The organism is Micromonospora sp. NBC_00858 (assembly GCF_045207365.1).
In the GTDB taxonomy this organism is placed as follows: domain Bacteria; phylum Actinomycetota; class Actinomycetes; order Mycobacteriales; family Micromonosporaceae; genus Micromonospora.
Map to the genome: position 1 here is coordinate 6,636,491 of NZ_CP108828.1, position 57,671 is coordinate 6,694,161.

The 57,671-nt window shown below is 71.6% G+C and carries 45 protein-coding genes, 1 tRNA gene and 1 pseudogene (1 of these 47 cut by a window edge); 29 read left to right on the plus strand and 18 right to left on the minus strand.

Annotated elements, in window-relative coordinates; all coding sequences use genetic code 11:
• Positions 1-126: 126 nt before the first annotated feature.
• The 7 genes from OG990_RS30960 to OG990_RS30990 all read left to right on the plus strand — a co-directional run bounded on the left by OG990_RS30960 (position 127) and on the right by OG990_RS30990 (position 7,179).
• Positions 127-435, plus strand: a complete 309-nt coding sequence (locus OG990_RS30960; protein ID WP_252417486.1) for a YbaB/EbfC family nucleoid-associated protein — start codon at positions 127-129, stop codon at positions 433-435.
• 8 nt (positions 436-443) lie between these two features.
• Positions 444-1,037 (plus strand): recombination mediator RecR, encoded by a 594-nt coding sequence (gene recR / locus OG990_RS30965; protein ID WP_355610797.1) that lies wholly within the window; start codon positions 444-446, stop codon positions 1,035-1,037.
• Positions 1,038-1,349: 312 nt separating this feature from the next.
• A complete protein-coding gene (locus OG990_RS30970; protein WP_406078006.1) occupies positions 1,350-3,011 on the plus strand; it encodes an ABC transporter substrate-binding protein in 1,662 nt (553 codons plus the stop codon).
• Between the two features lie 82 nt (positions 3,012-3,093).
• Positions 3,094-4,098 (plus strand): ABC transporter permease, encoded by a 1,005-nt coding sequence (locus tag OG990_RS30975; protein ID WP_328421375.1) that lies wholly within the window; start codon positions 3,094-3,096, stop codon positions 4,096-4,098.
• A complete protein-coding gene (locus OG990_RS30980) occupies positions 4,095-5,057 on the plus strand; it encodes an ABC transporter permease (protein WP_328421373.1) in 963 nt (320 codons plus the stop codon). The genes OG990_RS30975 and OG990_RS30980 overlap by 4 nt, the downstream gene beginning before the upstream one ends.
• An 8-nt stretch (positions 5,058-5,065) precedes the next feature.
• Positions 5,066-6,079 carry an ABC transporter ATP-binding protein gene (locus OG990_RS30985; RefSeq protein ID WP_386992624.1) on the plus strand — a complete coding sequence of 338 codons (1,014 nt, stop codon included), beginning with the start codon at positions 5,066-5,068 and terminating at the stop codon, positions 6,077-6,079.
• Entirely contained in the window at positions 6,076-7,179 is a 1,104-nt protein-coding gene (locus tag OG990_RS30990; protein WP_328421369.1) for an oligopeptide/dipeptide ABC transporter ATP-binding protein, read from the plus strand. The genes OG990_RS30985 and OG990_RS30990 overlap by 4 nt, the downstream gene beginning before the upstream one ends.
• Positions 7,180-7,281: 102 nt before the next feature.
• On the opposite strand, the gene OG990_RS30995 is transcribed toward OG990_RS30990, so the two are convergent.
• Together OG990_RS30995 and OG990_RS31000 are read right to left on the minus strand one after the other, a co-directional pair.
• Positions 7,282-7,674 carry a hypothetical protein gene (locus OG990_RS30995; RefSeq protein WP_328421367.1) on the minus strand — a complete coding sequence of 131 codons (393 nt, stop codon included), beginning with the start codon at positions 7,672-7,674 and terminating at the stop codon, positions 7,282-7,284.
• Positions 7,671-8,312: an HNH endonuclease family protein gene (locus OG990_RS31000; RefSeq protein ID WP_328421365.1), complete on the minus strand. Its 642-nt coding sequence runs from the start codon at positions 8,310-8,312 to the stop codon at positions 7,671-7,673. The genes OG990_RS30995 and OG990_RS31000 overlap by 4 nt, the downstream gene beginning before the upstream one ends.
• A 107-nt stretch (positions 8,313-8,419) precedes the next feature.
• On the opposite strand from OG990_RS31000, the gene OG990_RS31005 reads away from it, so the two are divergent.
• Positions 8,420-9,913 carry an MFS transporter gene (locus tag OG990_RS31005; protein ID WP_406078007.1) on the plus strand — a complete coding sequence of 498 codons (1,494 nt, stop codon included), beginning with the start codon at positions 8,420-8,422 and terminating at the stop codon, positions 9,911-9,913.
• Positions 9,914-9,954: 41 nt separating this feature from the next.
• Here the strand turns inward: OG990_RS31005 and leuA are convergent, their stop codons facing one another.
• Together leuA and OG990_RS31015 are read right to left on the minus strand one after the other, a co-directional pair.
• The gene (leuA, locus tag OG990_RS31010) at positions 9,955-11,712 is read right to left on the minus strand and encodes a 2-isopropylmalate synthase (RefSeq protein ID WP_406078008.1); all 1,758 of its coding nucleotides are present in this window, start codon (positions 11,710-11,712) and stop codon (positions 9,955-9,957) included.
• A 237-nt stretch (positions 11,713-11,949) separates the two neighbouring features.
• Positions 11,950-13,221, minus strand: coding sequence for an MFS transporter (locus tag OG990_RS31015; RefSeq protein ID WP_406078009.1), 1,272 nt, complete (start codon positions 13,219-13,221; stop codon positions 11,950-11,952).
• Positions 13,222-13,292: 71 nt separating this feature from the next.
• On the opposite strand from OG990_RS31015, the gene OG990_RS31020 reads away from it, so the two are divergent.
• Positions 13,293-14,285, plus strand: a complete 993-nt coding sequence (locus OG990_RS31020; RefSeq protein ID WP_406078010.1) for an ArsR family transcriptional regulator — start codon at positions 13,293-13,295, stop codon at positions 14,283-14,285.
• A gap of 13 nt (positions 14,286-14,298) precedes the next feature.
• On the opposite strand, the gene OG990_RS31025 is transcribed toward OG990_RS31020, so the two are convergent.
• A complete protein-coding gene (locus tag OG990_RS31025) occupies positions 14,299-14,838 on the minus strand; it encodes a nitroreductase family protein (protein ID WP_406078011.1) in 540 nt (179 codons plus the stop codon).
• A gap of 83 nt (positions 14,839-14,921) precedes the next feature.
• Positions 14,922-15,710: a hypothetical protein gene (locus OG990_RS31030; protein ID WP_355610768.1), complete on the minus strand. Its 789-nt coding sequence runs from the start codon at positions 15,708-15,710 to the stop codon at positions 14,922-14,924.
• A gap of 268 nt (positions 15,711-15,978) precedes the next feature.
• On the opposite strand from OG990_RS31030, the gene OG990_RS31035 reads away from it, so the two are divergent.
• Both OG990_RS31035 and OG990_RS31040 read left to right on the plus strand, forming a co-directional pair.
• The gene (locus OG990_RS31035) at positions 15,979-17,244 is read left to right on the plus strand and encodes an aspartate kinase (protein ID WP_252417410.1); all 1,266 of its coding nucleotides are present in this window, start codon (positions 15,979-15,981) and stop codon (positions 17,242-17,244) included.
• Positions 17,245-17,249: 5 nt separating this feature from the next.
• Entirely contained in the window at positions 17,250-18,308 is a 1,059-nt protein-coding gene (locus OG990_RS31040; RefSeq protein WP_328421350.1) for an aspartate-semialdehyde dehydrogenase, read from the plus strand.
• A gap of 145 nt (positions 18,309-18,453) precedes the next feature.
• On the opposite strand, the gene OG990_RS31045 is transcribed toward OG990_RS31040, so the two are convergent.
• Positions 18,454-19,875 (minus strand): diguanylate cyclase, encoded by a 1,422-nt coding sequence (locus tag OG990_RS31045; RefSeq protein WP_406078012.1) that lies wholly within the window; start codon positions 19,873-19,875, stop codon positions 18,454-18,456.
• 196 nt (positions 19,876-20,071) lie between these two features.
• Between OG990_RS31045 and OG990_RS31050 the strand changes: the two genes are divergently transcribed.
• The 3 genes from OG990_RS31050 to OG990_RS31060 all read left to right on the plus strand — a co-directional run bounded on the left by OG990_RS31050 (position 20,072) and on the right by OG990_RS31060 (position 23,526).
• Complete coding sequence (locus OG990_RS31050; protein ID WP_406078013.1) at positions 20,072-20,851, plus strand: phosphodiesterase; 780 nt, start codon at positions 20,072-20,074, stop codon at positions 20,849-20,851.
• Between the two features lie 11 nt (positions 20,852-20,862).
• Positions 20,863-21,531 carry a histone deacetylase gene (locus OG990_RS31055; protein ID WP_406078014.1) on the plus strand — a complete coding sequence of 223 codons (669 nt, stop codon included), beginning with the start codon at positions 20,863-20,865 and terminating at the stop codon, positions 21,529-21,531.
• Between the two features lie 288 nt (positions 21,532-21,819).
• Complete coding sequence (locus OG990_RS31060) at positions 21,820-23,526, plus strand: bifunctional metallophosphatase/5'-nucleotidase (RefSeq protein WP_328421342.1); 1,707 nt, start codon at positions 21,820-21,822, stop codon at positions 23,524-23,526.
• Positions 23,527-23,861: 335 nt separating this feature from the next.
• Here the strand turns inward: OG990_RS31060 and OG990_RS31065 are convergent, their stop codons facing one another.
• Entirely contained in the window at positions 23,862-25,145 is a 1,284-nt protein-coding gene (locus tag OG990_RS31065; RefSeq protein WP_328421340.1) for an MFS transporter, read from the minus strand.
• A gap of 84 nt (positions 25,146-25,229) precedes the next feature.
• On the opposite strand from OG990_RS31065, the gene OG990_RS31070 reads away from it, so the two are divergent.
• The 4 genes from OG990_RS31070 to OG990_RS31085 all read left to right on the plus strand — a co-directional run bounded on the left by OG990_RS31070 (position 25,230) and on the right by OG990_RS31085 (position 34,033).
• Positions 25,230-25,703: a hypothetical protein gene (locus OG990_RS31070; protein ID WP_355601999.1), complete on the plus strand. Its 474-nt coding sequence runs from the start codon at positions 25,230-25,232 to the stop codon at positions 25,701-25,703.
• A 225-nt stretch (positions 25,704-25,928) separates the two neighbouring features.
• A complete protein-coding gene (locus tag OG990_RS31075) occupies positions 25,929-28,463 on the plus strand; it encodes a right-handed parallel beta-helix repeat-containing protein (RefSeq protein WP_406078015.1) in 2,535 nt (844 codons plus the stop codon).
• Between the two features lie 125 nt (positions 28,464-28,588).
• Complete coding sequence (locus OG990_RS31080; RefSeq protein WP_406078016.1) at positions 28,589-31,222, plus strand: hypothetical protein; 2,634 nt, start codon at positions 28,589-28,591, stop codon at positions 31,220-31,222.
• Positions 31,223-31,381: 159 nt separating this feature from the next.
• The gene (locus tag OG990_RS31085) at positions 31,382-34,033 is read left to right on the plus strand and encodes a right-handed parallel beta-helix repeat-containing protein (protein ID WP_406078017.1); all 2,652 of its coding nucleotides are present in this window, start codon (positions 31,382-31,384) and stop codon (positions 34,031-34,033) included.
• Positions 34,034-34,119: 86 nt separating this feature from the next.
• On the opposite strand, the gene OG990_RS31090 is transcribed toward OG990_RS31085, so the two are convergent.
• The 5 genes from OG990_RS31090 to OG990_RS31110 all read right to left on the minus strand — a co-directional run bounded on the left by OG990_RS31090 (position 34,120) and on the right by OG990_RS31110 (position 40,241).
• Positions 34,120-34,935, minus strand: coding sequence for a class I SAM-dependent methyltransferase (locus OG990_RS31090; RefSeq protein WP_406078018.1), 816 nt, complete (start codon positions 34,933-34,935; stop codon positions 34,120-34,122).
• 76 nt (positions 34,936-35,011) lie between these two features.
• Positions 35,012-37,603: an ATP-binding protein gene (locus OG990_RS31095; RefSeq protein ID WP_406078019.1), complete on the minus strand. Its 2,592-nt coding sequence runs from the start codon at positions 37,601-37,603 to the stop codon at positions 35,012-35,014.
• A 349-nt stretch (positions 37,604-37,952) separates the two neighbouring features.
• Positions 37,953-38,029: transfer RNA gene (locus tag OG990_RS31100), tRNA-Pro, on the minus strand.
• Between the two features lie 208 nt (positions 38,030-38,237).
• On the minus strand, positions 38,238-39,074 hold the full coding sequence (locus tag OG990_RS31105) for a transposase family protein (protein ID WP_406077537.1): 837 nt from the start codon (positions 39,072-39,074) through the stop codon (positions 38,238-38,240).
• Between the two features lie 273 nt (positions 39,075-39,347).
• The gene (locus tag OG990_RS31110) at positions 39,348-40,241 is read right to left on the minus strand and encodes a metallophosphoesterase (RefSeq protein ID WP_406078020.1); all 894 of its coding nucleotides are present in this window, start codon (positions 40,239-40,241) and stop codon (positions 39,348-39,350) included.
• A gap of 25 nt (positions 40,242-40,266) precedes the next feature.
• On the opposite strand from OG990_RS31110, the gene OG990_RS31115 reads away from it, so the two are divergent.
• Positions 40,267-40,722: a GatB/YqeY domain-containing protein gene (locus OG990_RS31115; RefSeq protein WP_328421326.1), complete on the plus strand. Its 456-nt coding sequence runs from the start codon at positions 40,267-40,269 to the stop codon at positions 40,720-40,722.
• A 99-nt stretch (positions 40,723-40,821) separates the two neighbouring features.
• Here OG990_RS31115 and OG990_RS31120 read toward each other — a convergent pair whose 3' ends face one another.
• Complete coding sequence (locus OG990_RS31120; RefSeq protein WP_406078021.1) at positions 40,822-43,263, minus strand: penicillin-binding protein; 2,442 nt, start codon at positions 43,261-43,263, stop codon at positions 40,822-40,824.
• A 404-nt stretch (positions 43,264-43,667) separates the two neighbouring features.
• Here OG990_RS31120 and OG990_RS31125 point away from each other — a divergent pair, with 404 nt between their 5' ends.
• Complete coding sequence (locus OG990_RS31125) at positions 43,668-43,988, plus strand: WhiB family transcriptional regulator (RefSeq protein WP_030328078.1); 321 nt, start codon at positions 43,668-43,670, stop codon at positions 43,986-43,988.
• Positions 43,989-43,994: 6 nt separating this feature from the next.
• Here OG990_RS31125 and OG990_RS31130 read toward each other — a convergent pair whose 3' ends face one another.
• From OG990_RS31130 to OG990_RS31140, 3 genes and pseudogenes are all read right to left on the minus strand, one after another.
• Positions 43,995-45,146, minus strand: a complete 1,152-nt coding sequence (locus OG990_RS31130; protein WP_355601979.1) for an ArsA-related P-loop ATPase — start codon at positions 45,144-45,146, stop codon at positions 43,995-43,997.
• A 53-nt stretch (positions 45,147-45,199) separates the two neighbouring features.
• Positions 45,200-46,177: an ArsA-related P-loop ATPase gene (locus OG990_RS31135; protein WP_406078022.1), complete on the minus strand. Its 978-nt coding sequence runs from the start codon at positions 46,175-46,177 to the stop codon at positions 45,200-45,202.
• Between the two features lie 26 nt (positions 46,178-46,203).
• Positions 46,204-46,785 (minus strand): annotated as a pseudogene (locus tag OG990_RS31140) (hypothetical protein); the annotation flags it as partial.
• Between the two features lie 707 nt (positions 46,786-47,492).
• On the opposite strand from OG990_RS31140, the gene OG990_RS31145 reads away from it, so the two are divergent.
• From OG990_RS31145 to OG990_RS31175, 7 genes are all read left to right on the plus strand, one after another.
• Positions 47,493-47,972 carry a hypothetical protein gene (locus tag OG990_RS31145; RefSeq protein ID WP_406078023.1) on the plus strand — a complete coding sequence of 160 codons (480 nt, stop codon included), beginning with the start codon at positions 47,493-47,495 and terminating at the stop codon, positions 47,970-47,972.
• Positions 47,973-48,016: 44 nt separating this feature from the next.
• Entirely contained in the window at positions 48,017-48,172 is a 156-nt protein-coding gene (locus OG990_RS31150; protein ID WP_007466198.1) for a DUF4177 domain-containing protein, read from the plus strand.
• Positions 48,169-48,630 (plus strand): RidA family protein, encoded by a 462-nt coding sequence (locus OG990_RS31155; RefSeq protein WP_328421314.1) that lies wholly within the window; start codon positions 48,169-48,171, stop codon positions 48,628-48,630. Before OG990_RS31150 ends, OG990_RS31155 begins: the two co-directional genes overlap by 4 nt.
• A gap of 121 nt (positions 48,631-48,751) precedes the next feature.
• The gene (locus OG990_RS31160) at positions 48,752-49,588 is read left to right on the plus strand and encodes an MBL fold metallo-hydrolase (protein WP_406078024.1); all 837 of its coding nucleotides are present in this window, start codon (positions 48,752-48,754) and stop codon (positions 49,586-49,588) included.
• Entirely contained in the window at positions 49,585-53,205 is a 3,621-nt protein-coding gene (locus OG990_RS31165; protein ID WP_406078025.1) for an adenylate/guanylate cyclase domain-containing protein, read from the plus strand. Before OG990_RS31160 ends, OG990_RS31165 begins: the two co-directional genes overlap by 4 nt.
• 139 nt (positions 53,206-53,344) lie before the next feature.
• Positions 53,345-53,857, plus strand: a complete 513-nt coding sequence (locus OG990_RS31170) for a hypothetical protein (protein ID WP_328421308.1) — start codon at positions 53,345-53,347, stop codon at positions 53,855-53,857.
• A 30-nt stretch (positions 53,858-53,887) separates the two neighbouring features.
• A complete protein-coding gene (locus OG990_RS31175; RefSeq protein WP_406078027.1) occupies positions 53,888-55,387 on the plus strand; it encodes a serine/threonine-protein kinase in 1,500 nt (499 codons plus the stop codon).
• On the opposite strand, the gene OG990_RS31180 is transcribed toward OG990_RS31175, so the two are convergent.
• Positions 55,374-55,712 carry a hypothetical protein gene (locus OG990_RS31180; protein WP_355601965.1) on the minus strand — a complete coding sequence of 113 codons (339 nt, stop codon included), beginning with the start codon at positions 55,710-55,712 and terminating at the stop codon, positions 55,374-55,376. The genes OG990_RS31175 and OG990_RS31180 overlap by 14 nt on opposite strands.
• 171 nt (positions 55,713-55,883) lie before the next feature.
• On the opposite strand from OG990_RS31180, the gene OG990_RS31185 reads away from it, so the two are divergent.
• Together OG990_RS31185 and OG990_RS31190 are read left to right on the plus strand one after the other, a co-directional pair.
• Complete coding sequence (locus tag OG990_RS31185; RefSeq protein WP_406078029.1) at positions 55,884-56,825, plus strand: transporter substrate-binding domain-containing protein; 942 nt, start codon at positions 55,884-55,886, stop codon at positions 56,823-56,825.
• Positions 56,822-57,671, plus strand: partial view of a hypothetical protein gene (locus tag OG990_RS31190; RefSeq protein ID WP_406078030.1) — the 5' portion only. 362 nt of this gene lie beyond the right edge of the window; only the first 850 of its 1,212 coding nucleotides appear in the window; the start codon lies at positions 56,822-56,824; its stop codon lies beyond the right edge, outside the window. Before OG990_RS31185 ends, OG990_RS31190 begins: the two co-directional genes overlap by 4 nt.

Below are 57,671 nucleotides of genomic sequence, written 5' to 3' on the forward strand. Positions count from 1 at the left end.
CTTTCGGCTCCGGCGTGGGCGGACGCACCTGGCGGGGCGGGGTCGGTCACAGCGGATAGGCTGGGCGGCGGCCGAGCAGACGAGTGCGAGAAGGAGCCATCCGTGCGCCCAGGTGGACAGCCGAACATGCAGCAGATGCTGAAGCAGGCGCAGAAGATGCAGCAGCAGATCGCCACCGCCCAGGCCGAGTTGGCCGAGGCCGAGCTGACCGGCACCGCCGGCGGTGGGCTGGTCACCGCGACCGTCTCCGGCGCCGGTGAGCTCAAGGCGATCAAGATCGACCCGAAGGCCGTCGACCCGGACGACGTGGAGACTCTGGAGGACCTGGTCGTCGCGGCCGTGCACAACGCCGCCGAGGCGGCACGGGAGCTGACCGAGCGCAAGATGGGCCCCGTCACCGGCGGCATGGGCGGCCTCGGCCTGCCCGGTTTCTGAGCCGGCAGATGTACGAAGGTGCCATCCAGGATCTGATCGACGAGCTGGGTCGGCTGCCGGGCGTGGGCCCGAAGAGCGCCCAGCGGATCGCGTTCCACGTGCTGTCGGCGGATCCGACCGACGTCAACCGGCTGGCCGGCGCGCTGCGCAAGGTCAAGGAGCTGGTGCGGTTCTGCACGACCTGTTACAACGTGGCCGAGTCCGAGCAGTGCCGGATCTGCCGCGACCCCCGCCGCACGAACGAGGTGCTGTGCGTGGTGGAGGAGCCCAAGGACGTGGTGGCTGTCGAGCGGACCGGTGAGTTCCGCGGCCGGTACCACGTGCTCGGCGGCGCGATCAATCCGCTGGAGGGGATCGGCCCGGACAATCTGCGCATCCGGGAGCTGATGATCCGGCTTGGCGAGGGCACGGTGCGGGAGCTGATCCTGGCCACCGACCCGAACACCGAGGGCGAGGCGACCGCCACCTACCTGGCGTTGATGGTGAAGCCGATGGGGATCGCGGTGACCCGGCTGGCCAGCGGGCTGCCGGTGGGCGGCGACCTGGAGTACGCCGACGAGATCACCCTCGGTCGGGCCTTCGAGGGGCGCCGGGCCGTCTGAACCGGCCTCGTACGGCCGATGGTCGGCACCCGGTCCGGGTGCCGACCATCGTCGCCGTCGTGCCCGGAAATGATCTGACACCTGCTCCCTCCTGCGGCCGTTCGACGTAACAGTTTGGCATCGCGGGTGGCGATTGCACGGTTTCGGACGACTTTCACCTTCGATTCGAATGTCAAGCGACGATTGAGGCACGATCCGATACCAACCGTCCACCCAACGGTTTCCGGCTGGACGCAACGGGAGCTATGGTCACCGCCATCGGTGACCCCTGTCACCACGTTGTCCGTACCCCCAAGGACGAGGTGAGGCACGATGCGTGCACCCAGGCCGAAGGTCGCGATAGCGGCCGTCGCGGTCGCGGCCCTCGCGGTAGCAGGCTGCGCCGAGAGCAACCGTGACGACAGCTCCAGCGGTAGTAAGAAGGACACCCTCGTCTTCGGCGTTGCCGGAGACCCGAAGGTGCTCGACCCGAGCTTCGCCAGCGACGGTGAGTCGCTGCGTGTGGCGCGTCAGGTCTTCGAGACGCTGGTCCGACCGGAGGAGGGTGGCACCAAGGTCACCCCCGGCCTGGCCGAGTCCTGGACCCCGGACGCCGCCGGCACCACCTGGACCTTCAAGCTCCGCTCGGGCGTGAAGTTCCACGATGGCACCGACTTCAACGCCGAGGCCGTCTGCGTCAACTTCAACCGCTGGTACAACGCCAAGGGCCTCATGCAGAGCCCGGACGTGACCGCGTACTGGCAGGACGTCATGGGTGGCTTCGCCGCGAACGAGAACGCGGACCTGCCGCCGAGCCTCTTCAAGTCCTGCGCCGCCAAGGACGCGACCACTGTCGACCTGGCGTTCACCCGGGTCTCCAGCAAGATCCCGGCCGCGCTGATGCTCCCCTCGTTCTCCATCCACAGCCCGAAGGCGCTGCAGGAGTTCGACGCCAGCAACGTGGGCGGCACCGCCGAGGACATCAAGTACCCGGCGTACGCGACGGAGCACCCGACCGGCACCGGCCCGTTCAAGTTCAAGACCTGGGACGTCGCGAACAAGACGCTGACCCTGGAGCGCAACGAGGACTACTCGGGCACCAAGGCCAAGCTGAAGACCCTGATCTTCAAGACGATCTCGGACGAGAACGCCCGCAAGCAGGCGCTGCGCTCCGGTGACATCCAGGGCTACGACCTGGTCGGCCCGGCCGACGTCGAGCCGCTGAAGGGCGAGGGCTTCAACGTCCTCACCCGCCCGGCGTTCAACGTGCTCTACCTGGCGATCAACCAGAAGGGCAACCCGAAGCTCGCCGACCCGAAGGTCCGGCAGGCGATCGCGTACGCGCTGAACCGTCAGCAGCTGGTCGACTCGAAGCTGCCCCCGGGCGCCAAGGTCGCGGACAACTTCATGCCGGACACCGTTGAGGGCTGGAACGGCGACGTCACCAAGTACACGTACGACCCGGCCAAGGCGAAGGCGCTGCTGGCCGAGGCCGGTGCGTCGAACCTGACGCTGAGGTTCCACTACCCGACCGAGGTCACCCGGCCGTACATGCCGAACCCGAAGGACATCTTCGAGCTGCTCTCGGCGGACCTGAAGGCGGTCGGCATCACGGTCCAGGCGATCCCGCTCAAGTGGAGCCCGGACTACCTCAACGCCACCACCTCCGGCAACAAGCACGACATCCACTTCCTCGGCTGGACCGGTGACTACGGCGACGCCTACAACTTCATCGGTACCTTCTTCGACCGGCCGAAGGACGAGTGGGGCTTCAACAACAAGGCCCTGTTCGACCAGTTCAAGGACGCGGACACCACCGCGGACGCGGCGGCCCGGACCGAGAAGTACAAGGCCCTCAACAAGGCCGTGATGGACTTCCTGCCCGGTGTGCCGATCTCGCACTCCCCGCCGGCGATCGTGTTCGGCAAGGACGTGACCGGCGTCAAGGCGAGCCCGCTCACCGACGAGCGGTACGCCTCCGCCGAGTTCAAGTAAGTCCTGATCTGACGCAAGGAACGCGGGCGGGCGCTGTTGCACAGCGCCCGCCCGCAACCCTCCGCACCCCTTCGAGGCCGCCGTGTTCCGGTTCATCGTCAGGCGCCTGCTTCAGCTGATACCCACGCTGTTCGGGCTCTCCCTTCTGCTCTTCATCTGGCTCCGCAGGCTCCCCGGCGGCCCCGAGACCGCCATTCTCGGCGAGCGCGGCACGCCCGAGATGCGTGCCGCCATCCGCCACAACATGGGCCTCGACGAGCCCATCCTGGTGCAGTACGGACGGTTCGTTCGGCGGATGGTCAAGCTCGACCTGGGCACCTCGACCTCCACCAAGCGGGCGGTCACCACGGAGTTCATCGAGCGCTTCCCCGGCACCGTCGAGCTGACCATCACCGCGATGGTGATCGCGATCGGTATCGGCATCCCGCTGGGCTATCTGGCCGCCCGCCGTCGGGGCCGGTTCCTGGACCACGCCTCCGTGGGCGGCTCGCTGATCGGCATCTGCATCCCGGTCTTCTTCCTCGGCTACGTGCTCAAGGCGATCTTCTCGGAGAACCTGCACTGGTTCCCGTCCAGCGGCCGGCAGGACCCGACGCTCGGGGCGACCCGAGTCACCAACTTCTTCGTCCTCGACGGGCTGATGACCCGCGAGTGGGACGCCGCCGCCGACGCTCTCTGGCATCTGGTGCTGCCCGCCATCGCGCTGGCCAGCATCCCGCTGGCGATCATCGTCCGGATAACCCGGGCGAGCGTGCTGGAGGTGCTGAACGAGGACTTTGTCCGGACCGCCGAGGCCAAGGGCCTGACCGAGCAGACGGTCCGTAGCCGGCACGTGCTGCGCAACGCGATGCTGCCGGTGGCCACCTCGATCGGCCTGCTCGCCGGCGGTCTGCTCTCCGGCGCCGTGCTGACCGAGACCGTCTTCGCCTTCAGTGGCATCGGAGCCTTCGTCGCCGAGGCCATCGGCCAGCGCGACTATCCGGTGCTGATGGGCTTCATTCTGATCATCGCGGTGGTGTACGTGCTGGTGAACCTTCTGGTCGACCTCTCCTACAGCTTCATCGACCCGAGGGTGAGGGTGCGATGACGCTCAGCCCGGGAAAGAAGCGCGAAAAGATCGACCGGCTCTCGGAGCTGGCTGCCCGCGACGACGAGCGTGGGGTCAGCCTCTGGCAGGAGGCGTTCCGCCGGCTGCGCGGCAACCCGGCGGCGATCGTCGGCGCGATCATCCTGGCGATCTTCGTGCTGGTCGCGGTGATCGGTCCGTTCCTCGTGCCGTACGCGCCGACCGACACGATCGGCATCCGCGAGGGGCTGATCAAGCCGGGCCTCATCCCCGGCCCCACCGGCGAGCACTGGTTTGGTTACGACCACCAGGGCCGGGACGAGTTCAGCCGGATGATCGTGGGTGCACGGCAGACCCTGCTGGTCGGCGTGGTCTCCACCCTGATCGGTCTGGCGATCGGTGCGCTGATCGGCGGCATCTCCGGTGCCGCGGCAGGCCTCGGTGGCCGGTGGGGGCGGTGGATCGACACCACGCTGATGCGGTTCGTCGACATGCTGCTGGCGATGCCGAGCCTGCTGCTGGCGGTCAGCATCGCGGCCCTGCTCGGGGCCAGCCTGACCACGGTGATGATCGCGGTCGGTGTGGTCTCGGTGCCGGTCTTCGCCCGGCTGCTGCGTGGCTCGATGATCTCCCAGGCCAACAGCGACTATGTGCTGGCGGCCACCTCGCTCGGCGTGAAGAAGTCCAAGATCGCGCTTACCCACGTGGTGCCGAACTCGCTCGCCCCGGTGATCGTGCAGGCCACCCTGACCCTGGCCACCGCGATCATCGAGGCCGCGGCGCTCTCCTTCCTGGGCCTGGGCAACCCCGACACCGCCGTACCGGAGTGGGGGGTCATGCTCGCCGACGCGCAGCAGTACCTCGGCATCCGGCCGTCGCTGGCGATCTACCCGGCGGTCGCGATCATCATCACCGCGCTCGGCTTCACCCTGCTCGGTGAGGCGATGCGCGAGGCCCTCGACCCGAAGCTGCGGAAGTAGGCCCGACAATGGCACTGCTCGAAGTGGACGACCTCTCCGTCACGTTCGCCCGGCGCGGCCAGCGCGCCGTGCACGCGGTCGACGGTGTGTCCTTCTCCGTCGACGCCGGTGAGGTGGTCGGCCTGGTCGGCGAGTCCGGCTGCGGCAAGAGCGTCACCTCGCTGGCGATCATGGGTCTGCTGCCGAAGCAGCCCGGGTTGCGGGTCGGTGGCAAGGCCGTCTTCGACGGCACCGACCTGCTCCAGCTCGATGACCGGTCGCGGCGGGACATCCGGGGCCGGGACATCGCGATGATCTTCCAGGACCCACTCTCCTCATTGAACCCGGTGATCCCGATCGGGTTGCAGGTGACCGAGGTGCTCACCCGGCACCGGGGGATGAAGGGCGACGCCGCCACCAAGGAGGCTGCCGCGCTGCTGGACCGGGTCGGCATCCCGGACCCTAAGCGCCGGCTGAAGGAGTACCCGCACCAGCTCTCCGGCGGGATGCGGCAGCGGGCGCTGATCGCGATGGCGGTGGCCTGCCAGCCTCGGCTGCTGATCGCCGACGAGCCGACCACCGCGCTGGACGTCACCATTCAGGCCCAGATCCTGGAGCTGCTCAAGGAGCTGGTTCGGGACTCCGGCACCGCGTTGCTGATGATCACGCACGATCTCGGTGTGGTGGCCGGCATGGTCGACACGGTCAACGTGCTCTACGGCGGCCGGGTGGTGGAGACGGCACGCCGTCGTCCGCTGTTCCGCGAGCCGCGTCACCCGTACACCGTGGGTCTGCTCGGCTCGGTGCCACGACTGGACGCCGGGCGGGGCGAAAAGCTCAACCCGATCCCCGGTTCGGTCCGTGACCTGCTGCCCTGGCCGGACGGCTGCGCCTTCGCCCCGCGTTGCGCCCGCCGGACCGACGAGTGCGTGGGTCAGCCGCCGGAGCTGGTGCACACCTACGACGGGCGGAGCTACCGGTGCGTCAACCCGGAGCCGGTGCCCGGCACGGTGCCCGCCCCACGCGAGGAGGAATCAGCGTGAGCGACAACGACATCCTCGTCGAGGTACGTGACCTGAAGGTGCACTTCCCGATCAAGCGGGGAGTGCTCTTCGACCGGGTCGTCGGGCAGGTGAAGGCGGTCGACGGGGTCGACCTGAGCATCCCGCGCGGCAAGACGTACGGCCTGGTCGGCGAGTCCGGCTGCGGAAAGTCCACGCTCGGGCGGGCACTGCTCCAGCTCAACCCGCCGACCTCGGGCGAGGTCAGCTTCGACGGCGTCGAGCTGACGACGCTGCCGCCCGGCAAGCTGCGCACCATGCGGCGCCGGATGCAGATGATCTTCCAGGATCCGATGTCCAGCCTCGATCCGCGGCAGAACGTCGAGTCCATCCTGACCGAGGGGTTGCAGACCCACGGGATCGGCACCGACCGCACCGACCGTCGGCGGATCATCGGCGAGACGCTGGACGCGGTGGGGTTGCCCCGCTGGGCACTGTCCCGCTACCCGCACGAGTTCTCCGGCGGGCAGCGCCAGCGCATCGGCATCGCCCGCGCGCTGGTGCTCGGGCCGGAGCTGATCGTCGCCGACGAGCCGGTCTCGGCGCTCGACGTCTCGATCCAGGCCCAGGTGGTGAACCTGCTGGACGAGTTGCAGGACAGCCTGGGCCTGACCTACCTGGTGATCGCGCACGACCTCGCGGTCGTCCGGCACATCTCCGACACGGTCGGCGTGATGTACCTGGGCGCGCTGGTCGAGGAGGCGCCGAGCGACCGGCTCTACACTGAGCCGCTGCACCCGTACACCCGGGCGCTGATGTCCGCGGTGCCGGTGCCGGACCCGGACGTGGAGGACCGGCGGGAGCGGATCCTGCTCGCGGGCGACCTGCCCTCGCCAGCCAACCCGCCGTCCGGCTGCCGCTTCCACACCCGCTGCCCGTGGGCGCAGCCCACGCGCTGCGTGGACGAGCGGCCGGTGCTGCGCGAGATCGGCGCCAGCCGGGTTGCCTGCCACTGGGCCGAGCAGATCGCCAGCGGGGAGTTGCGCCCGCACAAGGTCAGCGTGCAGATCGTCCGCCCCGAGGGCGAGGGCGACTCGCCGGGCGTGGTCTCCGCCCCCAGCGAGCCCGGCTCGTACGTCTGAGGCGGGGCTCAACGTCCTGGTGAGCGTGATACCTCTGAGGCATCAATATTCCTGAGAGGTATCACGCTCGACCGGGCGACCGCCGGGCCGCGCCAGAGTGGGTCAGCCCTCAGGGCGGTGCAGCAGGGCCACCGCGACGCCGTGTACCGCGTCCAGCCCCGCCGGGTCGTTCAGCCCGACCGCCCCGCCGGTCACCGCGTACCACTCGTCCGCGTCCTTGTACTGCACGCGCAGGGTGACCCGGCCGTCCGCGTACTCGGTGCGCAGGGTCAACTCGCCGGTGACCACCCCGACCTCGTCGGTCATCACCCCGCCTGGGCCGGGCACGATGTCGGCGGTGCGGCTCTGCGGGCCGCCGGCCCCGTCCGAGTCGGCGACCATGCCGGCCCCCGGAACGGCGGCCGAGGTCTCGGCCGTGCCGTCCGCGGTCATGCCGGCAGTGGCCGGGCCGGTGTCATCGGTCGCCCCGGCGCCTGTCGCGGCTTGTTCGCTCACCTGCAGCCCTCCAACATGTCGGTCAGGGCGGCCTTCTCGGCGGTGGTCACCGTCAGCCGCCAGTGGTGCTTCACCGTCACCCAACTCTCGGCGTACTGGCACCAGTACGACCGGTTCGCCGGCTTCCACTGCGACGGGTCCTGGTCACCCTTTGCCCGATTGGAGGACGCGGAAACCGCGATGAGCTGCGGCCGGGTGGTGTCGTTGGCGAAGTCGCCGCGCTTCGCGTCGTCCCACTCGTCGGCACCCGAGCGCCAGGCGTTGGCCAGCGGCACCATGTGATCGATGTCCACGTCGGAGGGATCGGTGGCGCTGCGACCGTCGTACACGCTCTCCCAGCGACCGCCGACCACGTTGCAGCCGGAGAGTTTCACGTCCTTGCCGTCGCGCTGCAGGATGCTGTCCCGCACGTCGCAGTTCTTGCCGGTGTCCCGCCAGTGCGGGAAGTGGTCGCGGCTGTAGCCCTTCATCGAGCCTGCGGTGGCGACGGTGAGCTGACCCAACTGCTGCACGGTGTTGCCGCCGCCACTCGGTGGCGGCGTTTCCGGCTCATCCTGGGGGACGCAACCGGCCACGCCGAGCGCCAGCGCCGCGACGAGCGCGGCCACCACCGCGCGCGGTCCTGATCTGGTACGCACAGACGACACCTCTCCAGCTTGCGTGCTCCCGGCGATTGCGCACAGTACCCGGGGATGGTTTCGGCGTTTCGTGGCGTCTCCCACATCGTGCAAGGCAGATTGGTGGGATGACCAGACCCGCACCGGCACCCGCACTGCGGATGGGCACCGCCGCCGGCCGGGGCACGCTGCTCGCCGCGGTGCTCGCCTCCGGCATGGTCTTCCTGGACAGCACGGTAGTCAATGTCGCGCTGCCCAAGCTCGGCCAGGACCTCGGCGCGAACGTGGCCGATCTGCAGTGGACCGTCAACGGCTACCTGCTGATGCTGGCGGCGTTCGTGCTGCTCGGCGGCGCACTAGGCGACCGCTTCGGCCGGCGGCGGGTCTTCCTGATCGGGGTGGCGTGGTTCACCACCGCCTCGGTGCTGTGCGGGCTGTCCCAGGGCACCGGCTGGCTGATCGCGGCCCGGTTCCTCCAGGGCGCCGGCGGCGCGCTGCTCACCCCCGGGTCACTGTCGGTGCTCCAGTCCAGTTTTCACCCGGACGACCGGGGCCGGGCGATCGGCGCCTGGGCCGGGCTGTCCGGGGTGTCCACCGCGCTGGGTCCGTTCATCGGCGGCTGGTTGATCGACGCGCTGTCCTGGCGGTGGATCTTCTTCCTCAACCTGCCGCTGGCCGTACTGGTGGTGCTGGCCACCCTGCGCTGGGTGCCGGAGAGCCGGGACGAGAGCGCCTCCCGGACCGCGGGGCCGGGCCGAACCCGACGCCGGTTCGACGTGCTCGGAGCGCTGCTCGGCGCCCTCGCGCTCGCCGGCGTCACGTACGCCCTGATCGACGCGCCGGCGCGCGGCTACGACTCGGCCCCGGTGCTGATCGCGGCGCTGGTCGGGGTGCTGGCCGCGGTGGCCTTCGTGCTGCTTGAACGGCGGCGCGGCGACGCCGCGATGCTGCCCACCGGCCTGTTCAGCAGCCGGCTCTTCTCGGTGCTGAACATCTTCACCGTGGTGGTGTACGCGGCGCTCGGCGGGTTCACCTTCTTCTTCGCCGTCTACCTGCAGAACGTGGTCGAGTGGTCGGCCTTCCGCACCGGGATCGCGCTGTTGCCGATGACGGTGCTGCTGCTCATCGGGTCGGCCCGGGCCGGCGCGCTGTCGGCGCGGATCGGCCCCCGGCTGCCGCTGAGCATCGGGCCGGTGGTGTCGGCCGCCGGTCTGCTGCTGCTGCGCGGTGTCGGGCCAGGCGCGTCGTACTGGCTTGACGTGCTGCCCGGGGTGCTGCTCTTCGGCCTCGGGCTGACCCTGGTGGTGGCACCGCTCACCGCGTCCGTGCTGGCTGCCGTGGAGGACCGGTTCTCCGGGGTGGCCAGCGGCTTCAACAACGCCGCGTCCCGGGCCGGTGGCCTGCTGGCGGTGGCCGCGCTGCCGCTGCTGGTCGGCCTCTCCGGCGGCGGGTACGAGCAGAAGGCCGAACTGACGAACGCGTTCCGGGGTGCGATGACCTGGTGTGCCGGGCTGCTGCTGGCCGGTGCGGTGCTGGCCCTCGTCCTGGTGCACCGACCGCCCCGGGACGCTCCGCCGTCGCAGCCGTGCCACTCGTTGCCTGCCGCCACGCCCCCGAAGTAGGGAAGGGGCACTTCCGTACTTCGGGGGTGTGGTGCGTGCGGTCAGCGGCGGGCGCGGTTGACGGCGCTGGTGACCGCCTTGATCGACGCGGTGACGATGTTGGCGTCGGTGCCGACGCCCCAGACCGTCCGGCCGTCGACCTCGCACTCCACGTACGCGGCGGCCTGCGCGTCACCACCGGAGGAGAGCGCGTGCTCGTGGTAGTCGAGCACCCGCACGCCCACCCCGACCGACTGCAGCGCGTTGACGTACGCGTCGATCGGGCCGTTGCCGACCGCGGCGAGCGTCCGCTGTTCGGTGCCCACACCGACCTGGGCCTCGATCTCGACCTTGCCGTCGGTGGTGCCGATCGTGTAGCCGGCCAGCCGGACCGCCGGGTCGGGCTGGTGGTCGAGCAGGTAGTGGGTCGCGAAGATCTCCCACATGGCGCTCGGGTCGACCTCGCCGCCGTCGTGGTCGGTGACCTGCTGCACCACTCCGGAGAACTCGATCTGGAGCCGGCGGGGCAGGTCCAGTTGGTGCTCGCTCTTCATGATGTACGCGACGCCGCCCTTGCCGGACTGCGAGTTGACCCGGATGACCGCCTCGTAGGTGCGGCCCAGGTCCTTCGGGTCGATCGGCAGGTAGGGCACCGCCCAGGTCTGCTCGTCCACCGGTACGCCGGCAGCCGCCGCGTCGACGGCGAGGGCGTCGAACCCCTTCTTGATGGCGTCCTGGTGGGAGCCGGAGAAGGCGGTGTAGACCAGGTCGCCGGCGTACGGGTGGCGCTCGTGCACGGGCAGTTGGTTGCAGTACTCGACGGCCCGCCGGACCTCGTCGATGTTCGAGAAGTCGATCATCGGGTCGATGCCCTGGGAGAAGAGGTTGAGCCCCAGCGTCACCAGGTCCACGTTGCCGGTGCGCTCGCCGTTGCCGAACAGGCAGCCCTCGATCCGGTCCGCGCCAGCGAGCAGGCCCAGCTCGGCGGCGGCGACGCCGGTGCCCCGGTCATTGTGCGGGTGCAGGCTCAGCACCAGGCTGTCCCGCCGCGGCAGGTGCCGGTGCATCCACTCGATCGAGTCGGCGTACACGTTCGGGGTCGCCATCTCGACGGTGGCCGGCAGGTTGATGATCAGCTTCCGGTCCGGCGTCGGGTCGATCACGTCGATCACCCGGGAGCAGACCTCCAGCGCGTACTCCAGTTCGGTGCCGGTGTACGACTCCGGCGAGTACTCGTAGTGGATCTCGGTGTCCGGGGTGTGGATCTCGGCGTACTTCTGGCAGAGCCGCGCGCCGGAGGTGGCGATGTCGGCGATGCCGTCCCGGTCCAGCCCGAAGACCACCCGCCGCTGGAGGGTGGAGGTCGAGTTGTAGAAGTGCACGATGGCCCGCTTCGCCCCGCGCAGCGACTCGAACGTCCGGTCGATCAGGTGCTCCCGGCACTGGGTGAGCACCTGGATGGTGACGTCGTCCGGGATCATGTCCTGCTCGATGAGCTGCCGGACGAAGTCGAAGTCGGTCTGGCTGGCCGACGGGAAGCCGACCTCGATCTCCTTGTAGCCCATCTGGACCAGCAGCTGGAACATCCGACGCTTGCGCTCGGGCGACATCGGGTCGATCAGGGCCTGGTTGCCGTCCCGCAGGTCCACGGCGCACCAGCGCGGTGCGGCGTCGACGTGTCGGGTCGGCCAGGCACGGTCGGGCAGGTCGACCCGGAACTGCTCCCGGTAGGGCTGGTAGCGGTGGTACGGCATCCGGCTCGGGCGCTGCCGGGCGATCGGATCGGTCTCAGCGTCGGTGGTGCTGGCTGGTTGAGCCATGGCGGAGTGCTCCCGTGGTCACGTGGCGTTCAGCAATCGGACGGAGTCGGCGTCACTGCCGGTGCGTCGCTGCCCGGCGGGCCGAGGTGTGCTGCGGTGCTGATGGGCGGCGCGGTCCGACTCCGCGACGAGGTGCCGGCCGTCAGGCCTCGTCGCGGCGACCAAGGAGGAGGTGCGCCTGCCACATGACAGGGTGACCCTACGTGATGAGGCGGGGGGTGGGAAGGTAGGTCCGAACTATGGGACCGGTGTCACGACCCGTTCCGCGGCCGCGGCACCGAGCCGCGGCGTCCGCCCAGCCCACGCCACCACGGGTACGATCGCCAGCCCCACCAGCACGAAGATGGCCGCCGCCGGGAACCAGCCCCAGCCACCGGTGGTCACCCCCAGCGCGGTCAGCCCGGCGGGGGCGATCAGGTACTGCACCTGGGAGCCAAGCCGGAACGCCCCCACGTACGCGCCGCGTTGTTCGGCCGGTGGCAGAGCAGCGGTGAGCCCCCAGGCGCCCGCCGACTCGATCAGCTCGGCCACGATCAGCAGCGTTGCGGCGGCCACCAGCACCACCACCGTGAGCGGGCCCCGGGTGACCCCGGAGATCGGCAGGACCAGGCAGAACAGGGCGATCAGCAGGGCGCCCCGGCGGGAGGCCCGTGCCGCGCCCGCAGCGGTGTCGGCGCCCTGGCTGGCGCGTACCTGGAGCAGCACGATCAGGATTGTGTTGAGCAGCACCAGCCCGGCGATCACCGTCTTCGGGGCGTCGGTGTGGGTGAGGATCCAGAGCGGCAGCACCGTCAGGTAGAGCGTCTGGTGGGCGGTGAGCAGCCCGGACAGCAGGGACACCGCCACGAACGGGCGGTCCCGCAGCACGGCGAGCCGACTCATCGGCTCCGCCGGCCGGGCCGCCTGGGCCAGCCGGGGCAGTCGACGCACGAAGAGGGCCGTCACCAGGAAGACCGCCGCGATGAACCAGACCATCCCCCGGTACGCCGCGGTCGTGTCCACGGCCAGCACCAGGCCACTGATCACCGCGCCGAGCCCGAACCCGACGTTCAGCGACGAACGCTGGTACGCCATCGCCGTAACCCGCTCGGCCGGGGGGAGCGCGTTGATCGAGTAGACCTGACGGGCGACCCCGGTGGCGGCCTCCACGGCGGCCAGCGCCACCACCACGGCCAGGAAGCCGGCGAAGCCGCCCACGAACGGGTAGGTCGCGAAGAGCACCGCGTCCAGCACGAGCCCGACCGCCCAGACCCGCTGCGGCCCGTACCGGTCGGTGAGCCCGCCCAGCGGCACCGTGCCCAGCAGCGACACCCCCGCCGAGATGGACAGGCCCAGCCCGACCTGGGCGGCGCTGAGCCCGAGCGCCCGGGTGAAGAATACGGCGCTGCCGGCGTGGAACAGGCCGCTGCCGACGGCGTTGACCATGGCCTGCACGGCCAGGGCGCGAGTCAGCCCGGCCGGCGGTACGACGTTTCGGACAACAGTGCGAATGGTGTCTCTGGCCCCCATGGCAGGTGAGTGAAGCGTGCCCCCATGACGGCCGTCGAGTCTTTTAGGCTCAACCGAATCCTGCTCTGGGGGTGCGTGTGTCCGAGTTGCGGTTCAGCCTGGCCGACGTGGCGGGAGTGCGGCTTGCCGTGTCGCCGGCCAACGAGACGGTCATGAGCATGTGGGCACTGGCCGACCCGGTCCGCTACGCGGTGCACCTGCCGTGGATCGACCGGGCCCGGGTGACTCTGCGTTCTCCCGAGGTTGCCTCCCAGGTCCGACCGCTGCTGGAGCTGACCCAGCGGGGTTGCTGGCTGCCCGACTTCCTCACCCCGGCGGCCCGACCGAACGTGGAGATGACCGAGCAGCTCGATCAGATCGCGGCGACGCCGCCGGACGTGGTGGTTCAGGATCTGCTGGCGACCACTCCGCGCCGGCCGCTGAGTCCGTTCGGGCGGGCGCTGCTCACCGACCCTCGTGGGCTGCTGCCGGAGCTCGTCGATGCGGTGCGGGTCTGGTACGACGAGGCGATCGCCCCGGCCTGGCCGCGGATGCGCGCGCTGCTCGACGCCGACGTGGCGTACCGGGCCGCGCAACTCGCCGAGGGCGGTGCCGGGCGGTTGTTCGAGCAGCTCCACCCGAGCCTGCGCTGGCTTGGCGACCGGGTGGTCAGCGACGACCCGTTCGAGCGGGACTTCGACCTGCGCGGTCGTGGGTTGGCGCTGAATCCGGGCGTGTTCACCAACCGGCGGGTGCTGTGGAACCTGTTGGAGGATTCGTTGCCGGCCGGGGCGTACCCGGTCCGGGCGGTCGGGACGCTCTGGGAGGCGACCGCGCCGCCTCCCGGCGACCCGCTCGCACGGGTGATCGGCCCCGGCCGGGCCGCACTGCTGAACCTGCTCGACGCGGCGACCACCACCACCGACCTGGCCCGACTCACCGGGATGTCCGCCGGAAACGTCTCCCAGCACCTGGCCGCGCTGCATGCCGCCGGCCTGGTCCACCGGTCTCGACAGGGCCGGCACGTTCTCTACCGCAACACCGAGGCCGCGACGGTCCTGCTGCGCGCCAGCCGGGGCGGGTAACTCCGGCGGTCGATCAGCGGAGCAGCAGGTCGGCCAGCGGTCGGCGGTGCCGCAGGCCGGTCTCCTCGGCGACCAGGTCGGCCGGGAGGCTGAGCGGGTCGCCGAGTTGCCCGACGGCGACCACCGCGTACGGCCGCACGTCGGCGGGCAGGTGCAGGTCGGCGGCGAGCCCGGCACGGTCGATGGTGAGGACCTGGCGTACGTGCAGCCCGAGCGCGGTGGCCTGCACGCTGAGGTGGGCGACCGCCTGTCCCAGGTCGTAGGCGACCCCGTCCGCCGGTGCTGCGTCGGTGTCGACGTGCGCGGCGAGGAGCAGCGCGGCGGCCCGGTGGGCCCAGCGCTGGTCGCGCTCGGGGAGGTTGACCAGGATCCGCTTCCAGGTCTCGTCATCGCGGTGACCGAGAGTGAACCGCCAGGGCTGACGGTTGCCCAGCGAGGGTGCCCAGCGGGCCGCCTCCAGCAGTGAGGCCGCCTCCGCCCGACTCAGTACCTCGGTCGGGTCGAACGCCAGCGGGCTCCAGCGGTAGGCGAGTAGCGGGGTGAGGTCGGCCATACGAGCATCGTCCTTTATGGGTGATTCGCCCCTCAGGAAGGGTTCGTCAAATGTGGGCAAGAGCACCCGTAACGGGACGAAGATCAGGGCGTTCCCGCGCCCGAGCTACCGGTCGGGTCGGGTGTCGGCGGAGCCGCGGTGTCCAGCGGTTCCTCGTCCACCACCACCGGGCCGGCCAGCTGCACGGTGGCCGGCGCCGGGCCGGGCGGGGCGGCCAGCTTCAGCGTGCCGGTCTCCGTCCGGACGCCGGTCGGTGTGCCGTCCCGGTCGTAGCAGTAGATGCCGACGTCCAGCGGGGCGTTGAGCGAGGCGGAGGTGGAGTCCACCGAGTAGCAGGTGCCGGTGAGCCCCTTGGGCGGGTCGGCCGGGGCGACGGCGAGCGGCGCGCGGCGGTCGGTGAGCACGTCCAGCCAGTCGGTGAGCGGGTGCTGGACCCGGGGATCCAGCCGGCGCGGCAGGGCGTCGTCGCGCTCGCCGAGGCGTACGCAGCGGGCCGGGTTCGGCCGGCCGGCCGACGGCAGGGCGCACTGGAACAACCCGTCGGCGGTGGCGGCCAGCGAGACATCAGCGGTGCCGCCCAGCGCGCCACCCGGCACGTCGACCCGCCAGCTGCCGTCGTTCGCGCTGGTGAACACGATCATGCGGTCCGGTTGACCGGCCCGGCTGAACGCGTACTGCGCCACCAGATGGCGGTCCTGGGCCGCCGCGGCCAGCGCGGCCAACTCGTCGCGGGCGGCGGCCACCTCGACCGGCCCGGGATCGGTCGGTGGCGGGGTTGGAGGCTGCTCGCTGGTGCAGGCGACCAGGAGCGCCGGCAGGGCGAGCGCGAGCGGCCCGAGCACACGGCCGGCCGAGCGGATGAGGACGGGCACCGGCCCATTCTGGTGGGTGCGGGCGGGCGGCGGGTGCCGGCGCGCACGCGGCTCGCCCCGGCGTGTCGGGCGGGATCGCGCCGGCGTACCGCCCGACCTGGTGACGCGGGGCGGCCGCCCCGCCCGTGGCGCGCGCGGGCCGGATGATGGGATCACCCGACCCGCCGCCGCGACCCGCCGGATACCCTCAAGTGGTTTGACACGCGCCGCCGGCCCCGGTTCCGGCGGCGTCGGCACGCTCAGGGTCGCTGGGAGGGAGTGCACCGTCGTGGCACTCGTGGTGCAGAAGTACGGCGGGTCCTCCGTCGCCAACGCCGAGCGCATCAAGCGGGTGGCCGAGCGCATCGTCGCCGCCCGCAAGGCCGGCGACGACGTGGTGGTGGTGGTCTCCGCGATGGGGGACAGCACCGACGAGCTGCTCGACCTGGCCAACCAGGTCAGCCCGCTGCCGCCGGGCCGTGAGCTGGACATGCTGCTCACCGCCGGGGAGCGGATCTCCATGGCGCTGCTGGCCATGGCCATCCACAACCTGGGGTACGAGGCCCGCTCGTTCACCGGCTCGCAGGCCGGCGTGATCACCACCTCGGTGCACGGCCGGGCGCGGATCATCGACGTCACCCCAGGGCGGCTCAAGGGCGCGCTTGACGAGGGGTCGGTGGTCATCGTGGCCGGCTTCCAGGGCGTCTCGCAGGACACCAAGGACGTCACCACGCTGGGCCGGGGCGGTTCGGACACCACGGCCGTGGCGCTCGCCGCCGCGCTGCACGCCGATGTCTGCGAGATCTACACCGACGTCGACGGCATCTTCACCGCGGACCCGCGGATCGTCCCCAACGCCCGGCACATCCGGCAGATCACCTACGAGGAGATGCTGGAGCTGGCCGCGTGCGGCGCGAAGGTGCTGCACCTGCGTAGCGTGGAGTACGCCCGCCGGGCGGGGTTGCCGATCCACGTCCGTTCGTCATACTCGACCAACACCGGCACGATGGTCACCGGATCGATGGAGGACCTTTCCGTGGAGCAGGCACTGATCACCGGCGTTGCGCACGACCGCAGCGAGGCCAAGATCACGATCGTCGGCGTGCCCGACGAGCCGGGCGCCGCCGCGCGGATCTTCGACACCGTCGCCGGCGCCGAGATCAACATCGACATGATCGTGCAGAACGTCTCCACCGAGGGCACCGGCCGGACCGACATCTCGTTCACCCTGCCCAAGACCGACGGCCCGACCGCGATGGCCGCGCTCAGCAAGATCCAGGAGTCGGTCAAGTTCAAGGGCCTGCTCTACGACGACCACGTCGGCAAGGTCTCGCTGATCGGTGCCGGCATGCGCTCGCACCCCGGCGTGGCCGCCGGCTTCTTCGCCGCGCTCGGCGCGGCCGGGGTCAACATCGAGATGATCTCCACCTCCGAGATCCGGGTCTCCGTGGTCTGCCGGGACACCGACCTGGACGCCGCCGTCCGCGCCATCCACGACGCGTTCGAGCTGGGTGGCGACACCGAAGCCGTGGTCTACGCGGGGACGGGTAGGTAGCGCCGATGACGGCGCTGCCCACCCTCGCAGTGGTCGGAGCGACCGGTGCCGTCGGCACCGTGATGTGTGAGCTGCTCACCGGGCGTCGCAACGTCTGGGGTGAGATCCGCCTGCTCGCCTCCGAGCGCTCCGTCGGGCGGCGGGTGCGCTGCCGGGGTGAGGATCTCGTCGTCCAGGCGCTGACCCCGGAGGCGTTCGACGGCGTCGACGTGGCGATGTTCGACGTACCCGACGAGGTCTCCGCCGAGTGGGCGCCGATCGCCGTCGCCCGCGGCGCGATCGCGGTGGACAACTCCGGCGCCTTCCGGATGGACCGGGATGTCCCGCTGGTGGTCCCGGAGATCAACCCGGAGCAGGTCCGTAACCGGCCCCGGGGCATCATCGCGAACGCCAACTGCACCACCCTCACGATGATCATCGCGGTCGCCCCGCTGCACCGTGAGTACGGCCTGCGGGAGTTGGTGCTCGCCTCGTACCAGGCGGTCTCCGGGTCCGGCCAGGCCGGCGTCGACATCCTGCACGACCAGCTCACCAAGGTCGCCGGGGACCGGTTGCTCGGCTCGCGGACCGGCGACGTCCGGCAGGCGGTCGGCGACGACCTGGGCCCGTTCCCGGCGCCGCTGGCGCTCAACGTGGTGCCCTGGGCCGGCTCGCCGGCCGACGGCGGCTGGTCGTCGGAGGAGATGAAGGTCCGCAACGAGTCGCGGAAGATCCTCGGCCTGCCCGACCTCAAGGTCTCCGCCACCTGCGTGCGGGTGCCGGTGGTGACCGGCCACTCGGTGGCCGTACACGCGGTCTTCGCCACCGAGGTGGACGCCGAGGGCGCCCGCGAGGCGCTGCGCAACGCCCCCGGAGTGATCCTGGTCGACGATCCGGCCGCGGGAGAGTTCCCGATGCCGATCGACGCGGTCGGCACGGACCCGTCCTGGGTCGGCCGGATCCGCCGCGCCCTCGACGACCCACGCGCCCTGGACCTCTTCATCACCGGCGACAACCTCCGCAAGGGCGCCGCCCTCAACACCGCCCAGATCGGCGAACTCCTGGCCAAGGACCTGACCCAGTAACCTCCCTCGCCCTCCCTACCCCACCACCTCCCAGCGTCGATCATGGAGTCGTGGTGGGCGTTAGATCCAATCACGCCCCTTTTGGGACGCACCACAACTCCATGATCGACGCTGGTGGGGGTGGGGGTGGGGGTGGGGGTGGGGGTTAGGCGGCGGACAGGTGGACGCCGTCTCGGCCCTGGCGTTTCACGGCGTAGAGGGCCTGGTCGGCGCGGCGGAGGGTGCGGTCGGGGGACTCGCCGGGGTGGGGCAGCGCGACGCCCACGCTGATCGTGCGGCCGGTGCGCCGGGCCGCCTCGGTCAGCCGCTCGGCGATCCGGACCGCCTCCTCCGGGCGGCTCACCTCGATCACCGCGACGAACTCGTCGCCGCCGATCCGGTACAACTCGTCACCGTGCCGCAGCGCCCCCTCCAACGCCCGAGCCAGCCCGACCAGCACCCGGTCGCCGGCCTGGTGGCCGTACGTGTCGTTGACGATCTTGAAGCCGTCCACGTCGATCGCCAGCAGGGCCGTACGCCCCGGGGTCGCCGCCGCGATCCGCTGCCCGAACGGGCCGGTGTGCCGCAGCCCGGTCAGCGGGTCCGAGCTGGCCTGCTCCCGCAGCCGCGCCAGCGTGCGCAGCCGGGCCAGGTTGGTCCAGGCCTGCCCGGCGAGCAGTTCCATCAGACTGACCGTGGTCGGGTCCGGGCGCAGCAACCGCTCGTCGGCGACCAGCAACACCCCGCCAGCGTCCGACGGTCCGACCGGTACGGCGATCAGTGTGCGCACCCCGGCCCTGGTCAGCGGCCGGTAGTCCGCAGTCGGTGGGTGCTCCGCCTCGCCCAGCGTGTATCCCGCGCCGTACCGGTGTGTCCGGTCGACCATCCGGTCGAGCGCGGCCGGAGTCGCCTCGGTCAGCTCGGCCCGGATCCGGGTCTCCAACTCGCCGGGGACCAGTGGCGGCGGCCCGATCTCGGCGCCCTCCGGGCCGGCGATCAGCAGCACCGCCGTGGAGAGCGTGGAGACCTCACGGGCGGCGCAGGTCGCCGCAGCGAGCACGGCCCCCTCGGTTGGCGCCGAGGAGAGTGCGGCGGCGTGCCGGAGCAGCTTCTCGCTGGGACTCTCCGCTGGCGGGCCGCCGAGCGCGACGATCCTCGCGCCGAGCCGGGCGGCCAGTCGCTGGGCGGTCTGCCGCCACGGCTCCAGGTCGACGGGCTCGCTCCACTGCAGGTCGAGGACGCCGATCGCCCGGCCCGCCGGGTCCAGCACCGGTACGCACAGCTCTGCGGTCACGTCCGGGCGTACCGGCAGATAGTCCGGATCGGCGGTGACATCCGGGACGACGGCGGTGGTGGCGGTGGCGTACACCCGGCCGACGATCCCGGTCCGCGTCGGCACGGTGGCGAAGACCTGCCAGGCGCCGGTCGCCGCGACGCAGCGCAGCCGGTCGTGGACCTCCAGCAGCACGGAGATGGTCGCCGGGGTGTGGTGGGCCAGCGCGTTGACCGTCCACCGACAGGCCTCCGGCGTGCTCGACGCCATCGGCAGGCGGACGGAGACGTCACGGATGACTTGCTGATGATCCACTCGCACGTCGTTCCAGGTAGGGGAGGGGTCGGCCGGCGCCGAGCCGTGAGATCAAGCGTACCCAGGGTGATCCGGGCGTCGGCCAGCTTCGTACACATGTGCTATCCACAGGCTGTGGACGCAGCCTGTGGGCGCGGGACCCCGGGAGGCATCCATCGCCGATAGCGTGGAAACTCCCGCACCGAGGAGGCGGCACGTGCTCATCGCCCAGCTCAGTGACCCGCATCTGACCACCGGCCTGCTCGCCGCCGAACCAGCCGCGGGGCTGCACCGCGCGTTCGGCCGGGTGCTGGCGCTGCGGCCCCGACCCGACTGCGTGGTGATCACCGGTGACCTGGTCGACCACGGCCGGCCCGACGAGTACGCCGCGCTGCGCGAGCTGATCGGCCGGTTCCCGCTGCCGGTGCACCTGGTCACCGGCAACCACGACGACCGGGAGTCGCTGCTCGACGCCTTCGGTGGCACACCCTGGCTCGGCGGCGGGTTCTCCGCCTACTACCACGTGGACCACGAGGCGGCGACCGTCGTGGTGCTCGACTCGCTCATCCCCGGCAGCGACGCCGGCCAACTTGGCGAGGAGCAGCTCGGCTGGCTCGACGGCGTGCTGGCCGGCCGGCCCGAGGTGCCCGCCGTGGTCTGCCTGCACCACCCGCCGGTCGCGGTCGGCATCCCGGTGGCCGACGCCATCCGGCTCGCCGACTCCGACGCGCTCGCCGAGGTGATCGGCCGGCACCGGCACGTCGTACGCGTCGCCGCCGGGCACCTGCACCGCTCGGTCACCACGGGGTACGCCGGCACGGTGCTCACCGTGGCACCCAGCACCTGGCGGCAGAGCACGCTCACCATGAGCGCCGACGAGCAGATCGGCTGGGTCGCCGAGCCGACCGCGTTCCTTCTGCACCTGGTCGAGTCGGGCGGTTGCGTGACGCACACGGTCCAGGTCAGCCACTCCGCAGGCCAGACCTGCGGCTTCTGAGGGCACCCGTCTTGGTCGACACCGAAGAGCGGCTGGTCTGGTACGTCGCGTACGGCTCGAACATGCACGCCGCCCGGTTGGCGTGGTACATCCGCGGCGGCTGCCCGCCCGGCGGGCGACGGACGTACCCGGGCTGCCGGGACCCCCGCCCACCGAGCCGATCGGTGCCGGTGTCGCTGCCCGGCGGGATCTACTTCGCCGGCGAGTCCGGTGCCTGGACCGGCGGCATGGCCTTCTACGACCCGCAGCTACCGGGCGTGGCCGCGGCCCGCGCCTACCTGGTCACCGTCGAGCAGTTCACCGACATCGCGGCGCAGGAGATGTACCGGCCAACGGGTGACACGGCCGACCTGGTCCCGGCGACCGGCGCGGCGATCGATGCGGCCGTCGCCGAGGGACGGGCCACGCTCGGCCCCGGGCGCTACGAGACGCTGGTCTGCCCGGGCCAGCACACCGGGCTGCCGATGCTCACCTTCACCGCCCCGGAGCCCGCGTCCGCCAAGCGGTGCCGGCCGCCCGCGCCGGTCTACCTCAGCATGATCGCCCGAGGGCTGCGCGAGTCGCACGGCTGGCCGGCCAGGCGGATCGCCAGCTACCTGGCGCAGCGCCCCGGGGTCGCGGACGGCTGGCCGCCGGACGCCGTCACGACGCTGGTCACCGAGGCGCTCGCCGTCGACTGACACCCCGGGCCACGCCGGCTGTCCCATCCTGTCTGGACCCGGGCGACAGCGACGTCCGGCGACGTGCGGTCAACCGTCGGTCACGTCGGCGTCATCCGACCGTCCGGGCATATTCGCAGCACTGACGTGCTGCCGGGTCGACCGGTCGGCGTCCGGATGAGAGGCTGTCCGGGCGGGCGGCGATCCCAACCGCCGGCATCCGCGATCGATCCTTCCGACGGCGTCGGTCGGCGGCCCGGTCGACCCACAGTCCGGGCACCGCACGCGCCGATTCTCATGAGGAGTTTCATGTCCATCCCCGGGATGCGTCGGGCCGCCGTCGGCCTGACCGCACTCGCGGTGGCCGCGTTCGGCGCGGTCGCCACCAGCCCCGAGCAGGCCGACGCGAGGCCGAAGCCGGTCGACGTCACCCTGCTGGCCCTCAACGACTTCCACGGCAACCTCGAACCCCCGAGCGGGTCCAGCGGCACCATCGCCGGGCAGGCCGCGGGCGGTGTCGAGTTCCTGTCGACCCACCTGGCCGAGCTGCGCGCCGCCGCCAAGAAGAAGAACACCATCACGGTCGCCGCCGGTGACCTGATCGGCGCGTCGCCGCTGCTCTCCGCCGCGTTCCACGACGAGCCGACCATCGAGGCGCTGAGCATGGCCGGGCTGGACTACGCCAGCGTCGGCAACCACGAGTTCGACGAGGGCGCCGCCGAGCTGCTGCGGATCCAGAACGGCGGCTGCCACCCGGTGGACGGCTGCGCCGACGGCACCCCGTACCAGGGCGCCGGGTTCCAGTACCTGTCCGCGAACGCCTTCAAGACCGCGACCGGCAAGCCGCTGATGGCGCCGTACGCGATCCACAAGGTGCAGGGCGTCAAGGTCGGCTTCATCGGGATGACCCTGGAGGGCACCCCGGAGATCGTCAGCCAGCAGGGCGTCGCCGGCCTCACCTTCGCCGACGAGGCGGTCACCGCCAACCGGTACGCCCGCGAGTTGCGCCGCCAGGGTGTGGAGGCGATCGTCGTGCTGCTGCACGAGGGCGGCACCCAGGCCGCAACCGGCGGCATCAACGACTGCGTCGGCATGACCGGGCCCATCGTGGACATCACCAACCGGATGGACCCGTCGATCGACGTGGTGGTCAGCGGGCACACCCACCAGGCGTACAACTGCGACATCAACGGCAAGCTGGTCACCAGCGCCAGCTCGTTCGGTCGCCTGGTCACCGACATCGACCTCAAGATCGACCGTCGGACCGGGGACGTGCTCTCCGCCGCCGCGGAGAACGTCGTGGTCAGCCGGGACGTGGCCAAGGACCCGAAGCAGACCGCCCTGATCAACCGGTACAAGACCGTGCTCGGCCCGGTCGCCGGCCGCCAGGTCGGCGAGACCACCCAGGCGATCACCCGGAGCCAGGAAACCCTCTTCGGTACGAGTCTGGGCGAGTCCCCGCTGGGCAACCTGATCGCCGACGCGCAGTTCGCCGCCACCGACGACGAGCAGGGCGCCGTCGCCGCCTTCATGAACCCGGGCGGGGTACGGGCCGACCTCGACGCCGGCCTGGTCACCTACGAGGAGGCGTTCACGGTGCAGCCGTTCGCCAACAACCTGGTGACGCTGGACCTGACCGGTGCGCAGCTCTACTGCGTCCTGGAGCAGCAGTTCGTCACTGGCCGGACGCTGTACCCGTCCTCGACCGTCGGTTACGTGGTCGACCCGAACGGCACCACCGGCACCGTGGCGGACCCGTGCGCGGGCACCCGGGTGGTCCGGGGCAGCCTCACCCTCGGCGGCACCGCGGTCGACACCGCCGCCACCTACCGGGTGACGGTGAACAACTTCCTGGCCGGCGGCGGTGACGGGTTCAGTGCCCTCACCGGCGGGACGAACCTGGTCACCGGGCAGATCGACCTGGACGCGTTCGTGGCGTACCTGACCGCGCAGTCGCCGGTCTCCGCGCCGACGCTGGATCGGATCCGCACCACCGCCGAGGTCCCCGCCGCCTGACGGACGACCCCGTGACGATCGGGCCCCGGAGCATCCGCTCCGGGGCCCGACCCGTCTCCGGCGCACACCGCGCCCACCGCGCCTGCCCCACACCGCGCCCGCCGCGCCTGCCCCACACCGCGCCCCACCGCGCACACCGCGCCCCGCCGTGCCCGGCGCGCCCCGCCGCACACCGTGCCCGCCGTTCCCGGCCGCCAGCGGCGGCATGATCACGCTCGATCCAGGATGTAGTGGCCTCCCGGCGCACCGACGCCACTACATCCTGGATCGAGCACGATCTTGCGTGGCGTGGCGTGGCCCCGGCTTAGCGCGGCGGCGGCTTAGCGCGGGCGGGGTCAGGCGTGGGCGGCGGCTGGGACGGGTGCGGTCGGTGCGGTCGTCGCTCGGCCGTCCTGGGCGGCGGTGAGCAGTCGGCGCAGCGAGAGCGCGATCAGCGAGGCGACCAGGCAGCCGCCGACCACCGTCGCCACCCAGACCCTGCCGTCGGCGGCGCCCATGAGCGGGCCGGCGGTCACCGGGCCGATCACGCCACTGATCCCGAAGATCATCGAACTCATCGCGTTGTACCGCCCGCGCAGCTCGTCGGTGGCCAGCGCGTTGGTCAGCGCGGGCATCACCGGCGACAGCATCGTCTCGCCGAAGCCGAAGATCGCCGAGCAGGCCACCACGCACAGGGCGGCCACCACGGCGTTTCCGGTGCTGACCAGGCCGCCGGCGCCGAGGACCAGCCAGGCGGCAGCGAACACCGCCCCGACCACGACGAGCGCACCGGTGCGACTGCGCCCCTCGATCCGGCGGATCACCAGGAGTTGGGCGAGCACGATCATCACCGTGTTGGCCGCGAGTGCCCAGGCGACCACCTGGGGCGTCACCTCGACGACCCGCACGGCGTACGCGGCGAAGCCCACCTCGATCTGGGCGTACCCGCAGGTGGTGAGGACCAGCCCGAAGATCACCAGCCGGCGGAACGGGCGGTCGCGGAGCACGGTCAGGTAGCCGCCGGGCGATGGCTCGTCGCCGGTCCGACGATGGCCGAGTCGGTGGCCGACGCCGGGCAGGGTGAGCAGGATCAGCGCCGGCATCAGGTAGCTCACCGCGTCGAGCACGTAGACCGTCTCGAAGGTGCCGGGTCGGGCCGTGTCGACGATCGCGCCGGAGGTCATGCCGCCGATACCGATGCCGAGGTTGAGCAGGGCGAAGTTCAGCCCGAAGACGCGCTGCCGTTCGTCGTCGTCGGTCAGTGAGGCGAGGATGGTGTTCTGCCCGGACCAGATGGCCGAGCTGCCGATGGCGACCACCGTCATCACCAGCAGGGCCGAGCCGGTCGAGTTGACCAGCGCCAGTGAGCCGGTGCCGACCGCCTCGATCAGCAGACACGGCACCACCACCCGGCGGGCGCCGAACCGGTCGATCAGTGTCCCGCCCAGCGGCGACAGGGCCAGGGTGACCGCGCCGTACCAGCCGATCACCAGCCCGGCCCGGGTGTCGGTGAGCCCGCGTACGTCGGTCAGGTAGATGAACAGGAACGGCAGGGTCAGGCCGCGCCCGATCGCCGACAGCAGGGTGCCGATGAGGAGTCGGCGAGCTTCCGAACGGCGAGGTAGGGCGCGACGCAACATTCCGGCATTCTGTTCGCCGGGTGTGACGATCGCGAACCGTTTACCGCGGCGAGGGCTGTCGGTGTGCTCTGCCATGCTGGCCCGGTGAGCGTGACCTGGCGACACCTGCCCGCATCGGCCCGCGAGATCGCCGGCGCCGCCAGCGACGCGGTCGAGGCCGCGAAGGCCCAGGACACCGAGGCGTACGAGGTGGCGACCGCGCGCCTCGCCGCCGCCGAGCGTTCGGGTCTGGTCCTCGGCGCCGTGGTGCGGCTGCTGTTGGAGGAGACCCACCCGGACGGGCTGGACGGCGACGACATCCGGCAGGTGCTGGCGCGGTGTGTGCGCTCGGCAGCCCCGTGGCGACCGGACGTCGACCCGCACGTCGTGCTGGTCCTGCTGGCCGGGGCGCTCGGTGTGTACGACCCGGGCGAGGACGACTCCCCGCCCGACCCGGCGGCGCTCGCCCGGCACGCCCCGCTGCTCGTGGTCGACCTGCTCGCGGGCACGGCTCGGCAGGTCGACGCATACCTGAGCGCGGCGTTCGCCGAGATCGAGCGCACCGAACGGCACGACTGAGACGCTCCGGCCTAACGATCCCGCCAGGTGCCGTTGAGGCGGCCCGGGTGAACCATCCAGTGGGCTGATCGGCGCAGGTTAACGGCCGATCGACGCTGTCCGCATTGGAACTGTCACGGATACGCTCAGTGAAATCGGTGGATGGGATTGTCACGGGGGCGCTTGATGGACATCCGACGGTGGGCACGCCTCGCACTCGTACCACTGACGGGGGGTGCGGCCCTGGTGGGGCCCGCGGCGCCCGCCTCGGCGGCGCCCGCGCCGGTCACCGCCTCGGCGGTCGCAGGTGAACTGCACGTCAGCGAGCTGTGGTGCCAGGGCAGCGGTGACGGCAGCGTGAAGCGACCGTTCTGCACCATATCGGAGGCGGCTGCGGTGGCCGGCCCGGGCCAGACGGTCCTGGTGCACCCGGGGGAATACCAGGAGAACGTCCGGTTCACCCGATCCGGCACTGAGTCCGCGCCGATCACCTTCCGCGCGGTCAATGTCAACTCGGAGATGGTGCGGGTCGGCAGATACGCCACCGGGGCCATCACCGGGACCATCCTGGACCTCACCGGCGTGCACGACGTGACGGTGGAGGGCCTGGTCGTCTTCGGGGCCAACGTCGCCGACGCCGTCACAGTGCGGGACTCCCACCGGGTCCGCCTCGACAAGGTCACCATCTACACCGGCAGTTCCGGTCCCAACGGAGTGCGGATCAGCGGCACGTCGAGCCGGGTGACCGTCAGCCGAAGCTTCGTCCGCACCTGGCAGGGCCCTTCGGTGTCCGTTGAGTCAGGCGTCACCGACACGGTGATCACCGCCAACCAGCTCGACAACTCCGGCCTGGCCGCGGCGAACGCTCCCCGCCTCACGATCACGGGCAACACGATCCACGTCGACTGCAGGTACGGCATCCAGCTGGCTGGCAGTTCACCGGGTGCCACGATTCGCAACAACATCGTCGTCACGGCTCGCCTGCGCGGTCGCTGCCTCACTCCGGCGAACGCCACCGGCATCCGGGTGTCCGCCGAGTCGGTGGCGGGGACCAGCACCGACTACAACCTGATCGACCCGCTCGGCGGAGGGGCGCCCTACTCCTGGGCGGGCACCGACTACCCGACCCTCGCCGCATTCGTCGCGGCGACCGGGCAGGCCGCCCACGACCTGGCGGCCGACCCGAAGCTCACCTGGGCGACCGGCGTGGACCGTCACTACCTGGTGACCGGGGACGGGTCTCCCGCCCGGGACTCCGCCGAGGCGAACGCCCCCGGCGCCACCGACATGCTCGACGGGTCCTACACCGACGATCCGGCCATGCCGAACATCGGCACCGGCAGCGGATACCGCGATCGGGGAGCGGTGGAGGCACGGGGTGCCGTCACTCAGGACCCGCTACGTGTCGAGCGCAAGGTCGGCGGCGGCACGCTCGACGTGGTCGCCCGGTCGGGCACGCACTCCGTCTGGCCGGTCGAGCGGGAGCGGACCCTGTACGCCTACCACCTCCACGGCGAGCCGTTCTGGCGGGTGACCGACTCCGCCACGGCGGAGTACACGCTGCGGCGAGCCGGCGAAGTCTGCGTCCGGGTGCAGACCTCTCAGACCGACTTCCGGCTGCCCACCTCGTACGACGAACGGATCTGCACCCAGGTCGGTGCACGCTACATACCGGTGGCGCCGACCCGGGTCCTGGATACCCGATCCCGGATCGGTGTGCCCGACACCCGACCGGTCGCCGCGAACGGAACGGTCGAGCTGCCGATCGGCAGCATCGCCGGGATTCCCGGGACGGACATCAGCGCGGTCGTGCTCAACGTGACGGTGACCCAGCCAAGCGCCTCGGGTTTCATCAGCGTCTACCCGAGCGGCGGCTGGAGCACCTCGTCCAGCATCAACTTCGTGAGCGGGGAGACGGTGCCGAACCAGGTCACCGTGCCCGTCCTCGACGGGTCCGCTCTCTTCGACAACGCCAGCTCGGGCACCGTCCACCTGGTCGCCGACCTCCAGGGCTTCTACGCCGCGACCGGGTCCGGCTTCGCGTCGATGTCGCCGACGCGGGTGCTCGACACCCGGGAGGGAGCTGGCGCGCCGATCCCGGCCAAGGGCATCCGCCCGCTCGACCTGTCCGGGCGATTGCCCGCCAGCGCGAAGGCGGCCGTGCTCTCCGTGACGGTCACCGCTCCGACCACGAGCGGGGTGCTCACGGTCTTCCCGTACGGCTCGGCGGCACCAACCGCGTCGAACCTCAACTTCGTCGCCGGGCAGACCATCCCCAACCTGGTCACCGTGCCGGTGGTGAACGGCCGGGTCAACATCTTCAACAACAGCTCCGGCACCACACACGTGGTCGCGGACCTGGCCGGCTGGTTCAGCCCGGACGCCACCCAGACGTTCGTGCCGATCACGCCGATGCGGATCGTCGACACCCGATACAGCATCGGGCTGCCCGGCCGCGCGCCGGCTCCACTCGCCGCCCGGGAGACCGTCCGGTTCGCGCCGTTCCAGAGCGGCGTGGTCTGCGCGCCGGCCTGCCCGACCCCGACGGCGCTGGTGGGCAACGTGACCGTGACCGCACCGACCACGGCGGGCGTGCTCACCCTTCATCCCGGCGGCGGGCAGCGGCCCACCGCCTCGAACGTCAACTTCGTCGCGGGTGAGACCGCGTCGAACGCCGCCTTGGTCGCCGTGGGCTCCGGCGTCGACATTTTCCACAACAGCGGGGGTACGTCCCACGTCATCGTCGACCAGTCGGGCTATTTCATCGCCGCCGCGTCCTGACCCAGCGGCCGGGGTGTTCCGGCTGACCGGGCGTGGTGGATCGTCCGATCGACATGGCCCGCATTCGCGGGCATCGGTATAGGCTCTCGCCGCTACTGAAGATCCACTTGTCGCGGGGATGGTCGATGACACGATCTGTAATGGCACGGCTAACGCTCGTACCGCTGGCTGTTGGCGCGAGCCTGGTGGCCCCGGCGCTGCCCCTGTCGGCGGCGGCACCCGCGCCCGCCGTCGCGCAGACACCCGTCGCTGCCCCCGTGCCGGCCGCCGCCGCTGCCGAGCGGTACGTCGACTCCGCCAACTGTGCGAACGACGGGAACGGCAGCGCCTCCAACCCCTTCTGCACCATCTCCCAGGCCGCGGACGTGGTCCGACCCGGCGAGACCGTCCTGGTCCGGCCCGGTGACTACCGGGAGTCGGTGGTGGTCACCCGGTCGGGGACCGAGGGTGCTCCGATCACCTTCCGGGCGGTGAACGGGCCGGGCCGCAGCGCCACCGTGGTCAAGGTGGGCAAGCGGCGAGGCGGCAACGGCAACGAGAGTGCCTTCACTCTGCCCGGGGTGCACGACGTGGTCCTCGATGGCTTTCTGGCGGCCGGTGAGGGCACGGCCGAGGCGGTCCTCGTCGACGGTTCCTCCCGGATCACCCTCGACCGGCTGGTCGCCTCCGAGTACGACGCCCCGGCAGCGGTCCGGATCACCGGCGCTTCCCTGGACGTCACGGTGAGTCGTGGCGCGTTCCGGTCGGGCAGCGGACTGGTGGTGGACCCGGGGGTGAGTGGTGCCGTGGTGACAGCCAGCACCTTCACCCAGAGCGGGATCACGGTGCGGGACGCGCCGGGTACGAAGATCGTCGGCAACACCCTGGAGACCGACTGCACCCTGGCGGTAAACGTCACCGGCACCTCGCCGGGCGTGTCGATCCGGAACAACATCCTGGAGACCGCCACCGGTGCGCTCAGTGATGCAGAGGCGTGCGAGACGCCGTCGGAGGCGACCGCCATCGCCGTCTCGGCCGAGAGCGTTCCGCAGACGGTGGCGGACTACAACCTGATCGAGCCGGCCAGCGGCGGCCCGCTCTACCGTTGGGGCGCCACCGAGTACACCAGCCTGCCTGCGTTCGTCGCCGCCACCGGTCACGGCGCTCACGACATCGCCGCGGTCCCCTGGTTGCGGGCGGCGGATGCCGTGGAGCGGCCGTACTACGAGATCAGCCCGAACTCTCCGGCCGTCGACTCGGCCGACGCCACCGCCGAGGGTGTCTCCCGTACCGATCTGCTGGACAACCCGCACACGGACGACCCGGCGAAGGCCAACACCGGCACCGGTTCGGGCTACCACGACCGGGGAGCGGTCGAGGCCCAGGGACCGGTGACGGTCAAGGAGCTGCCGATCCGGCGGAAGGCGGGCGGCACTCCTCTGGACGTGACCGTCGAGCTCTCCGTCACCACCGCATGGACCATCGACGGCCCGTTGGGCAAGGTGTCGCGTAACTGGAGCGATGAGAACAACCGTCGGGTGCTGCCGCTGGGGCCCGAGGACCACCGCTTCCGCCGTGCCGGCAGGGTCTGCGAAGCGCACCAGGTCAGCTTCAACGACTTCCGGAAGTTCCGGGAGACTCCCGTGACGACCTGCCTCGTGCTGGGTGCCGCCTACACGCCGGTGTCGCCGCAACGGGTGCTCGACACCCGTGCTGGGATCGGAAGATACGGGACCGTGCCGATCCCGCCCAACCAGGCGGCCACGCTGTCGCTTACGCCGCTCAACGGCGTACCGGAGAAGGACGTCAGCGCCGTCGTGTTGAACGTGACCGCCACCCAACCGACCGCCGCCGGGTTCCTGCAGGTATTCCCGGTGGGTGGACCGGCCGACGTGTCGAGCGTCAACTTCGTCTCCGGCGAGACGGTGCCGAACCTGGTCACCGTGCCGGTACTGGATGCCCGCGAGGTGACGATCGTCAACAAGTCGAGCGGCACGGTGCACGTCGTCGCCGACCTGCAGGGTTACTACTCGGCCAGTGGTTCCGGGTTCCGGTCGGTCGCTCCGTTGCGGGTGTTGGACACCCGCAGCGCCGGCAACTCGGCGTTCGCGCCGAACAGTGGTCGGACGCTGGACCTGTCCGGTCGGATCCCGGCGGGCGCCACGGCTGCCGTGCTCAACGTGACCGTGACCGCGCCGACGACCAGTGGCGTGCTCACCGTCCACCCGTACGGCACGGCGGTGCCGGTGGCGTCGAACCTGAACTTCGTCGCCGGGCAGACCATCCCCAATCTCGTCATGGTGCCGGTGGTCAACGGCAAGGTGGCCATCCAGAACGTCAGCTCCGGCCGTACCCATGTGGTGGCCGACCTCGCCGGCTGGTTCGGTGGCGGCGCCACGGACGTCTTCGTGCCGTTCGGCCCGACCCGGATCTACGACACCCGGAGAGGCGAAGGGGTGCCGCTCGGGCCGTACGGCTGGGGTGCGCTGGCCGTGCCCTTCCTCGACCCAAGGGGCGACAAGAGCGCGCCACAGCCGACGGCGCTGGTGGCAAACCTGACCGTCACCGCACCGACCAAGGCCGGCGTGCTCACCGCCCACCCGAACGGACCCGACCAGCCAACCGCGTCGAACGTCAACTACGTCGCCGGTGAAACCGCCACCAACCACGCCATCGTCGGCGTCGGTGAATACGGGCTCGTCGTGCTGTTCAACAACACCTCCGGCTCCACCCACGTGATCGTCGACCAGGCGGGCTACTTCATCAGCGCCGCATCCTGATCAGTCGACTACCTACGGCCGTCCATTGCACCTCGATGGGCGGCCGTGTCACACACCCCGTCCCGTGGGTCCGAACTGTGCCGGTCGTCGGTCCACGCATAGCCAACCGTCGGTATAGGCTGCCGTCCGCAAACGCGATCAATCCAGCGGGGGCTGTTGATGAGAAGAAGACTGTGGTCAATCGTGGTCGTACCGCTGGTGGGTGGTGTCGGCCTGGTCGCGCCGACGACGCCTGCGGGAGCGGCGCCGGCCGCCGGGCAGGCCCCGGCCGCCGGGCAGGCTGCGGCGGGGTATGAGCTGTACGTCAGCAGGACGTACTGCCCGTACCCCGCCAGTGCGGCCGACGGGACGGTCGATCGTCCGTACTGCACTGTCTCGGCTGCCGCAGCGGTTGCGCAGCCGGGTCAGACCGTCCTGGTGCAGGCCGGTTCCTATGTGGAAAAGGTGGCTATCACCCGCTCGGGTACCAGCGGTGCGCCGATCACCTTCCGGGCGGTGAACGGTCCGCAGGGCTTCGTCACGTTGAGCGCGCCCGCCTCCGGAGGCAGCGCATTCTCGCTCAGCGGCGTGCACGACGTCACGGTTGAGGGCTTTTCCGTCCGGACGTCGGGGTCCGCTGAGCCGGTCCTGATCGACGGCTCGACCCGGGTGACCGTGGACGAACTCACGGTCCGTTCGCCGGCCGGCGTGGTCGGGGTACGTGTCACGGGAGCGTCCAGTGACGTGACCGTCAGTCGGGGCTGGTTCGGCGCGTCCGGTGCGCCCGGGGTGGCGGTCGGCGCCGGTGTGACCGGTGCCGTGGTCACCGGAAACCAGTTCCGGGGTGGCCTGACGGTCACCGATGCCCCCGGCACGGCGATCACCGGGAACACCCTGGTGACTGGCTGCACCTCGGGTATCACGGTGACCGGCGCCTCGCCGGGGGTGGACATCCGGAACAACATCGTGCAGGCCGCCGACCTGTCCGGCAGCGTGCCCGCCGCATGCGACGACCCGACGGCTGCCACCGCGATCGCGCTCTCTGCGGCGTCGGTCGGGCAGAGCGTTGCCGACTACAACCTGATCGACCCGGCGAGCGGCGGCGCCCTGTACGCCTGGGGGGAGACTTCGCACACCGAGCTCGCGGCATTCCGCGCGGCTACCGGCCAGGGCGCCCACGACATCGCCGCCGATCCGAAGCTCAAGCCGCAGCAGGGGACCGAGCGGCCGTGGATCGACCTCGATCGCACGTCGCCAGCGGTCGACTCGGCCGACGCGGGTGCGGTCGGCTCCGGCCCGCTTGACCTGCTCGGTAACTCCCGCGCCGATGTGCCGGAGGTGCCGAACACGGGCACCGGTTCGGGATACCGCGACCGCGGCGCGGTCGAGATCGCGAGCCCGTGGACCGGCGGCGACACCGTCACCGTCAGCCGAAAGGTGGGCGGCGGTCCGTACGACATCGTGACCCGGCTGCCCTGGACAGGCTCGTGGCCGGTGGAGACGACTGGCGGCACCTTCGGCTATCACCTGACCGGCGACCGCTTCGTCCAGGTGGCGGGCGGCCCGGTGCACGAGCAGACGGTGCGCCGGGCCGGCCAGGCATGCGTGCGGGTGTATGCGAGCGGGAACGGTTATCGGGTCATCCCCGAATTCAACCCAGTCAGGGGTGGCTGCACCGTGGTCGGCGCCCGGTACAACCCGGTCACCCCGACCCGTCTGCTGGACACCCGGTCCGGGATCGGGGCCGGCACCTCCGTGCCGGTCGGGCCCAACTCCGAGGTGCTGCTGCCGGTTTCGAGCATCGGTGGTGTGCCGGCGGCGAGCATCGACGCGGTGGTGCTGAACGTGACGGCGACCCAGCCGACGACGGCCGGCTTCCTCACCGTCTACCCGGACGGCACCACGGTGCCGAGTGCGTCGAGCGTCAACTACGTCGCCAACGAGACGGTGCCGAACCTGGTCACCGTTCCGCTGACGAGCGGGGGGATCCGGTTCCGCAACAGCAGCAGCGGCACCGTGCACGTCATCGCTGACCTGCAGGGTTGGTACGGCGCGAATGGCTCCGGATTCAAGCCGCTCACCCCGGTGCGGGTGGCCGACAGCCGCGAGGGCACGACCGGCCCGTACCTGCCGGACACGTCGCGGCAGATCGACCTGTCGTCAAAGATTCCTACCGACGCGACCGCCGCGATCCTGAACGTGACGGTCACCGCGCCGACAGCCGCCGGAGTCCTGAAGGTGTACCCCGGTGGTTCGTTGGTGCCGGTCGCGTCCAACCTGAACTTCGTGGCAGGGCAGACGATCCCCAACCTGGTGATGGTGCCGGTCGTCAACGGCAAGGTGAACATCTACAACCAGAGCTCCGGCACCGTGCACGTGATCGCCGACCTGGCCGGCTGGTTCGGCTCCACGGCCTCTGGCGCTGACCAGACCTACGTGCCGTACGGCCCGCGCCGGGTGGCCGACACGCGGGACGGCACCGGCCTGTCGTACCGCCCGGTGGGGCCGGTCGCGCCGAACTCGTCGATCGGCTTCAACCCGGAGAACGTGCAACTCAACCGTTCCTGTGCCAGCGCCGTCCTGCAGTGTCCGACCGCGGTGGTGGTCAACCTGACGGTTACTGGGCCGACCACCGCTGGCGTGCTCATCGGTTACCCGTACAGCAAGCCGCGGCCGACCGCGTCGAATGTCAACTTTGTCGCGGGTGAGACGGCCTCCAACATGGCCGTCATCGGGGTCGAGTTGGGTGCGGTGACGCTGTACAACGCCAGTTCGGGCAGCACGGACGTGATTGTCGACCAGGCGGGTTACTTCATCGCCGCCGCCTCCTGACCAACCGTTCCGACCCGGAGCCGGCACCGTTTGGCGGTGCCGGCTCCGGCCGTTCCCCCGGGTGACCGATCGCGTTCTGACCCGGATCAGGCCGTCCGCTCGGCCACCACCTCCAGGTACTCCGCCGGGATCCGCACGGTGGCGTCGGTGGCCCGGTTGTGCGTCCGGGCCAGCTCCACCAGGTCGGCGTGCAGGTGCGGTCGCCGTTCCTCGGGCAGCGCCTCGAACGCCTTCAGCGTCGGCCCGTAGTTGGCCCGGAAGAAGTTGGCGAACTCCTCCGGGGTGCCGAAGCGGAAGACGAACTCCCGGCGTACCGCCCGCACTTCACCCACGGCCCCGCCGAGCAACTCGCGGACCCGGCCCTCGTCGCCCCACTGGACCGGCGGGCGCAGCCCTGCCGGCGGCGGCACGTGCCGCCCCACCGTGCGGAACAGTTCGCCGATGAACCCCTGCGGCGTCCACGACGCCAACGCCACCGTGCCGCCGGGCCGGCAGACCCGGACCAGCTCGGCGGCCGCCCGCTCCTGGTCCGGCGCGAACATCACGCCGACGACGGAGAGCACCGCGTCGAAGGTGCCGTCGGGATACGCCAACCGCTCCGCGTCACCGGTCACGAAGGTGACCGGCAGCCGTTCCGCCGCCGCCCGGGCGTGGCCGCGTTCCAGCAGTTCGGGTACGTAGTCGACGCCGGTCACCGCACAGCCGCAGCGGGCGGCGGCGATGGCCGCGTTGCCGGTGCCGGTCGCCACGTCGAGTACCCGGGCGCCGGCCGACAGATCGGCCGCCGCGACCAGCCATTCGGAGATCGGGTGGATGAGCGCGGCGACCGCGCCGTAGTCGCCGCTGGCCCAGGTCACCTGCTGGCGTGCCTTGACGGCGTTGAGATCGATTGCGGTAGTCATCAGTGGTCCCCCTCGGACGGTTCGGTGTGTCACCGACGGTAGGCGGGGTGGCACTCCGGGGGATCGGTAGAAACACCTATGTTGGGGGCACCAGGCCCTGCCGGCGGGCCGCCGCGGCCGCCTGGCCCCGGCTGGGCACCGCGAGCTTGTCCAGCACCGCCGACACGTGGTGGCCGACGGTCCGGGCGGAGAGCGACAGTCGGGCCGCGATCTCGGCGTTGCTGAGCCCTTCGGCGAGCAGCGCCAGCACCTCCCGCTGCCGGGCGGTCAGGCCCGTCGGGTGCGCGGCTGTCGCCGGGCGCGGCCCCCTCGGCACCCGGGCCATCCCACGGCCGCGCAGCTCGGCCCGGACCCTGCGGGCCACGGCGGTCGCGCCCAGCCCGTCCAGGATCCGCAGCGCCTCGGCGGCCGCCGGGTCGTCGCCGCAGGCCAGCGCCTCCGCCTGGGAGTACGGGCAGCCGAGCTGGTGCCACTCCTCGGCCGCACCGGCCCAGTCACCCTCGATCAGCCGCCGGTAGGGCGACGCCAGCGCGCCGGTGTCCCCGAACGGCTCGCCGACCCGCCACAGCCAGTACGCCAGCTCGCCGGCGTACCAGGGTTGGCCCGCGTCGACGGCGAGCCGGTGGGCACGGCTCAGCTCGGGTACCGCCGGTGCCGGCTCGCCGGCTAGCCAGTGTCGTTCCGCCAGGGCCGCGGCGACCGGCACGACGAACTGGAGTTCCCGGCTCTGCGCCGCCCAGCGCGCCGCCTTGTCCAGATGCTCGCCAGTGGTCGCCTCGCCCCGACGCGCGTCGAGCAGGCCCAGTGCGACCAGGGCCGGGACCAGGCTCCCCCCGGGCTGCGCGGTGCCGGTCAGCGCCCGTTCGGCGTCGGCGCGGGCACCGGCCCAGTCGCCGGTCGTCAGCCGCAGCCGGGACCGGTAGCCGAGCAGGTGCCGGGCGTACCCGTCGAGGTCCCGGGTCGTGGTGAAGCGCAACGCCCGGTCCAGGGCCTCGGCAGCCGGCCCGATCCGGTGCCACTCCAGCGACATGGTGGCCAGGTTGACCAGCGCCCGGGCCGCGTGATCGTCGAGGTGGTGTGCGACGGCCAGGGCGTGCCCGCGTTCCAGCTCGATGATGCCGGCGACATCACCGCTCTGGAGGCGGGCCGAGCCGACGTTGACCAGGGCGTGCGCCTCGGTCTCCACGTCGCCGAGCCGCCGGGCCAGCTTCCGGGCCCGGTCACCCCATTCGATGGCCCGGCCGTTGTCGTCGGCGAGCATGAGCAGCTGCGACATGTTGCTGTAGGCCATCGCCAACTGCCTGCCGGGGGTCGCGGACTCCAGCACCTGAACCGCTCGGGTACCCGCCGTCCGGGCCGCCGGGCTGTCCCCGGTCCACCAGCAGAGACGCGACACCCAGCGCAGGTTCTCGCCGATCCGCAGCGGATCGCCGTCGGCCTCCCGCAGGGCGAGCGCGGCCCGCCGGGCGTCCAGCGCCTGCGCGGCCAACCCGGCGAGGTACGCGGCGGTCGCGTACGCCTCCAGCAACTCGGCCCGGCGCGATCCCGGCAGGCCCGCGGCGTGGGGGAGCGCGACGCTGTAGTGGTCCGCTGCCTGCCGGTGCGCGCCCGCCCGGCTGGCCCGTTGGGCCGCCACGGGCGCCCAGTGCAGCACGGCCAGCGGATCGTCCGCGTGGTGAGCGTGGTGCACCAGCCGGGCGGCGTCCACATCCGCCCGGGGCGTGAGTCGGGCCAGCACGGCGGCATGCAGCGCGACCCGGTGCACCGGGGAGAGTGACTCGCGTACCGCCCGGCCCAGCAGTTCGTGCCGGAACGCCACCGTATTGCCCACCGGCACCAGCACCCCCCGATCCAGGCACTCCTGCACGGCAGCCGATGGGTGACCGTCGAGCAGGTACGGCTCGGCCCGGGACGGGACCACCGAGACCAGGGCGGCGACCTCCCGGGCCGACGGCGACAACGCGGCCAGTCGGGCCAGCACCAGATCGCGTACGGTCGGCGGCACACCCGGGCCGGTCGCGGCCAGCACCTCGGTGACCAGCAGCGGGTTCCCGCCGGTGGCCTGGTACAACCCTCCCGGGGCGCGGCCGGCGCGCCGAGCCAGCTCCGCGACGGCATCGGTGGACAGGGCGGGCAGCGGCAACCGGCGGACCACTGGCCGGGGCAGGCCCGCGAGCACGGCGTGCAGTGGATGCTCCGCCCCGACCTCGTCGTCGCGCAGGGTGAGCACGAGCAACGCCGGGTGGCGGGTCAGCCGCCGCCCCAGGTACGCGATGAGGTCCAGGGTGGCCCCGTCCGCCCAGTGCGCGTCCTCCACCACCATCACCGTTCGGCGTCCGGGCCGGGAATCGGTCAGCTCGTCGAGGAGCGCGTCGAACACGGCGTCGCGGCGTTCGGCCTCCGCCGCCGTGTGCAGCGCGCTCAGTCGTTCCGCGAGTACGCCGCCGACCTGCCGGGCGATGTCGTGCACGGGGCCAAGCGCCCGTGGGGTCAGCAGCGGGTCACAGCTGCCCCAGAGCACCCTGGCCCCGGCCGTCGCCGCGAATGCACCGACCAGGGTGGACTTGCCGGCACCTGCCTCGCCCGCGACGAGCGCGATCGCGCCGCCGGGGGAGGCCAGCAGCCCGTCCAGGGTGGCGAGCGCGTCCGCGCGTTCCAGCAGCTCCATCGCGGTCGATGCTAGTCAGCGGGGCGTTGCTGAGACGTCAGCCGCGACGGCAGCATTCACTGGACGTCTCCGTCGCCGCACCGGACACGGTTGCCCGTCGAACCCCGGGTTCCGGGTTCTTCGGCACTCGTACGCGACGTGGCGCTGTGTCCGATTGGGTGCCGGCCAACGACGCGGCGAAGGTGAGGGGCCACGACCAGACGTCAATGACGTAGGACCACCAGTCGCGCTTTCGACTCGTGACCCAAATCGCAGGGGTGTTCGCGTGGATCGCCGCCGCAAGAGAGCGGTGCTCGCCGGAAACGAATCAAGGCCCCTCGGTGGAGGGGCCTTGACCTGCTGTTACCTCTGGTCGGGGTGGCCGGATTCGAACCGACGACCTCTTCGTCCCGAACGAAGCGCGCTACCAAGCTGCGCCACACCCCGAGGCGTGCCGACAAATAGTAGCCCACCCGCCGCGATGGTCAAACTCGGTACCCCCGCCGGCCAGACCCCGCCCGGAGCAGCCAAGATCCGCACAACTTCAGGGAGCTTGTCTCATCCTGTTTGGGCTGCTCAGGGATGGTTGACAGGTCGTGGTGGTGTGGTTGGGGTGCTGGTGTGCGGGTGTGGATCTTCGGTGTTGATCATCTGTCTAGCGGTTGATTTCGGTGTTGGTCAGCACGAGTAGGGCGCGTAGCAGGGTGGTGGCGTGTGGGCGCCAGCCGTGGCGTAGTCGGGTGAGGATGCGCCAGTTCTTGAGGTGAGCGTGGGCGTGTTCATTGGCCGCGCGTTCGCGGCTGAGCAGGGTGTTCACGCTGTGTTGGGCGGGGGTGAGGGGGTGGTGGCGGTTGCCGCGTCGTCCGGTGATGACGGTGGGGTTCTCGGGTTGGTCGTCGAGGCGGGTGTGGATGCGGTCGCAGATGACGGCGAGGTCATGACGGCGTAGCCGGGTGGGTAGGCGTAGGCGTTTGGCTTGGGTGGCTTCGTGGGTGCGGGCGCCGGCGGCGGCGGAGATCCAGAGCAGCCGGCCGTGGTGGTCGGTGAGGGTGAGTACGCGTAGGTGGTGAGCCTTGTGTTTGCCGCACCACAGGCGTCGTTCGGCGCGGCCGCTCGGGCGGTGCACGGGCAGGCAGGTGCCGTCGAACAGCAGCGGGTCCTCACTGCTGGTGCGGGCGGTGTGGGTGAGGACTCGGTCCAGGCGGGGCGCCATCGCGGCGAGAGTGGTGATGGTTTGCCGAACCCAGCGGCGCACGCTGTGATGCGACACCCCGTAGGCGGCGGCGAGGTCGGCGGGACGCTGATCATGGCGGAGCACGGCCAGCACGATGAGGGCGACCTGCTCATCGGGCAGCTTGCGCCACCGCGAGCGCACACCACGGCGATACCGGCGGATCGCTTGAGTGATCATGGTCAGCGACTTCGTCGACAAGGGCAGATGGACCTGGTAGACCAGAGCATGGCCCTCGGTGGGCGTGTTGTCGTGTGTCACGACCTGCAACCCTCACCGAGGGCCCTGCTATGAGCCACGCGCAACACCGGAACAGATCGAACCTTCCCGAGGGCAGTCGATCATCAGCGAAGATCACCACACCCTGACCAGCGCCGCGACCCCACGACTCGTCCTGTCAACACCACCCCACCAGCCCAAACAGGATGAGACAAGCTCAGGGATGTAGTGGCCTCCCAGCGCGGTGAGGCACCTATTTCCCTGAAGTTGTGCGGATCTTGACGCCGGGCGCCCGGCCCGGCGGCGAAGTAGCGGTCAGCGGGGGATCAGGGTGAGGATGCTCGCCTCCGGGGGGCAGGCGAAGCGGACCGGGGCGGTCGGGTGGGTGCCGAGGCCGGCAGAGACGTGCAGCCAGGAGTCCGAGCCCGGCCACCGGTGCAGTCCGCGCGCCATCGAGCGGGGCAGGCCGCAGTTGGTCACCAGTGCTCCGGCGCCCGGTACGCAGACCTGCCCGCCGTGGGTGTGCCCGGCCAGCAGCAGCCCGAAGCCGTCGGCGGCCATCTGGTCGAGCACCCGAGGCTCGGGTGAGTGTGCCAGCGCGATGGACAGGTCGGCCGAGGACGAGACCCTGCCGGACACCGCTTCATAATCGTCCCGGTCGATGTGTGGGTCGTCCACGCCGGCCAGGTCGAGCTGCCGGCCGCCGGCCTTCAGCAGGGTCCGGGCGTTGTTGAGGTCCACCCAGCCGGCGCCGGTGAACACCTGGCGCAGCTCCTCGTAGGGCAGCTCGGCGCCCTCGGTGTACTCCCGGTCGGGCAGGAAGTAGGTGAACGGGTTCTTCCACACCGGCCCGGTGTAGTCGTTGGACCCGAACACGAACGCGCCCGGGTAGTCCAGTAGTGGTTGGAGCGCCCGCAGCACCCCCGGCACGGCGCCCGGGTGTGCCATGTTGTCGCCGGTCACCACGACCAGGTCCGGGTCGAGTGCGGCCAGCGACGCCACCCAGCGCTGCTTGCGCGCCTGGTTGGGCATCATGTGCAGGTCCGACAGGTGCAGCACGCGAAGCGGCTCCGCGTCGGCCGGCAGCATCGGTACGTCGTACCGCCGCAGGGTGAACATGTTGCGCTCGATGAGCGACGCGTACGCGAGGGTGGCCGCGCCGACTGCGGCGGTTCCGGCGGCGAGTCGGAATAGTGTGCGCTTTCGCATGGCGTTCAGGGTAGTTTGACCGTCCATGAGCACGCTGAAGGACCGCCTCACTGCCGACATGCGTTCCGCGCTCAAGGCGCGCGACGAGCTGACCACCTCCACGCTGCGGATGGCCCTGGCCGCCGTCGGCACCGCCGAGGTCGCCGGCAAGGCCAAGCGCGAGCTCACCGACGACGAGGTGCTCGCGGTGCTGACCAAGGAAGCCAAGAAGCGCCGGGAGGCGGCCACCGCCTTCGCCGACGCCGGCCGCGCCGAGCAGGCCGCGAAGGAGACCGCCGAGGGCGAGGTGCTGGACCGCTACCTGCCCAAGCAGCTCTCCGATGCCGAGCTGACCGAGTTGGTCACGGGCGCGCTCGCCGCGGGCGGCTTCACCGGTAAGGCCCAGATGGGCCCGGCGATGAAGTCGGCCCAGGCCGCGGTGGCCGGTCAGGCCGAGGGGGGCAGGGTGGCCGCCGAGGTACGCCGACAGCTCGGCCTCTGACCCGACGGCACCGCCGCAGTCTCGTACCGGAGTAGTCCCGACAGGCGAACGGGCGGGCACCCGCAGTGGGTGCCCGCCCGTTCGTGCGTCCGCGCTACCTCAGCCGCCTGGGCGGCCCGCGCCGGGTCGACCGGGCGGGTTACCGGGTTGCCCCGGGGTGGTGGTGCCCGGCGGGGTGGCCCCGCCGCCGCTGCTGATCTGGATGGTGACCACGCCGCCCTTGATGGTGCGCCCGTCCGGGCTGGTGCCGGCCGCGTCGCCCGCCTTGCAGGACGAGGGGACCTTCGTCTCGGAGACGACCGGCTCGAAGCCGGCGCCCTTGATCCGGGACTTCGCGGTCTCCACCGACACGCATTTCACGTCGGGGATGCTGCGCTGGTCACCTTCGGAGATCTTCTGCCCCGGCGGTTCGAAGTTGACGCGGGGCTTGCCCTTCATCGCATCCCGCAGCGTCTCGTACACCGGCGGGTTGATGCCGTCCTTCTCCTTGTGCTTCATCTTGACGTTGGTCTGCGGCCAGTCCGGGTCGGCCATGATGCCAGCCACCGCGTACTGCTTGGTCATCGCGACCAGGGCGGCCGTCTTCTCCGAGTCGGTGGTGCCGGACTTGCCGGCCACCGGCGCGTCGACGATGCCCTTCACCACCCCGGCCGTGCGGCTGCCGCCACACTTGCTGGTCCTGGAGTTGTCGCCGACCGGGCAGCGGGCGGCGTCCACGGCGGCCCGGGCGACCTCGGTGCTGAACCGCTTCTCGCAGCGCGGGTTGGCGATGTCCAGCTTCTTGCCCTCCGGGTCCCGGATCTCCTGCACCGGGATCGGCTCGCAGTACTTGCCGTCAGCCGCGAGGGTGGCGTACGCGTTGGCCAGGTCCAACGGCGTGGTCGAGGAGACGCCCAGGGTGAACGCGCCCCACTGGTGGGCGGCGTCCTTGGTGCCGGCGAACTTGGCGTCGCTGCTGGCCCGGAACTGGATGCCGGCCCGCTTGGCGGCGTCGACCACGTTCTCCGCGCCCACCTGCTGCTGCAGCGGGACGAAGTACGTGTTGACCGACTGGGAGAACGCGCTCCACATGGTCTGCACGCCGCCGGCCTTAAGACCGGAGTTGGTCGGGCAGTAGAAGTGCGTCCCCTTGCAGGCCGCCGGGCTGCTGCTGTCGATGATGTATTCCGACTTGAACTGCTGTGGCGCATTGATCGTGTAGCTGAGCGGAATGCCCTTCTCCAGCGCCGCCACGATGCTGAAGATCTTGAAGGTCGAGCCGGCCTGGTAGCCGGCGATGCCGTCGCCACCGGTGAGCAGCGGGTTCACCGTCGCCGGATAGTTGCCCCGGATGCCCTTCTTGCTCTTCGCCGGATCACTGGAGATCTTGTTCTTCGGGTTCTTCGGGTCGTCGAGCTTGAACTGCCGGTTGACCGCGAGCGCCCGGACCCGCCCGGTGCCGGGCTCCACCACCGCGACCATGGCGGCTTCCTTGCTGTTCTCGCTCTTGGCCCTGCGGACGGCCGCGTCCGCGCCCTTCTGCGCCTGAACGTCGATCGACGTCACGACGGTGTAGCCGCCGCTCTTGAGCCGCCGCTCCCGGTCGTACGTGGTCGAGCCGAACGTCTCCTCCTGCATCCACCAGCGGTAGAAGTAGTCGCAGAAGAAGCCCCAGCTGTTGACGTTGGCGGCGACGCAGCCGTTCGGGGTGCGCTTGTCCTTCACCACCAGCTTGGTCGCCTTGGCCGCGTCGGCCTCCTGCTGGGTGATGGACTTGATGTCGAGCATGTTCTGGATGACGTAGTTGCGCCGGTCCAGTGCGAGCGGGTAACCGGCCTTGGTGGTCGGGTCGTTGGTGGTGGGCGCCTTCACCATGCCGGCCAGCAGCGCCGCTTCCTCGATCTTCAGCTTGCTCGGCGGCTTTCCGAAGTAGACCTGGCTGGCGGCGTAGATGCCGTACGCGCCGTTGCCGAACGAAGCGAGGTTGAGGTAGCGGGTGAGGATCTCGTCCTTGGAGAATTCCTTGTCGACCTGGAGGGCCAGCCGCATTTCGCGGAGCTTGCGGGCGCTGGTGTCCTCGGTCGCCGCGACCACGTCGGCCGGGTGGGTCGCCGAGTAGGCGATGGCCAGCCGGACGTACTGCATGGTCAGCGTCGAGGCGCCCTGCCGGCCGGCGCTCTCGTTCTGGTTGTTCACGAACGCGCGGGCGACACCGTTGATGTCGACGCCGTTGTGCTTGTAGAAGTCATGGTCCTCGGCCGCGATGATGGCCTTCTGCATGTACGGCGAGATGTCGGCGAGCTTCACGTCCCGCCGGTTCTCGTCGTACATCGTCGCGAGCGGCGTCTTGCCGTCCGAGGCCAGCAGGTAGCTGATCTGCGGCGCGCGAGCCACCGTCAGCTCCGTGGGCAGGGCACCGAATGTCTCGGCGCCGGCCTTGGCGGCCAAGCCGGACATCGCCACCGCGGGGAAGGCCGCCGCAGCGACCACCACGCCAGCCAACAGGCCACATATGAGCAGCGATGCGGCGTTGGTCAGCACATTGTGGTCACGTTTCCGCATCCAGGTCACCTCGACAGGGTACGCGAGTAGGGAACGAGGGGCGCTGGGGCGTTCTTTCCCCATTTCCTGCGCGCGCTGCCCTCGTTGTGCTAAACGCACGACCCCCGGTGCGTGGTTGCGCGTGACCTGCCGTGAGTTTCCTCCAGTCGGAGGAGGCGGCGCAGCGTTTTCGCCGACCTCGGCGGGGTAACCGGCGGTCGAGAGCCCGGGAAGCCGGGAGTGTCCGGAATGATGGATTTCGTCGACAACGTTGCGTAATCAGTCGACTACAGAGCATGATGGGGGCGGCGACAGAGCCACATGTCGTTCGCGCCGCCTTGGGGAAGGCAGGCCGGGCGATCGGGGGGAATTGCCGGCTGACGTGCAACGAGGTCGGTAGGTACTGCAAGGGGGGACGTGTACACATGGGCATGATTACTGACTGGCCGTCGCTGGCGGCGTGTCAGAACGGGGACCCGGACGCGTTGTTCGTACAGGGCGCCGAACAGAACGTGGCGAAGCGGATCTGCCGGAGCTGCCCAGTTCGTTACGAGTGCCTGGCCGACGCGCTGGACAACCGAATCGAGTTCGGTGTGTGGGGTGGCATGACCGAACGCGAACGGCGGGCGCTGCTGCGTCGTCACCCGCAGGTGACGAGCTGGCGCAAGATGTTCGAGGCCGCGATGAAGAAGAACAGCAAGGACAAGGCCGGCAAGGACAAGATCCTCGTCAGCGCGGCCAACTGACGCCGGTCACGGCCGGCTGATCGCCGCGCCGATCGTCCGCAGCCCGTCGACGTCGTGTACGTCGGCGGGCTGCGCCGTCACCGACACCGACGGCACCGCCGGGAACGCCTCGGTGAACCGCGCGGCCACCTGCTGCTCGCGTACCGCCTGACGGGCCAGCGCCGCGTGCGCTCGCAGCACCTCGGCGGTGGCCTCGTGCCCACCCAGCTCGGCCAGCCGCTCCGCGGCGAGCCGGCTCCGCTCGGCGTCCAGCTCCGGCACCGCCGGCCGGTGCACCCGGTTGAGCACCAGGCCGGCCAGCGGCATCTTCTCCTCCCGCAACCGGCCCGCGAAGTACGCGGCCTCCCGGACCGCGTCCGGCTCCGGTGCCGCGACCAGCACGAAGGCCGTCTCCCGCGCCTGGAGGATGCGGTACGTCTGCTCGGCCCGCTGCCGGAAACCGCCGAACATCGAGTCCAGTGCGGCCACGAAGCCGGACAGGTCGGTGAGCAGCTGCGCACCGAGGATCTTCTGCACCACCTTCGAGAACATCCCGAACGAGGCCGTGACCAGGCTGAACATGCTCCGCCCGCCGCTGCGCGCGGGGGCCATCAGCAGTCGCAGCATCCGGCCGTCGAGGAATCGGGAGAGCCGGGCCGGCGCGTCCAGGAAGTCCAGTGCCGAGCGGGACGGCGGGGTATCGACGACGATCAGGTCCCACTCGCCCCGGGCGTGCAGCTGACCCAGCTTCTCCATCGCCATGTATTCCTGCGTGCCGGCGAAGGTGGAGCTCATCGCCTGGTAGAACGGGTTCGCGAAGATCTCCGCAGCCTTCGCCGGATCGGTGTGCTGGAGCACCACGTCGTCGAAGGTGCGCTTCATGTCCAGCATCATGGCGTGCAGCTCGCCGCCGCTGGTCTCGACGTCGATCCCCTTGACCTGGCGGGGGGTGTTGTCCAGCTCGGTCAGGCCCAGCGACTGGGCCAGCCGGCGGGCCGGGTCGATGGTGAGCACCACCGTGCGCCGGCCGTGCTGCTCGGCGGCCCGCAGCGCCAGCGCCGCGGCCGTGGTCGTCTTGCCGACCCCGCCGGCACCGCAGCACACGATGATCCGCACGCCTGGGTCGGCGAGGATCTGGTCGACGTCCAGCTGCGGCGCCGCGTCTTCGGAAGGCACCAATCGAGCGTATCGGGCCGGGTGGGTCCAGCGCCCGTGCAGAGCTCAGGTGTGAGTCAATCGGCCCGGACGAGGGCCTGCGCCAGTGTCGCGAGCCCCAACCGGTCCACCCCGTCGGGCAGCAACGGCAGCTCGACCATCGGGAGCCCCAGCTCCACCAGGTCGGCTCGGAGCGAATCCTCCAGCTCGCGCCGGATGAGCTGGTCGCGTGCCTCGTCGTGCAGGCCGATGACGGTCTCCCGGTCGGCCGGCAGCCCGGCCGCGACCAGCCCGCGCTTCAGCTCGGCCGCGCTGACCGCCCGGCCGGCGGGCAGCGGTGGCCGGGCGCCGTTGACGATCACCTTCCCGATCCCGAAGCCGAGCGAGGTCAGGTCGGCGATGGCGTCCACCGTCTCCTGCACGGGCATTTCCTCCAGCAGCGTGACCACGTGCACCGCGGTGATCGGGGAGCGCAGCAGCGCGGCGACCCCCTCGCTCTGGGTCTTGATCGGGCCGACCTTGGCGAGCCGGGCCGTCTCGGCCGTGACGTTGAGGAACCGGCCGATCCGCCCGGTCGGCGGGGCGTCCAGCACCACCGCGTCGTACACGCGCCGCTGCCCCGAGGTGCGGGTCGTGGCCTCCTTCACCTTGCCGGTGAGCAGCACGTCGCGCAGACCGGGGGCGATCGTGGTGGCGAAGTCGATGGCGCCGAGCTTGCGCAACGCCCGGCCCGCCGCACCCAGCTTGTAGAACATGTCGAGGTACTCGAGCAGCGCCTCCTCGGCGTCCACCGCCAGCGCGCGTACCTCGCCGCCGTCCGGGGCGTCGGCGAGGTGTCGCTCCTCGTACGGCAGCGGATCGATGCCGAAGAGCTGGGCGATGCCCTGCCGCCCCTCGACCTCCACCAGCAGGGTGCGCCGGCCGCCGGCGGCCAGCGCCAGGGCCAGCGCCGCCGCCACGCTGGTCTTGCCGGTGCCGCCCTTGCCGGTCACGACGTGGAGACGGGCCGACCATCCGTTACCGGCCGGGTCGGACGGCCGCTCAGCTGCACGCACCCGTCGAGCCTATCCAGGGTTGGCGGTCACGCGACCTCGCAGACCCACCAACCTGTCTTCTGCACCACGGTGAAGCGCAGGTCCTGGTCGGCCACCTTCTCGTCGGCGGTGGTCATGGTGATCCGGGTGGAGACGGTGGCCCGGTCTCCGGTCTGGTTGTCCACCTTGGGGCTGGTCCACCGGAAGCGCGGGTTCTGGTACTCGGCGGAGTACTTCTGCACCTCGGCCACCTTCGCCGCGATCTTCTCGTCGTCGCGGGAGGCGGCGCAGACGCGGCTGGCCGCCTTGGTCGCGTCGCGATCCTTGTAGACCGCGGTGAGGAACTCGTCGACGGCGACCGCCGGCTCCTTGGCGCCCTCGCCGTTCTCGACGTTGCGCAGGGTCAGGAACGCCACCACGCCGCCGCCCACGCAGAGCACCATGATCACGACCAGCGCGATCGCCGCGATCAGCAGGCCGCGCTTCTTCTTCGGCGCGGCAGCGCCCGGGTAGGGCGGGTAGCCGGAGGGGGGAGGCGGGATCGCCGAGGGGTCCTGAGTGCCTGGCCCAGCCGGTGCGGCTGCGCCGCCCGGACCCTCGGGCTGCCCGGCGAGACCAGGCTGCCCGGGGAAGTTCGTCCCGCCCGGCTGAGTGGGGAACGCCGGCCCGGCAGGCGGCGCGGGGAAGCCCGGCGACGCGGGGAAGGCCGGCCCGGCCGGCGACGCGGGGAAGGCCGGCCCGGCCGGCGACGCGGGGAAGGCCGGCCCGGCCGGCGACGCGGGGAAAGCGGGCGAGCCAGGGAATGCCGGCGATGCCGTCTGCGCAGGGAGCGCCGGCCTGGCGGGCTGCGCCGGGAGGGCGAGCGGGCCGGGCTGCGCGTCGGGGGCCGACTGGCCGGGGACGGCGGAACCGTCGGGCTGGCCGGTGGGATCCGGGTGAACGGGCGGGTGTGCGGGCTGGTCGCCGCTGGGCGGTTGGGTCATCTCTTCCCCCGGGGGTGCGGCGCCCGTCGCCACCCCTGGCGCCGAGCGTGATCGAGCGGGCGTCCGGGCGCTGCGCGACCGTCCGACCGGAAGGGTAGCGGTCAACCACCGGATCGATGTCGCCCCCGTCGTGCCGTGCCAGCTTCGAATTCGACCGGCTGGCCCCCGGTGCGGAGCACCGTCGGGCTTCCTACCTGCGAGGTGTCGCATATGTGACTCGGGGTGACCGATCGTGCGCGTCCTGTTGGCGGGACTGAGGCTCGGGACCTACCTTCGTCCCGGTGCGGGGGCCGGAACGGACGGATGGTTCGGACCGGAAGTGTGATCCGAGAGGTACGACCCGGAGGCAGTACATGCGCGACGCGGACAATGTTCCTCGCACCCAGTTCCCGAACAACCGGCCGCGCAGGCCCGGGTCCGTCGGCGAGGCCGACGCGCCGGTGGGCAGCCTGCCGGTCAACGAGCGGTCGTACCGCCGGGTGCCGGAGTCGACGGAGGCGGCGCGGGCGCCGAGTCGCCCCGTCGGGCGGGCCCGGGACGACGACGAGCCGGGCTTCGTCGTTCACCTGCCGATCCGGGTGCCCGACCTGGCGGCCGCGACCACGCTGGCCGGTCGGGTCGCGGTGTCCCTGGGCTTTCTGCCGGAGCTGGACGCCGGCGAGACCACCGTGTCCAACGCCGATGACCAGAACAACCGGCACCGGGTCTTCTGCGACCTGCTGCTGCCCGACCGGTCCCGCTGCCCTCAGATGTACGAGCACGAGGGACCCTGCGGAGAGCTGCCGGCCGCGCCGGAGCAGCGTCCCGCACCTCACTCGGCCAGCGGACCGTAGGCTGTGCCTCGAAGAAGTCCGCACCGAGAGGGAGCCCTCCAGCGATGCAGAAGTGGGAATACTCCACGGTCCCGCTGCTGGTCCATGCGACCAAGCAGATCCTCGACAACTGGGGCGAGGACGGGTGGGAGCTCGTCGCCGTGGTCCCCGGGCCGAACCCGGACCAACTGGTCGCGTACCTGAAGCGGCCCAAGGCATGAGCAACGGCCCGCACGCGAAGCTCGCCGAGCTGGGGCTCGAACTGCCCGAGGTGGTGCCGCCGGTGGCCAGCTACGTGCCGGCCGTGCAGTCCGGGCAGCACGTGTACGTCTCCGGCCAACTGCCGATCGCCGAGGGGAAGCTGCTGGCCACCGGCAAGGTCGGCGCCGGAATCTCCGCCGAGCAGGCGAAGGACCTGGCCCAGCGGTGTGGGCTGAACGCGTTGGCCGCGGTCGACTCGCTGGTCGGCCTGGAGAATGTGGTCAAGGTGGTCAAGCTGACCGGTTTCGTGGCCTCCGCGCCCGGGTTCACCGGCCAGCCCGCCGTGATCAACGGTGCCTCCGACCTGTTGGGCACCGTCTTCGGCGAGGCCGGCCGTCACGCCCGCAGCGCCGTGGGGGTTGCCGAACTCCCCCTCGACGCCCCGGTGGAGATCGAACTCATCGTCGAGGTCGCCTGACGCGTCGCCACCCCCGCGACCATGCACTTCCGGCCCGGATGAAAGCCCTGAACAGGGATGAATCAGGGACCGAACGTGCATGATCGCGGGGTGTGGCGGGCGGGGTCGTACGATCGCAGCCATGAGCGGGCACGTGACGGCGCCGGCGGCGGCCCTCGCCGACGAGCTGCCGAGCTGGGTGACGCTGCTGCGCGCGCCGAATCCTGGCCCGATGACCCTCGACGGCACCAACACCTGGGTGCTGCGCGCCCCGGCGGCGGAGTACGGCGTCGTGGTCGACCCGGGGCCGGCGGACGAGGGGCACCTGACCCGGATCGCCGCGACCGGCCCGGTCGGGCTGATCCTGATCACCCACGGCCACCCCGACCACACCGAGGGCTCCGCCCGGCTGAGCGAGCTGCTCGGCGGGGTGCCGGTACGCGCCGTCGACCTGGCACACAGTATCGGCGCCGAGCCGCTGGCCGCTCGGCCCGAGCCACTGGACCTCCCCGGCCTGGCGGTGCGACCGGTACCCACCCCCGGGCACACCGCCGACTCGGTCTGCCTGCACGTCGAGTACGGCGACGAGCGGGTGGTGCTCACCGGTGACACCATCCTCGGCCGGGGCACCACGGTGGTGGCCCACCCGGACGGGCACCTCGGCGACTACCTGACCAGCCTGGAGTTGCTGTCCGCGTACCGGGGGATCCCGGCGCTGCCCGGACACGGCCCGGCGCTGGCCGACTGCGCCGCAGCGGCCGACTTCTATCTCGCCCACCGTCGGGCCCGGCTCGACCAGGTGCGGGCGGCGGTCACCGCCGGTGCCGGCACCCCCGCCGAGGTGGTCGCTGCGGTCTACGCCGACGTGGACCGCTCGCTCTGGTGGGCCGCCGAGTGGTCGGTCCGCGCCCAGTTGGAGTACCTGGGGGTCGCCACCGGGGAATCTGAGCCGGGGGTCAGTGGGTTGGAACACACGTGACCTGCCCCGTGTGTGGAACCGTCGCCGTTCCCGGTGCCCGGTTCTGCCACAATTGCGGTGCCGCGCTGCCGGCCGCCGCGACGTTGCCGGCGGCCGAGCGCCGGGTGGTCACCGTGCTCTTCGGGGACCTTTCCGATTTCACCTCCTGGTCCGAGGATCTTGACCCGGAACGGGTCGGTGCGGTCACCGACCGGGTGCTAGCCGCCCTCGCCGGCGCGGTGAAGACCTTCGGCGGGCACGTCGACAAGCTGACCGGTGACGGGATCATGGCGGTCTTCGGCGCCCCGGTGGCGCACGAGGATGACGCCGAACGCGCGGTCCGGGCCGCCCTGTCGATGCAGCGGGCGGTCCGCCGGGTGCTCGACGACGAGCGGGGCGGCGGTGCGTCGCTCGGGCTGCGGGTCGGGCTGAACACCGGCGACGTCATCGCGGGCATCCAGGCCGCCATCGAGTACACGGTCATCGGGGACACGGTGAACACCGCCGCCCGGCTGGCCGACGCCGCCGCGGTCGGTGCCGTCTACGCCGGCGCGCGGACCGCCGCCGCCACCCGGCACGTCGCCTCCTGGCGGGCGCTGCGCCCGTTGCGGCTCAAGGGCAAGCGTGAGCCGGTCGAGGCGTACGAGCTGCTGGGTCTGCTGGACGCGCCGGGCACCCGGTCCGGCCTCGGCGACGAGGCGCCCTACGTGGGCCGGGAGACCGAGATCGGTCGGGTCGCCGGGCGGCTCGCCGAGGTGATCGACCAGGGTGATCCGAGGGTGCTGCTGATGACCGCCGAGGCGGGCATCGGCAAGTCCCGGTTCGCCGCCGAGGTGGAACGCCTCGCTGCCGGGTACGACGTGGGCGCCGGCCGGTACGCCGCGCACACCGGTGCCCGGGTCCTCTCGGTGCGCTGCGCCGCCTTCGGTGAGCGGCGCCGGCTCGCGCCGCTGGCCGACCTGGTCCGCGCCGCCGTCGGCCTGCCCAGTGACGCGGCCACCGCGTTGACCCGGCCAGCGGTCGAGGAGCGGCTGCGCCGGCTCGGCCAGCGGCTCGCCCGGGCCGGCAGTGAGCAGCCGCCGATCGTCACCGATCAAGTGCTCGCCCTGCTCGGCTACGCCGACCTTCCCGCCCACGGCGGCACCGACAACGGCGAGTGGGGCAGCGCGGGCGCGCCGGCGGCCGACGCCGAGGCGGTGCCGAACGCGGTCGCCGACCTGCTCAGTGGGCTTGCCATGGAGGCGCCACTGGTGATCGTGGTGGACGACCTGCACGACGCCACCGCCGAGACGATCCGCGCTCTCGGGTTGACCCTGTCCCGACTCACCGGCCCGGTGCTGGTGCTGCTGCTCGGCCGCCCCGAGCTGGTCCGTACCGCCGGCGCGCTGACCCGGGTCGCGGACGCCGAGGTGCACTCCCTGCCGCCGCTGCGCGGCGCCGATGCCGCCCGGCTGCTCACCAGTTACCTCAGCGGCGGCAAGCTGCCGCAGGCCGACACGGACCGGCTGCTGGCCACCGCCCAGGGCAACCCGTTCTACCTGGCCGAGCTGGTCACCCTGCTGATCGAGCGCGGAGCGCTCACCACGGTGGAACCAGGGCGCGGCAACCGGGGCGCACCCGGCGAGCGGGACCAGGGCTCGACGGCCGGCTGGCGGCTGGTGCCCGGCTCGCTGGGCAGCCGGTTGCTCTCCCGGGACCTCGCCGCCGTGCTCGCGGCACGCATCGACGCGCTGCCGCCGGACGCCCGCTCGGTGCTGCGCGACGCCGCGGTCGTCGGTGACACGGTCCCGACCGGTGCGCTGGAGGCGCTGCGCGACCAGCGGGCCGGCCGCGACGGCCGACCGTCGGCGGTGGTCGCCGTCGAGCTCGACCGAGCCGTCGAGGAGCTGCTGCAACGGCGGATGCTGCACCGCACCCGTACCGGCTACGCGTTCGCCACCCCATTGATGCGGGAGGCCGCGTACGCCGGGGTGAGCAAGGCGGAGCTGGCCGAGCGGCACGCCGCGCTGGCGCGCTGGGCGGCGCCGGGGGACGAGACGGCGGCCGGCGGGCCGGGCGGGTTCAACGAGGAGGCCCGGGACGACTTCGTGGCGACGCACGTCGAGCGGGCCGCCAGGCTCGCCGACGCGGTGAAGCTGCGTCCGGACGCGTCGGCCCGCGCGGTGGTCCCGCTCGGGGTCGCCGCGCTCGGCCGGGCCGCCCGCCGGTCACTGTCGGCGGGCGAGCCGGCCCTGGCCGTGGAGTACGCGGAGCGCGCCACCGAACTGGCCCGCGACGGAGTGCCGGCGGCCGACCGGGTGGTGCATGCCCGGGCGCTGCTCCAGATCGGTCGGGTCGTCGACGCCCTTGCCTTCGCCGAGAAGATTGCCGCGAACGCCGGGGACGAGGCGATCCGGGTCAGCGCCCTGCTGCTCGCCGGGCAGGCTCAGCAGACCGTCGGTGACCAGGGCCGGGCGGTGGTCGCCTGGCAGGAGGCGTTGCAGGTGGCCACTGCCGCCGGGCTGCCCACGCTGCGCGCCTCCGCGATGCGCCGGCTCGGCATGGCCGACTTCGTGGCCGGGCGGCTGAGCCAGGCGAGCAGCCGGTTGGCCGCCGCGTACCAGGTCAGCCTCGGCGCGCAGGACCGGCGCGGGCAGGCCTGGTCGTTGCAGAACCTGGCCTGGGTGACCACCACCCGGGGCGACTTCGCCGGCACCGACGCGGTGCTCGGCCGCGCCGCCCGACTCTTCGCCGAGCTGAAGGACCCGTACGGGCGGGCCTGGCTGCGGGGCACCACGGCTTTCGCCCGGCTGCTCGCCGGCCGGTTGCGGGAGGCGTGTCGGATGGCGCAGGTCTTCCTGCCCTTCGGCGAGCGGGTCGGCGAGGCGTGGGCGGTGGGCACGCTGCGCGCGGTGGCGGCGTTCGCCACTGCCGAACTGGGTGACCTGGCCGAGGCGGATCGGGAGGCCCGGCGGGCGTATCGCGAGTTCGCCGCCGCCTCCGACGACTGGGGGCGCGGGTTCGCGCTGGTGGTCCGGGCCGTGGTGGCGCGCGGGCTGGGCGAGCCGGAGCACGCGGCCGACCTGCTCACCGACGCCGTGGCGTACGCCGAGCTGACCTCGCACCCGCTGCTCACCGGGATGGCCGGGACGCTGCGTGGCTTCGTGGCGCTGGACATGGGCGACTGCGAGACCGCCGAGCAGGCCGCCCGCGCGGTGCTGACCGCCGTCGAGCCGCACAACCCGCAGGCCCCGGCGCAGGTGGCACCCCGGGTGCTGCTGGCCACCGCCCGGTTGGCCGCCGGCGACCCGGCGACCGCGGTCGGCCTGCTCGCCCCGGTGGCCACCGCAGCCGCGACCGCACCCTCGCTGCTCTTCTCCCGCCGCCAGGCGATGGCCCGGTACGCGTCGGCGCTGCTCGCCCACGGTCAGCGGGACCAGGCGCTGGACTGGGCCCGGCGGGCGGTCGCCGCGCCGGCCGAGGACGTGCGTAGTCAGGTGATCGCGGCCAGTGTGCTGGCCGAGGCGCTGGCCGCGTGCGGTCACCCGGCGGAGGCACTGGCCAGTGCGGACGAGGCGGTTCGGCTGGCATACGCGACCGAGCAGCGCAGCGAACGCGCCGCCGCCGACGCCCTGCGCGCGCGGCTCGCCGCCGTCTAGCCGCAGCGGTCCGCCGGCTGCCGGGACCCGATCCGGTTTTGACGGTTCCGGGGATGTGGTTGTTCGGGGCGAGCGGCTAGCGTGTCAACACCGTGCGGTGGTCCACAGGTGATCGTCGCCGCGCCTGGGGAGGCCCTTCATGAAGTTGCCGCGTTCCGCCGCGGGCTGGACAATCGCTGTCTTCGGCGTGTTGGCGCTGGTGATGGGCGTGCTCGGGCTGCTCTGGCCGGAGGCGCTGCTGCGCATGCTCGGGTTGGACGTGCCGACCACTCGCTCCGCCGGTGACCACACTGGCACGTTCCTGTTGGCGTCCTCGATGGCGTCGTTCAACATGGGGGTCTACTACCTGCTCGCCACGGTCACCGAGTGGCGGGCCTTCTACCGGTTCACGGTGGTCTTCCGTCTGGTCACCTTCACCGTGTTCACCATCGCCGTGCTGGCCGACATCGCCCCCGACCGGTTCTTCGGGGTGGCCGCCTGGGAGGGGCTGGGCGCACTGGCCACCGCCGTCGGCCTGCGCCTGGACGCCCGCAGGGGCGCGCCGGTCGGCATCGACGCGACGCCCAACGGCACCGACCCGGCCTTGCCGGCGGGCGACGCCGGGGACGGTCCCGGCGCTGCCGGCGCCGCTCCGGCGGACGCGGTGCGCTGAGCGACTGGCCGGGTTGGGTATTTTCGAGCAGTGACCGACACCCCGACTGGCGGCTTGCCAGTGCCGATCGTGCCCGGTCTGACTGATTTGCGGGTCTTTGCCCGGGGCGGTTACGCGACCGTCTACCAGGCCACCCAGATCTCGGTGGGGCGTGAGGTCGCCGTCAAGGTGGAGAACCGCACGCTGGACAGCGAGCGCGACCAGGCCCGTTTTCTTCGTGAGGCGCGGGCGGCCGGGCGGATGTCGTCGCACCCGCACGTGGTGGACCTCTTCGACGTCGGGGTCACCATCGACCAGCACCCCTACCTGATCATGGAACTCTGCGACGGGTCGTACGCCGAGCGCATGCGCACGTCGCCGCTGGGCCCGATCGAGGCTCGCGACCTCGGCCTCAAGATCGCTGACGCGCTTGCCCACTCGCACGCGGCCGGCGTGCTGCACCGCGACGTCAAGCCGGCGAACATCCTCTACTCGCCCTTCAACTCGGCGGTACTCGCCGACTTCGGGCTGGCCGTGCTCGCGGAGCATCGGGACGCCTCGGTCACCCTGGAGGTGCTCACGCCGGCGTACGCGCCGCCGGAGATGTTCAGCCACAGCCCGCCGTCGCCGGCCGTCGACGTGTACGCGCTCTGCGCCACCCTCTACGCGGTGATGCACGGCCGGCCGCCGCGCTGGCAGTCCGAGCGCAACCCCAGCCTGGTCACCGTGCTGGAGATGTTCAACCAGCCGGTCCCCACCCTGCCCGGCGTGCCGGACGAGCTGATCGACGTGCTGCGCGTCGGCATGGCCAACGACCCGGCCGACCGGCCCTCCGCCCTCGAACTGCACGAACTGCTCGCCAGCCTGCCGCTCGGCTCGCCGTCGGCACCCGTCAGCGGCGCCCCGGTCAGCGGCGGCCCGACCCACTCCGGCCCGTACGCCACCGGCCAGCCCGTACCCCGTCCTCCTGTCGAGGACGCCCACCCGACGGCTCCCGGCGGGCGGCGTTCCCTGCGGCGCTGGTTCCTCGGCGGCGCCGGGGTTCTCGCGCTCGCTGCCTCGGCAACCGCCGGAGCCCTGGTGGCCAGCAGCCCGCAGCCTCCCAACCCGACCCCGTCGGTGAGTCGGGCCGCCGCGCCGGCGACCGGGCCACTGCCCGGCTGCACCACCGCCGCCGGCGCGCAGACCGCCCTGCCGGACGGCGCACGGTGCCTGCCCGAGTTGGAGTGTTTCGGCCCGGTGCGGATCCGCGGCACCCGTGCCGAGGCGGTCCGGGTCCCCTGCGCCGGGCGGCACACGTGGGAGACGTACGCCGAGGGCCTCCTGCCGGTGTCGCTGATCGGCGCCGAATACGACGACGTGGTCGCCGCCGAGCCGGTGCGCAAGGTGTGCAGTGCGACCACGTTCCGGTTGACCACCGGGATCACCGAGTCGGCCGGCTGGCACTTGGAGGTGCTGCCGCCGGTGGACGGCAGCATCGACCGGACCTACCGGTGCCTGGCCGGGCGGGGCGTGGACGCGCTCACCGCGCCCACCCTCACCGGTCGCTGAGCCCGCCCGGCCCGCGCCGCCGTTCATGCACCGCACGCAACGCGTCCCTGCTGTCCAGGGCGTCGAGGGTGTCCGCGTCCAGCCCGTACGGCATTAACTCCGGCGGCCCGGCGGCCGGCCGGTCCGCCGGCTCCGGGTCGTCGCCCTGTCGGGCGGCGGAGACGGCCACCCCGGCGACCATGGTCAGCAGGACACAGAGCAGCGCGAGGACCACGCCGAGAAGATCCTGGCGGCGCCAGACGACCAGCATGACCAGCGGCGCGAGGGCTCCCAGCGCCGCGACCACCGCTACGATCCGCGCATCGGGCCTGGACAGTCGGCTCACCCCTCCAGCATGTCGCGGCCGGGCCGGCTGTCAACCGCAGAGAGCCGGCCGGCGCGTCGCTCCGAGTCGATAGATCGGCTTGGCTGGACTGACCCGATCGGTGCGCACACGGAATGGACCGAAACCGCTACTCTCGGTGTCCCGCAGGCTCTTTCGGCAGCGAGGTCGCCCATGAACTCAGGCAGTTCGCAGTCCCGGCTCCGCTCGATCGCGACGACGTTGGCGGTCGCCCTGACCCTCACCCTGGCCGCCGCCGCCGGGTGCGACAGCCGGCAGGAGCCGGACCTGCCGTCCGTGCAGGAGAAGATGCGCGAGACACACATCTACGGCCAGTCGAAGCTGCGCATCGGTGTCGCCACGAACGAGCCGCTCATGGGTGAGTTGCGAAACGGCCAACACGTCGGGTTCGACGTCGAGATCGCCCGGTACGTCGCCGCCTCCCTCGGCTACGAGGGGGACCAGCGTCTGGAGTTCGTTCCGGTGGCCACCGAGGAGCGGATCCCGGCGCTGCAGGGCGGCACGGTAGACCTCGTGGTGTCCAGCTTCTCCATGACCGAGAAGCGCAAGGAGGTCGTGAGCTTCGCCGGGCCGTACTTCGTCACCACCCAGGAGGTGATGGTGCCGGCCCGGCTCAGGGGCAAGATCAGCACCATTGAGGACCTTCGTAACCCGGACTACAAGATCTGTACCAGCGGCGGCTCCACCTCCGAGGCCGAGCTGGAAAGTCACCAGGTCAGGGCCCTGGTCGTGAAGACCGTTGGTGACTGCGTCGCCGGCATCCGGGCAGGCCGCTACGACGCGGTCAGCTCCGACGAGACGATCCTCGCCGGCTTCCTGGCCCGTCACCCGAAGGAGTTCGAGATCGTCGACCTGCCGTTCGGCACCAGCGAGTTGCTGGGCGTCGGTGTGCCGATCGGCGACCCGGCACTGCGCGACCTGGTTGCGTTCTTCCTACAGAAGAGCTACCAGCAGGGGCGGGACGAGGAGGCAAGTCCCTGGCAGACCGCGTACAACAGGACTCTGGGCCCGTGGCTGAAGGCCGAGAAGCGCCAGCCGCAGCCGCTGGAGGTGCCGAAGCTGGTCGACTTCGACGACAAGGCGCCCGCGAAGTGAGCACGGCGCCGACCGCCACCGGCGGCGACGGCCCGGTCCCGCCGCCCCGCACGTCCGTGCCGGGCGACGCCGCCTCGCCGAGCATCGACGGTACGGAGGCTGCGTCCTCGGCTGTCGACGGTTCGGCCGCTGGCGCCGTGGGTGGCGTCGACTGGCCGGTCGGCGTGCCGGCCGCCGAACCCGCCGAGCCGGTCGTCGCCGACGTCGAGCCCGGGCGGGTCCGGTGGGACCCGGCGGAGCGGCGCGCCCGCGCCAGCCAGTCGTTCTGGACCGCCGTGGTGGGCGTACCGGCGATCTTCTCGGTTCTCCGCCTCGGGGTGGAGGCGGGCGGCGAACTCCAGACCACGCTGCTGCTGGTGGCGAACGTCGGGCCGGTCAACCTGCTGGCCGGCTTCCTGACCACGGCGGCCCGGCTGCTCTCCACCGGCATGGTCGCCGTCTTCGCGCTCGGTGCGGTGCTGGCCGTCAGCGCGGATCGACTCCCGCCGGGCACCCGTCGTCGGCCGCTCTTCGCCCGCTGGGCCGACATCACCCCGGCCTGGGTGGTGCTGGCAAGCTTCCTGCTCGCCCTGATCACCTGGCCGCTGCTCTACCTTCCGCTGCTGTTGCCGGCGTTCGTGGCCGCGTTCCAGCTCCGCCCCGGCCGGCTGCACGAGCGGGTCGCGCCACGGGTGTTGCTGATCGTCGCGCTGCTCGCCGGGTACGGCTGGCTGGTGCTGCCCACGCTGCGCGACGCGGTGGACCAGGGGGGCGAGCGGCTGGTGCTGGCGCTCATCGTGGTGCCGCCGTTGCTGGCACTCTTCATCGCCGGGCCGCTGCCCGGGATGGTGATCCGGCCGCTGGCGT

Bases quoted from the DNA above. Each gene is read 5' to 3' on its own strand.
- OG990_RS30960 (WP_252417486.1), top strand. From the start codon at position 127: ATGCAGCAGATGCTGAAGCAGGCGCAGAAGATGCAGCAGCAGATCGCC.
- recR (WP_355610797.1), top strand. From the start codon at position 444: ATGTACGAAGGTGCCATCCAGGATCTGATCGACGAGCTGGGTCGGCTG.
- OG990_RS30970 (WP_406078006.1), top strand. From the start codon at position 1,350: ATGCGTGCACCCAGGCCGAAGGTCGCGATAGCGGCCGTCGCGGTCGCG.
- OG990_RS30980 (WP_328421373.1), top strand. From the start codon at position 4,095: ATGACGCTCAGCCCGGGAAAGAAGCGCGAAAAGATCGACCGGCTCTCG.
- OG990_RS30985 (WP_386992624.1), top strand. From the start codon at position 5,066: ATGGCACTGCTCGAAGTGGACGACCTCTCCGTCACGTTCGCCCGGCGC.
- OG990_RS31005 (WP_406078007.1), top strand. From the start codon at position 8,420: ATGACCAGACCCGCACCGGCACCCGCACTGCGGATGGGCACCGCCGCC.
- leuA (WP_406078008.1), bottom strand. From the start codon at position 11,712: ATGGCTCAACCAGCCAGCACCACCGACGCTGAGACCGATCCGATCGCC.
- OG990_RS31015 (WP_406078009.1), bottom strand. From the start codon at position 13,221: ATGGGGGCCAGAGACACCATTCGCACTGTTGTCCGAAACGTCGTACCG.
- OG990_RS31025 (WP_406078011.1), bottom strand. From the start codon at position 14,838: ATGGCCGACCTCACCCCGCTACTCGCCTACCGCTGGAGCCCGCTGGCG.
- OG990_RS31040 (WP_328421350.1), top strand. From the start codon at position 17,250: ATGACGGCGCTGCCCACCCTCGCAGTGGTCGGAGCGACCGGTGCCGTC.
- OG990_RS31060 (WP_328421342.1), top strand. From the start codon at position 21,820: ATGTCCATCCCCGGGATGCGTCGGGCCGCCGTCGGCCTGACCGCACTC.
- OG990_RS31065 (WP_328421340.1), bottom strand. From the start codon at position 25,145: ATGTTGCGTCGCGCCCTACCTCGCCGTTCGGAAGCTCGCCGACTCCTC.
- OG990_RS31080 (WP_406078016.1), top strand. From the start codon at position 28,589: ATGACACGATCTGTAATGGCACGGCTAACGCTCGTACCGCTGGCTGTT.
- OG990_RS31085 (WP_406078017.1), top strand. From the start codon at position 31,382: ATGAGAAGAAGACTGTGGTCAATCGTGGTCGTACCGCTGGTGGGTGGT.
- OG990_RS31090 (WP_406078018.1), bottom strand. From the start codon at position 34,935: ATGACTACCGCAATCGATCTCAACGCCGTCAAGGCACGCCAGCAGGTG.
- OG990_RS31095 (WP_406078019.1), bottom strand. From the start codon at position 37,603: ATGGAGCTGCTGGAACGCGCGGACGCGCTCGCCACCCTGGACGGGCTG.
- OG990_RS31110 (WP_406078020.1), bottom strand. From the start codon at position 40,241: ATGCGAAAGCGCACACTATTCCGACTCGCCGCCGGAACCGCCGCAGTC.
- OG990_RS31115 (WP_328421326.1), top strand. From the start codon at position 40,267: ATGAGCACGCTGAAGGACCGCCTCACTGCCGACATGCGTTCCGCGCTC.
- OG990_RS31120 (WP_406078021.1), bottom strand. From the start codon at position 43,263: ATGCGGAAACGTGACCACAATGTGCTGACCAACGCCGCATCGCTGCTC.
- OG990_RS31125 (WP_030328078.1), top strand. From the start codon at position 43,668: ATGGGCATGATTACTGACTGGCCGTCGCTGGCGGCGTGTCAGAACGGG.
- OG990_RS31145 (WP_406078023.1), top strand. From the start codon at position 47,493: ATGCGCGACGCGGACAATGTTCCTCGCACCCAGTTCCCGAACAACCGG.
- OG990_RS31150 (WP_007466198.1), top strand. From the start codon at position 48,017: ATGCAGAAGTGGGAATACTCCACGGTCCCGCTGCTGGTCCATGCGACC.
- OG990_RS31155 (WP_328421314.1), top strand. From the start codon at position 48,169: ATGAGCAACGGCCCGCACGCGAAGCTCGCCGAGCTGGGGCTCGAACTG.
- OG990_RS31160 (WP_406078024.1), top strand. From the start codon at position 48,752: ATGAGCGGGCACGTGACGGCGCCGGCGGCGGCCCTCGCCGACGAGCTG.
- OG990_RS31170 (WP_328421308.1), top strand. From the start codon at position 53,345: ATGAAGTTGCCGCGTTCCGCCGCGGGCTGGACAATCGCTGTCTTCGGC.
- OG990_RS31185 (WP_406078029.1), top strand. From the start codon at position 55,884: ATGAACTCAGGCAGTTCGCAGTCCCGGCTCCGCTCGATCGCGACGACG.